The 57,129-nt window shown below is 46.1% G+C and carries 58 protein-coding genes (1 of these 58 only partly in view); 43 read left to right on the forward strand and 15 right to left on the reverse strand.

Annotation, left to right across the window (positions count from 1 at the left end):
- Positions 1-98 precede the first annotated feature (98 nt).
- Both ACTTK6_RS12110 and ACTTK6_RS12115 read right to left on the reverse strand, forming a co-directional pair.
- Positions 99-1,658 (reverse strand): BCCT family transporter, encoded by a 1,560-nt coding sequence (locus tag ACTTK6_RS12110; RefSeq protein ID WP_094908802.1) that lies wholly within the window; start codon positions 1,656-1,658, stop codon positions 99-101.
- Positions 1,659-1,889: 231 nt separating this feature from the next.
- Entirely contained in the window at positions 1,890-2,147 is a 258-nt protein-coding gene (locus ACTTK6_RS12115; RefSeq protein WP_094908803.1) for a hypothetical protein, read from the reverse strand.
- Between the two features lie 213 nt (positions 2,148-2,360).
- Between ACTTK6_RS12115 and ACTTK6_RS12120 the strand changes: the two genes are divergently transcribed.
- The 6 genes from ACTTK6_RS12120 to ACTTK6_RS12145 all read left to right on the forward strand — a co-directional run bounded on the left by ACTTK6_RS12120 (position 2,361) and on the right by ACTTK6_RS12145 (position 7,851).
- A complete protein-coding gene (locus ACTTK6_RS12120) occupies positions 2,361-2,759 on the forward strand; it encodes a VOC family protein (protein ID WP_079475686.1) in 399 nt (132 codons plus the stop codon).
- A gap of 201 nt (positions 2,760-2,960) precedes the next feature.
- Positions 2,961-3,902, forward strand: a complete 942-nt coding sequence (locus ACTTK6_RS12125; RefSeq protein WP_079475687.1) for an alpha/beta hydrolase — start codon at positions 2,961-2,963, stop codon at positions 3,900-3,902.
- A 178-nt stretch (positions 3,903-4,080) separates the two neighbouring features.
- Complete coding sequence (locus ACTTK6_RS12130; RefSeq protein ID WP_143745420.1) at positions 4,081-4,455, forward strand: hypothetical protein; 375 nt, start codon at positions 4,081-4,083, stop codon at positions 4,453-4,455.
- A 50-nt stretch (positions 4,456-4,505) separates the two neighbouring features.
- Positions 4,506-5,570, forward strand: coding sequence for a hypothetical protein (locus ACTTK6_RS12135; protein ID WP_079475689.1), 1,065 nt, complete (start codon positions 4,506-4,508; stop codon positions 5,568-5,570).
- A gap of 167 nt (positions 5,571-5,737) precedes the next feature.
- On the forward strand, positions 5,738-6,910 hold the full coding sequence (locus tag ACTTK6_RS12140) for an iron-containing alcohol dehydrogenase (protein ID WP_079475690.1): 1,173 nt from the start codon (positions 5,738-5,740) through the stop codon (positions 6,908-6,910).
- A gap of 101 nt (positions 6,911-7,011) precedes the next feature.
- Entirely contained in the window at positions 7,012-7,851 is an 840-nt protein-coding gene (locus ACTTK6_RS12145) for a formate/nitrite transporter family protein (protein ID WP_079475691.1), read from the forward strand.
- Positions 7,852-7,891: 40 nt separating this feature from the next.
- Here ACTTK6_RS12145 and brnQ read toward each other — a convergent pair whose 3' ends face one another.
- On the reverse strand, positions 7,892-9,217 hold the full coding sequence (brnQ, locus tag ACTTK6_RS12150; protein ID WP_094908804.1) for a branched-chain amino acid transport system II carrier protein: 1,326 nt from the start codon (positions 9,215-9,217) through the stop codon (positions 7,892-7,894).
- 366 nt (positions 9,218-9,583) lie between these two features.
- On the opposite strand from brnQ, the gene ACTTK6_RS12155 reads away from it, so the two are divergent.
- Together ACTTK6_RS12155 and ACTTK6_RS12160 are read left to right on the forward strand one after the other, a co-directional pair.
- The gene (locus tag ACTTK6_RS12155; RefSeq protein ID WP_079475693.1) at positions 9,584-9,832 is read left to right on the forward strand and encodes a hypothetical protein; all 249 of its coding nucleotides are present in this window, start codon (positions 9,584-9,586) and stop codon (positions 9,830-9,832) included.
- A gap of 142 nt (positions 9,833-9,974) precedes the next feature.
- Positions 9,975-10,121, forward strand: a complete 147-nt coding sequence (locus ACTTK6_RS12160; RefSeq protein WP_158219185.1) for a hypothetical protein — start codon at positions 9,975-9,977, stop codon at positions 10,119-10,121.
- A 154-nt stretch (positions 10,122-10,275) separates the two neighbouring features.
- Here ACTTK6_RS12160 and ACTTK6_RS12165 read toward each other — a convergent pair whose 3' ends face one another.
- Both ACTTK6_RS12165 and ACTTK6_RS12170 read right to left on the reverse strand, forming a co-directional pair.
- Positions 10,276-11,145, reverse strand: coding sequence for a DMT family transporter (locus ACTTK6_RS12165; RefSeq protein ID WP_079475694.1), 870 nt, complete (start codon positions 11,143-11,145; stop codon positions 10,276-10,278).
- An 85-nt stretch (positions 11,146-11,230) separates the two neighbouring features.
- The gene (locus ACTTK6_RS12170) at positions 11,231-12,223 is read right to left on the reverse strand and encodes a YeiH family protein (RefSeq protein WP_079475695.1); all 993 of its coding nucleotides are present in this window, start codon (positions 12,221-12,223) and stop codon (positions 11,231-11,233) included.
- Positions 12,224-12,332: 109 nt separating this feature from the next.
- Here ACTTK6_RS12170 and ACTTK6_RS12175 point away from each other — a divergent pair, with 109 nt between their 5' ends.
- Together ACTTK6_RS12175 and ACTTK6_RS12180 are read left to right on the forward strand one after the other, a co-directional pair.
- A complete protein-coding gene (locus ACTTK6_RS12175; protein WP_079475696.1) occupies positions 12,333-13,202 on the forward strand; it encodes a LysR family transcriptional regulator in 870 nt (289 codons plus the stop codon).
- A gap of 141 nt (positions 13,203-13,343) precedes the next feature.
- Positions 13,344-13,988 carry a FusB/FusC family EF-G-binding protein gene (locus tag ACTTK6_RS12180; RefSeq protein ID WP_233133431.1) on the forward strand — a complete coding sequence of 215 codons (645 nt, stop codon included), beginning with the start codon at positions 13,344-13,346 and terminating at the stop codon, positions 13,986-13,988.
- A gap of 46 nt (positions 13,989-14,034) precedes the next feature.
- Here ACTTK6_RS12180 and ACTTK6_RS12185 read toward each other — a convergent pair whose 3' ends face one another.
- Both ACTTK6_RS12185 and ACTTK6_RS12190 read right to left on the reverse strand, forming a co-directional pair.
- Entirely contained in the window at positions 14,035-14,934 is a 900-nt protein-coding gene (locus tag ACTTK6_RS12185; RefSeq protein WP_079475697.1) for a helix-turn-helix domain-containing protein, read from the reverse strand.
- A gap of 314 nt (positions 14,935-15,248) precedes the next feature.
- Complete coding sequence (locus tag ACTTK6_RS12190) at positions 15,249-15,770, reverse strand: gamma carbonic anhydrase (RefSeq protein ID WP_079475698.1); 522 nt, start codon at positions 15,768-15,770, stop codon at positions 15,249-15,251.
- Between the two features lie 123 nt (positions 15,771-15,893).
- Here ACTTK6_RS12190 and ACTTK6_RS12195 point away from each other — a divergent pair, with 123 nt between their 5' ends.
- Together ACTTK6_RS12195 and ACTTK6_RS12200 are read left to right on the forward strand one after the other, a co-directional pair.
- Positions 15,894-16,670 (forward strand): alpha/beta hydrolase, encoded by a 777-nt coding sequence (locus tag ACTTK6_RS12195; protein ID WP_233133433.1) that lies wholly within the window; start codon positions 15,894-15,896, stop codon positions 16,668-16,670.
- Positions 16,671-16,702: 32 nt separating this feature from the next.
- The gene (locus tag ACTTK6_RS12200; RefSeq protein ID WP_079475700.1) at positions 16,703-17,761 is read left to right on the forward strand and encodes a tetraprenyl-beta-curcumene synthase family protein; all 1,059 of its coding nucleotides are present in this window, start codon (positions 16,703-16,705) and stop codon (positions 17,759-17,761) included.
- 40 nt (positions 17,762-17,801) lie between these two features.
- Here ACTTK6_RS12200 and ACTTK6_RS12205 read toward each other — a convergent pair whose 3' ends face one another.
- Genes ACTTK6_RS12205 through mnmL form a run of 3 tightly spaced genes read right to left on the reverse strand, consistent with a single transcriptional unit; the run spans position 17,802 to position 19,972 of the window.
- Complete coding sequence (locus ACTTK6_RS12205) at positions 17,802-18,365, reverse strand: beta-class carbonic anhydrase (protein WP_079475701.1); 564 nt, start codon at positions 18,363-18,365, stop codon at positions 17,802-17,804.
- A gap of 6 nt (positions 18,366-18,371) precedes the next feature.
- A complete protein-coding gene (gene mnmM, locus ACTTK6_RS12210; RefSeq protein ID WP_079475702.1) occupies positions 18,372-19,007 on the reverse strand; it encodes a tRNA 5-(aminomethyl)-2-thiouridylate-methyltransferase MnmM in 636 nt (211 codons plus the stop codon).
- On the reverse strand, positions 19,004-19,972 hold the full coding sequence (gene mnmL, locus ACTTK6_RS12215; protein ID WP_079475703.1) for a tRNA modification radical SAM protein MnmL/YtqA: 969 nt from the start codon (positions 19,970-19,972) through the stop codon (positions 19,004-19,006). Before mnmL ends, mnmM begins: the two co-directional genes overlap by 4 nt.
- A 364-nt stretch (positions 19,973-20,336) precedes the next feature.
- Here mnmL and leuS point away from each other — a divergent pair, with 364 nt between their 5' ends.
- Entirely contained in the window at positions 20,337-22,757 is a 2,421-nt protein-coding gene (gene leuS, locus ACTTK6_RS12220; RefSeq protein WP_462833543.1) for a leucine--tRNA ligase, read from the forward strand.
- A gap of 21 nt (positions 22,758-22,778) precedes the next feature.
- Here the strand turns inward: leuS and ACTTK6_RS12225 are convergent, their stop codons facing one another.
- On the reverse strand, positions 22,779-24,074 hold the full coding sequence (locus ACTTK6_RS12225; RefSeq protein ID WP_462833545.1) for a BaiN/RdsA family NAD(P)/FAD-dependent oxidoreductase: 1,296 nt from the start codon (positions 24,072-24,074) through the stop codon (positions 22,779-22,781).
- Between the two features lie 133 nt (positions 24,075-24,207).
- Between ACTTK6_RS12225 and ACTTK6_RS12230 the strand changes: the two genes are divergently transcribed.
- From ACTTK6_RS12230 to ACTTK6_RS12255, 6 genes are all read left to right on the forward strand, one after another.
- Positions 24,208-24,612 (forward strand): secondary thiamine-phosphate synthase enzyme YjbQ, encoded by a 405-nt coding sequence (locus tag ACTTK6_RS12230; protein WP_462833546.1) that lies wholly within the window; start codon positions 24,208-24,210, stop codon positions 24,610-24,612.
- Between the two features lie 148 nt (positions 24,613-24,760).
- Positions 24,761-26,365 (forward strand): putative polysaccharide biosynthesis protein, encoded by a 1,605-nt coding sequence (locus tag ACTTK6_RS12235; protein WP_462833547.1) that lies wholly within the window; start codon positions 24,761-24,763, stop codon positions 26,363-26,365.
- 123 nt (positions 26,366-26,488) lie between these two features.
- Complete coding sequence (gene ftsW, locus ACTTK6_RS12240) at positions 26,489-27,640, forward strand: putative lipid II flippase FtsW (protein WP_079475709.1); 1,152 nt, start codon at positions 26,489-26,491, stop codon at positions 27,638-27,640.
- Between the two features lie 81 nt (positions 27,641-27,721).
- Positions 27,722-28,399 (forward strand): hypothetical protein, encoded by a 678-nt coding sequence (locus ACTTK6_RS12245; protein ID WP_462833548.1) that lies wholly within the window; start codon positions 27,722-27,724, stop codon positions 28,397-28,399.
- Positions 28,386-29,132: a pseudouridine synthase gene (locus ACTTK6_RS12250; RefSeq protein ID WP_462833549.1), complete on the forward strand. Its 747-nt coding sequence runs from the start codon at positions 28,386-28,388 to the stop codon at positions 29,130-29,132. Before ACTTK6_RS12245 ends, ACTTK6_RS12250 begins: the two co-directional genes overlap by 14 nt.
- Entirely contained in the window at positions 29,122-30,576 is a 1,455-nt protein-coding gene (locus tag ACTTK6_RS12255; protein WP_462833550.1) for an FGGY family carbohydrate kinase, read from the forward strand. The genes ACTTK6_RS12250 and ACTTK6_RS12255 overlap by 11 nt, the downstream gene beginning before the upstream one ends.
- Before the next feature lie 48 nt (positions 30,577-30,624).
- On the opposite strand, the gene ACTTK6_RS12260 is transcribed toward ACTTK6_RS12255, so the two are convergent.
- Complete coding sequence (locus ACTTK6_RS12260) at positions 30,625-30,843, reverse strand: DeoR family transcriptional regulator (RefSeq protein WP_079475713.1); 219 nt, start codon at positions 30,841-30,843, stop codon at positions 30,625-30,627.
- A gap of 422 nt (positions 30,844-31,265) precedes the next feature.
- Entirely contained in the window at positions 31,266-32,201 is a 936-nt protein-coding gene (cysK, locus tag ACTTK6_RS12265) for a cysteine synthase A (RefSeq protein WP_079475714.1), read from the reverse strand.
- 105 nt (positions 32,202-32,306) lie between these two features.
- Between cysK and thpR the strand changes: the two genes are divergently transcribed.
- From thpR to ACTTK6_RS12285, 4 genes are all read left to right on the forward strand, one after another.
- Positions 32,307-32,852 carry an RNA 2',3'-cyclic phosphodiesterase gene (thpR, locus tag ACTTK6_RS12270; RefSeq protein WP_094908812.1) on the forward strand — a complete coding sequence of 182 codons (546 nt, stop codon included), beginning with the start codon at positions 32,307-32,309 and terminating at the stop codon, positions 32,850-32,852.
- Positions 32,853-32,865: 13 nt separating this feature from the next.
- A complete protein-coding gene (locus tag ACTTK6_RS12275; protein WP_462833551.1) occupies positions 32,866-33,234 on the forward strand; it encodes a CidA/LrgA family protein in 369 nt (122 codons plus the stop codon).
- Positions 33,227-33,916: an LrgB family protein gene (locus ACTTK6_RS12280; protein WP_233133435.1), complete on the forward strand. Its 690-nt coding sequence runs from the start codon at positions 33,227-33,229 to the stop codon at positions 33,914-33,916. The genes ACTTK6_RS12275 and ACTTK6_RS12280 overlap by 8 nt, the downstream gene beginning before the upstream one ends.
- A gap of 114 nt (positions 33,917-34,030) precedes the next feature.
- On the forward strand, positions 34,031-34,951 hold the full coding sequence (locus ACTTK6_RS12285; RefSeq protein ID WP_462833552.1) for a hypothetical protein: 921 nt from the start codon (positions 34,031-34,033) through the stop codon (positions 34,949-34,951).
- A gap of 6 nt (positions 34,952-34,957) precedes the next feature.
- Here ACTTK6_RS12285 and purU read toward each other — a convergent pair whose 3' ends face one another.
- Positions 34,958-35,827 (reverse strand): formyltetrahydrofolate deformylase, encoded by an 870-nt coding sequence (gene purU, locus ACTTK6_RS12290; protein ID WP_094908814.1) that lies wholly within the window; start codon positions 35,825-35,827, stop codon positions 34,958-34,960.
- Between the two features lie 346 nt (positions 35,828-36,173).
- Between purU and ACTTK6_RS12295 the strand changes: the two genes are divergently transcribed.
- The 6 genes from ACTTK6_RS12295 to ACTTK6_RS12320 all read left to right on the forward strand — a co-directional run bounded on the left by ACTTK6_RS12295 (position 36,174) and on the right by ACTTK6_RS12320 (position 42,619).
- Positions 36,174-37,010, forward strand: a complete 837-nt coding sequence (locus ACTTK6_RS12295; protein ID WP_462833553.1) for a phosphotransferase — start codon at positions 36,174-36,176, stop codon at positions 37,008-37,010.
- An 85-nt stretch (positions 37,011-37,095) separates the two neighbouring features.
- Complete coding sequence (gene trmB, locus ACTTK6_RS12300; RefSeq protein WP_094908816.1) at positions 37,096-37,737, forward strand: tRNA (guanosine(46)-N7)-methyltransferase TrmB; 642 nt, start codon at positions 37,096-37,098, stop codon at positions 37,735-37,737.
- Between the two features lie 46 nt (positions 37,738-37,783).
- Positions 37,784-38,638 carry a YtnP family quorum-quenching lactonase gene (locus tag ACTTK6_RS12305; protein WP_094908817.1) on the forward strand — a complete coding sequence of 285 codons (855 nt, stop codon included), beginning with the start codon at positions 37,784-37,786 and terminating at the stop codon, positions 38,636-38,638.
- A gap of 264 nt (positions 38,639-38,902) precedes the next feature.
- Complete coding sequence (locus tag ACTTK6_RS12310) at positions 38,903-39,658, forward strand: DeoR/GlpR family DNA-binding transcription regulator (RefSeq protein WP_079475721.1); 756 nt, start codon at positions 38,903-38,905, stop codon at positions 39,656-39,658.
- Positions 39,655-40,593, forward strand: coding sequence for a 1-phosphofructokinase (pfkB, locus tag ACTTK6_RS12315; RefSeq protein ID WP_462833554.1), 939 nt, complete (start codon positions 39,655-39,657; stop codon positions 40,591-40,593). Before ACTTK6_RS12310 ends, pfkB begins: the two co-directional genes overlap by 4 nt.
- 13 nt (positions 40,594-40,606) lie before the next feature.
- Positions 40,607-42,619 carry a PTS fructose transporter subunit IIABC gene (locus ACTTK6_RS12320; RefSeq protein WP_079475723.1) on the forward strand — a complete coding sequence of 671 codons (2,013 nt, stop codon included), beginning with the start codon at positions 40,607-40,609 and terminating at the stop codon, positions 42,617-42,619.
- A 100-nt stretch (positions 42,620-42,719) separates the two neighbouring features.
- On the opposite strand, the gene ACTTK6_RS12325 is transcribed toward ACTTK6_RS12320, so the two are convergent.
- The gene (locus ACTTK6_RS12325; RefSeq protein ID WP_079475724.1) at positions 42,720-43,025 is read right to left on the reverse strand and encodes a PepSY domain-containing protein; all 306 of its coding nucleotides are present in this window, start codon (positions 43,023-43,025) and stop codon (positions 42,720-42,722) included.
- Between the two features lie 154 nt (positions 43,026-43,179).
- On the opposite strand from ACTTK6_RS12325, the gene ACTTK6_RS12330 reads away from it, so the two are divergent.
- The 14 genes from ACTTK6_RS12330 to ccpA form a co-directional block, all read left to right on the forward strand.
- Positions 43,180-44,253, forward strand: a complete 1,074-nt coding sequence (locus ACTTK6_RS12330) for a M42 family metallopeptidase (RefSeq protein WP_462833555.1) — start codon at positions 43,180-43,182, stop codon at positions 44,251-44,253.
- Positions 44,254-44,255: 2 nt separating this feature from the next.
- On the forward strand, positions 44,256-44,765 hold the full coding sequence (locus ACTTK6_RS12335) for a DUF84 family protein (RefSeq protein ID WP_079475726.1): 510 nt from the start codon (positions 44,256-44,258) through the stop codon (positions 44,763-44,765).
- A gap of 62 nt (positions 44,766-44,827) precedes the next feature.
- Positions 44,828-45,838 carry a PTS transporter subunit IIC gene (locus ACTTK6_RS12340; protein WP_079475727.1) on the forward strand — a complete coding sequence of 337 codons (1,011 nt, stop codon included), beginning with the start codon at positions 44,828-44,830 and terminating at the stop codon, positions 45,836-45,838.
- Between the two features lie 36 nt (positions 45,839-45,874).
- Positions 45,875-46,210 carry a thioredoxin family protein gene (locus ACTTK6_RS12345; RefSeq protein WP_079475728.1) on the forward strand — a complete coding sequence of 112 codons (336 nt, stop codon included), beginning with the start codon at positions 45,875-45,877 and terminating at the stop codon, positions 46,208-46,210.
- Positions 46,211-46,331: 121 nt separating this feature from the next.
- Positions 46,332-47,132 (forward strand): DUF1444 family protein, encoded by an 801-nt coding sequence (locus ACTTK6_RS12350; protein WP_079475729.1) that lies wholly within the window; start codon positions 46,332-46,334, stop codon positions 47,130-47,132.
- Positions 47,133-47,195: 63 nt separating this feature from the next.
- Positions 47,196-47,834, forward strand: a complete 639-nt coding sequence (gene ytpR / locus ACTTK6_RS12355; RefSeq protein WP_079475730.1) for a YtpR family tRNA-binding protein — start codon at positions 47,196-47,198, stop codon at positions 47,832-47,834.
- A 96-nt stretch (positions 47,835-47,930) separates the two neighbouring features.
- Positions 47,931-50,516 carry a DNA translocase FtsK gene (locus tag ACTTK6_RS12360; RefSeq protein ID WP_462833556.1) on the forward strand — a complete coding sequence of 862 codons (2,586 nt, stop codon included), beginning with the start codon at positions 47,931-47,933 and terminating at the stop codon, positions 50,514-50,516.
- 104 nt (positions 50,517-50,620) lie between these two features.
- Entirely contained in the window at positions 50,621-51,721 is a 1,101-nt protein-coding gene (locus ACTTK6_RS12365; RefSeq protein WP_079475732.1) for a nicotinate phosphoribosyltransferase, read from the forward strand.
- Between the two features lie 23 nt (positions 51,722-51,744).
- Positions 51,745-52,386: a hypothetical protein gene (locus tag ACTTK6_RS12370; protein ID WP_079475733.1), complete on the forward strand. Its 642-nt coding sequence runs from the start codon at positions 51,745-51,747 to the stop codon at positions 52,384-52,386.
- Between the two features lie 180 nt (positions 52,387-52,566).
- Positions 52,567-53,877 carry a UDP-N-acetylmuramate--L-alanine ligase gene (murC, locus tag ACTTK6_RS12375; RefSeq protein WP_079475734.1) on the forward strand — a complete coding sequence of 437 codons (1,311 nt, stop codon included), beginning with the start codon at positions 52,567-52,569 and terminating at the stop codon, positions 53,875-53,877.
- A gap of 202 nt (positions 53,878-54,079) precedes the next feature.
- Complete coding sequence (locus tag ACTTK6_RS12380) at positions 54,080-54,493, forward strand: DUF948 domain-containing protein (RefSeq protein ID WP_022795220.1); 414 nt, start codon at positions 54,080-54,082, stop codon at positions 54,491-54,493.
- Positions 54,494-54,509: 16 nt separating this feature from the next.
- Positions 54,510-54,941, forward strand: a complete 432-nt coding sequence (locus ACTTK6_RS12385) for a YtxH domain-containing protein (RefSeq protein WP_079475735.1) — start codon at positions 54,510-54,512, stop codon at positions 54,939-54,941.
- 203 nt (positions 54,942-55,144) lie between these two features.
- Positions 55,145-56,221 carry a bifunctional 3-deoxy-7-phosphoheptulonate synthase/chorismate mutase gene (locus ACTTK6_RS12390; protein ID WP_094908823.1) on the forward strand — a complete coding sequence of 359 codons (1,077 nt, stop codon included), beginning with the start codon at positions 55,145-55,147 and terminating at the stop codon, positions 56,219-56,221.
- A gap of 344 nt (positions 56,222-56,565) precedes the next feature.
- Positions 56,566-57,129, forward strand: partial view of a catabolite control protein A gene (gene ccpA / locus ACTTK6_RS12395; protein WP_079475737.1) — the 5' portion only. 447 nt of this gene lie beyond the right edge of the window; only the first 564 of its 1,011 coding nucleotides appear in the window; the start codon lies at positions 56,566-56,568; the stop codon falls past the right edge of the window.

Here is a 57,129-nt window from a genome sequence, read left to right on the forward strand (position 1 = left end):
CCTCCATCTGTCGATCCTACTACGAATACGACGTGAGAGGTGCTTTTATCTGTCTCATTTATTTAGGTCACTTCATAGGAGTACCCGGTTAATCTTTTTTATTCTCTTACATTGTGAATCCATGCTTTGTCCTGATCCATCATTTTCTTCGCCGCCGCAATCGTCAGGAACTGGATGACGATTATTGGCAGCCCCATCAGGCCTGAAAGAACTTCGAGCGGAGGAAGGCCTCCAATTCTCATTAAGATCAAAGCGAGCGTGGTAATGATGACAGCGACCACAATACGCAGGAATTTAGAAGGTTCGTTTTTACTCATATTTTCGGTGCTTGCATATGCTGAAATAGTATACGTCGTAGAATCAAGTGTCGTAGTTAAGAAGATCAACGCGACAACCATAAAGATGATCAATGCAAGACCAGAGAGCGGCAGCGTAGTTAAAATTGCCGGTATAGCTGCCATATTCCCCTGGTTTTCCACGATGCTCAGTACGTCAAGGTTCCCGTTTAAAAACCTGTCTACGCCGAGTCCGCCGAGAACTCCTGTAGCTACCCAGGAGATAATTGTTGGTGCCGCCAGGTACGTCATAATCATTTCTTTTACAGTACGCCCCCGGGAGATTTTCGCGGCGAATACGCTGTGCAGCATCGCCCATGTAGCGTTATAAGCGAACCAGAATACGGTATTGCTCTTTATATAGCTGCCCTCGCCGGAAGAAAGAGCTTCAGTGTAAAAGGAAATGTTAATATAGTTGGTCATAAGAAAGCCGAGACTGCCGGTGAAATAATTCAAAATAAATATCCCGGGGCCGGCTATCATAATAAATAGAGCGAAAATCCCCGCCAGGTACATGTTAAACGTACTAAGGCGTTTGATGCCCCTTTCAATCCCGAGATAGGCGCTTAGGGAAAACATGAATACCCAAACGAGCGTTACGGCCAGCGTAAGGCCAAAGCTTATTTCTATGCCAAGCAGCTCTGCCAGATTGTTAGTAATAATCGGGGAGCCGAGCCCGAGTGTCACGGCAGCGCCTGCAAGAATACTGATCAGGAAAATAACATCTAAGAACTTACCGCCAAGCCCGTCAGTAAACCGATCACCAAAAAGCACGCGGCACGCTTCAGAAATACGCATTAACGGTCGCTTACGCACATGAAGAATGTAGGCCATTGCCGGGGCCGCCATAACGAAAATAGCAAATGTCTGAAAGCTCCAAAGGAACATGCTGTAAGAGTTTCCCCACATAAGGGCCTGGGTGGAACCGGCTTCCACCCCGGTTGGAGGATCGCTTGCTACGGAGGTCCACTGCACCATTCCGGTACGCATAATAGTGGAGCCGAGCCCCATAGCAATCAGGATCGACGCATATTCAAATAATGAAAAACGCGGTTTTTCCAACGGGTCCCCCAATACAACTTTTCCGTATTTGGAAAAAGAAAAATAAAGCCCGGCAGCAAGGAGTATTAAGCCATACCAGAGATATCCCCATGTAAATACTTCCACAATGGAATCAAAAATCCCATTTAAAACTTCCATGCTGCGTGTCTCATACAAAGCAAGCGGTATACAGATTGCGACAATGATTAAAAGTGCCGGTACAAAAATGCGGTAATCAATCAGCTTTAATTTCGACTGCTGATCGTTATTCTGTTCACTCATTGATATCCCCCTTTTTATTTTGTCTTTTCATGATGGCTGTGAATAATGAAGAAATGCAGGAAACAACAAGCAGGTAATCACATTAAATCCATATGAAAAATATCAATAATCCTCTCCTTCCTCAAAAAAGAGCCGAATAAACTAAAAGATGAATATTATTTACCCATTTACGTTTCAAAAAAAGCTATTAAAAAAAGCAGCGCCGGCACGGACACTGCTGAAAAAATATATTTAAATTGACCCGAGGAGGAAAAGCAGCGCGGTCACGCACGAAGTATTTATTACAACGAGAAGCACCTTCCGCCATCTTTTATAAAATACTTGTTCATAGTAAAAATAATGAATGACAAACACACTGACAAAAGAAACATATACAGGAACATGGAGCATTCCTGCAAGCGCAAAGAAGCACCCGGCCGACAGCAGCAGTGCCGGGAATTCCACCGTCGCTGCCGCTATCAGCCACGGCAGATTCATCTTTGTATTCACGGTCATCATCCGTTCTGATTATTTTTATTTTATTGTAAAGCAGGAAGCGTAAAAGGAGGATAGGGCCATATATATAATTTTTTTACTGGAGAGTCCGGTGCAGTCGGCAGTTGATGAAAAAGTAAAGCATTTCTAAGTCTGCAGTCCTGCTTTAAAGACTCCTATCAGGGGAATATAAATAAGAAGAAATCAAAATAAAAGGAGCGAATATCCATGGCGTCCATTAAACCTTTTCTTATGTTTCAGGGAAACGCAGAAGAAGCACTTAATTATTATGCAAGCCTGCTTGACGAGGCAAAAATTGTGAGTCTGAGCCGGTACGGTCCGCATGAATCCGGTGATGAGGGAGACGTTATGCAGGCAGTGCTATCCCTGCAGGGACAGGAGTTCATATGCATGGACAGCAACGTAAAGCATGATTTTACCTTTACGCCTTCTTTTTCGTTGTTTGTCAACTGTGACTCTGACCAGGAGATTGAGTACTTGTACAATCACCTTTCTGATGGTGGTAAAAAGCTGATGGCCTTAAAGGATTACGGGTTCAGCAAACGCTTCGCCTGGATCCAGGATAAATTTAATGTTTCGTGGCAGCTGAATTTGCCCTCTAATTAATAGTCCCTGGTTTCATTTAAAATTATTCGGATGAAAGCCCTCTATTCTGTTTTTCATTTATTAATTGTAGATAGATACAGGACCCGTTATAATAGTAATAATCGAATGAATCAATAATCTTGCCATTTTTTGAAAGCGCATACAATTAATGTTTATTATAATACAGCTTACGTTACCAGCAGAAAGCAGGAGATTCGAAAAATGAAGGAAAAAATTCAGAGTGAATTGCATGCGGTATTGGATGAGCTGTCGGAAATGAAATTTTCTACCCGGGAAGAAATCAGAAATAGTCGTGCTTTAACCAAGCAGGCGTTTAAAGGAGAAACTCCTATCAGCCGCAGTAAAGTAAGAGTCACAGATAAACACATCCCGGGCCAGGAAGAGGGGCAGAACATACGCATTCGTATATACGAGCCGGTGATGCCGGTGAAAACAATCTCTCCGGGCTTGTACTGGATTCATGGAGGCGGCTATTTGAGCGGCACGCCGGAGATGAATGATGACTTGTGCGAAAGGTTTGTACTTGAGGCAGGGTGTGTGGTTATATCTATAGCCTACCGGCTAGCGCCGGAACATCCATTTCCAGCCGGGGTAGAGGACTGCTATACAGGACTTAAATGGGTGTCGGATCATGCCGGGGAGCTTGGCCTGGACCCGGAAAGAATCGGAGTAGCCGGGCACAGCGCCGGCGGTGGCCTGACAGCAGCTGTATGCTTGATGGCAAGAGACAGGGGCGGGCCGAAAATAGCTTTCCAAATGCCCCTGTGCCCGATGTTAGATTATCGAAATATTACTACTTCAAGTCAGGAAATTACGGATACAAGAGTATGGAACTATTACTCGAATCAGGCAGCCTGGGAGGCTTATCTGGCTGGTCAAACCGAAGATGTTTCCGTCTATGCTTCTCCCGCTTCAGCAGAAGATTTTACCGGGCTTCCGGCTGCTTATACTATGGTAGGGGGAGCAGACCCATTTCGGGATGAAACGATCGAATATATCTCGAGGCTAAGCCAGGCTGGTGTGCATGCAGAATTTCATCTGTATCCGGGATGCTTTCATGGATTTGAAGGCATTGCCCCGCAGGCAGAAGTCAGTCAGCGGGCAGTTAGAGGATATATAGATGCTTTAAAGAGAAACCTATGAGCAATCTGTATTTTATAAACACTCCAGGCAAGGCCCCCTGAAATTCCAAGGGGGCTTTGTTGTGCATGCAGCATCTTATAATAACGACTGTAATCTCACCTTTAAAATTAGTTCCTTTGTAGAAGGTTAAAATAGGGTTGTAAAGGTAATGATACAACTAACGAAAGAAAACAGATAAATGGAAAGGACAATCCGGCGCGGTGAAAAAACACTCATCTATAAGGAGAGGTTAATCGTGTTAGTTCTTCCTGGACGAATAGTAAATATCCGTATCCCATTAGACGGTCAGGCTTCAGGAGAAAAAGAGGATGGAAAATACACCTTTGGGTTTCAATTTCCACAATGGCAGGGTAAAGGACGGTATGCTAACGGGGTGAAGAAACGGGCACGCATGATTTTTTATGCAAAAGATGAAGAGGGCCGATTAATATTTCAATATCCCATCACAGAAATTCAGCGGCAGGATCATTGCGTAATTTCTACAAGGTATGAAAAGCGTATTCCAGGAGAATTCCAAAAAGAAATCCGGCAGATTATTATCCATTTTGTCTAATAAAAACAATAATATATTCTCGAGCGGGAGAAGTGAAAAGAGGGATTGCATTGGCTAAAAAGGAACAATCATCAGAGGAGCAGGCAAATGTTGTCATCACGAATGAGGACGGAGAAGATGAAGAAGTAGATCTTTATATGATGAGCGTAAAAGATATTAAGGCTCTCGCCGAAGAGAGCGGTCTCGAATTATCTTCTACTAAAAAACAAGACATGATTAATGAAATCATGAACGAAGTAGAAAGTGAAGATAACGAAGAAGATCAAGGCTCAGAGGACGAAGAAAGCGAAAGAGCCCAGGACCAGAAAGAAGAAAATGACGAAGAGCTTCCTGAACAAGAGGAACAGGAAGAGCCGAGCAGCGAAGATGACGAAGAGGATTCCTCATTAGAAGAAGCGGAAGAACAGGCAAACGTTGTTATTACAAATGAAGATGGCGAAGATGAAGAAATTGATTTATATATGCAGAGTATAGAAGATATTCAGGCTCTTGCTGAAGAGAGCGGCCTTAAGCTCTCTTCAACAGATAAAAAAGGAATGATCGATGAAATAATGGCCGAGGTTGAGAGCGGTGGTGACGGAGAAGCGCCCCAGGAAAATATAGACGGGGACTCTGAAAAACAAGAGCAGGAAACAGCAGGCGGTGAGGAAGATACGGATGAAGATTCTTCAGAAGCAGACAATAGTGAAGAAGAAACCTCAGATGAAGAAGAACAGGAAGAGCCTGCTGCAGAAGACGAGCAAGCAGAAGACAAAGAAGACGCAGACTCTTCGCAGGAGCAGAAGAGTTCGTCAGAAGACCATGAAGAGGAAACAGAAGAAAACAGTGGTGAAGTGGAACAGAAAGAACCAGCAGCCGAAGAAGACACAGCAGAAGAAGGGTATTCGTTTATTTCCGAAGAAGCAACCAGCCAGCTCCTCGAAGATGTAAAGCATTCACTGATCGACGAATTAAAAGGTGATTTATATGAAGACGTTAAGCAGGAACTCGTCCAACAGCTGCGTAATGAGCTGGCCGGTGATTCTGAAAGTGATCTGTTGAATGAAATTAAGTCCGAGGTTATGGAAAGCGTTAAAAAAGACTTAAACAGCGCACTTGCAAAAGATGAATCATAAAAAAAGGCCCGCCCGGGTCTTTTTTTTATGCTTGTACTCGGGGAGAGATCTCTTCGATGTTTAATATGCCCGGCTAAAAGGAAAAGCTTAAATTGTAGTTAAAATAGATGTTCATTAATCATACCAGACATCTTCGTTTAGCTTAAAACAACAGGGAGGCTTAACTAATGAGCAGATTTACGATTCCAAGAGACATCTATTTTGAAGATAATGCGCTTGAAGTGCTGCGTACATTTGAAGGAAAAAAAGCCACGCTCGTTATTGGCGGCGGCTCAGTGAAAAAGAACGGTAATTTAACCCGCATCCAGGAGCATCTTGCTGCAGCAGGAATTGAAACTGAAGTTCTGGAAGGGTATAATACTGAACCAACTGCAAAAATGGTCAAAGAAGGAGCAGAAGAAATGCGTTCCTTTGCACCTGACTGGATTGTAGGCATCGGTGGTGGTTCCGCAATGGACGCTGCTAAAGCGATGTGGCTTTTTTATGAGCATCCTGAGCTTTCCTTTGAGGATGCAACGAAGCCTTTTGAATTGCCTCGTCTCCGCCAAAAGGCGAAATTTGCCGGCATTCCTACGACAAGCGGCAGCGGTTCTGAAGTGTCCAACCTTTCAGTAGTGGCGGACGAAACAACAAACGTCAAGTATCCACTTGCAGACTTTGGTCTGACACCGGACATTGCTATTATTGACCCGGTCATGGTGGAAGATCTGCCGAAGCATATTGCCGCTTACACCGGTATGGATGCTTTCACCCATACTATCGAATCATATGTAGCTAAGCCGCGTACGTTATATACTAACATTCTTGCTCTCGGCGGAGCCGAAGTGATTAAAGATAATTTGAAAGCATCGTATAACGGCGACCATGAAGCCGGAAAGCAGATGCACAGCATTCAGGCGATGGCCGGGATGGCGTTTGCGAATGCGGTACTTGGCAATGTGCATAGTCTTGCCCATAAAAGCGGTCCTACGTTTGATATTCCCCACGGCTATGCTAATGCAATTTATCTCCCGTATGTCATTGAGTTCAACCGTGCAGTGGTAGAAGACCGCTATGCAGAAATTGCGCGTCGCCTGCATTTAAAAGGGCAGACAGACAAAGAATTGACAGATTCGCTTGTAGAGTATATTTTTGAACTCAACAAAGATTTAGGACTAGCTGTTACGCTTGAAGAATACGGTGTTCCTGAAAAGGATTTCGAAGAGCATCTGGATACCATGGCTCAAAATGCACTAAGCGATCCGTGTACCGGCACCAATCCACGGGAAACATCCTTCGAACAGATGAAGGACTTGTTTAAGGCTTCGTATTACGGAAAAGAAGCTCTGGTAAAAGGCTGAGTATAAAAGGAAAAAAGGTGAACCGGAAACCCCGATTGCTTCGGGGTTTTTTCCTTTGGTACTGATCCTGTAGCAGAGATTAGGAGAAGGAGAGATGTGTTATGCCGAAAGAACAAAAGCTCGGGGCAGCCGACCGGCAGTATAAAGAACCTCCCGAGGTGGTACAGTCGTTTGGGGAAAATGGGCGTAACCACTTAAGTAAGGAATTCAAAGCACAATTTCTGCTGGCTATACTGGCGGGATCATTTATGACCTTCGGAGCTGTTTTTTCGATTCTCCTTGCAACAGGCGTAGAAGCGAAAGGGCTATACTATCTATTGTCAGGGCTTGGTTTTACAGCGGCTTATGTCATGGTATTTCTATCTGGCGCTGTATTATTTACAGAGATCAATATTCTGCTGCCAAGCTACTTGTTTCGAAAGCCCAGCGTCTATTTTATGCCGATTGTAAGGTTCTGGCTTGCTACCTATATCGGCAATATTGTTGGCGCTCTGTTTGTCGGGGTCATCATTCAGCTGTCCGGCTCCTTGACGCCCGAGTTTTACGGGGAGCTGCAAGTATATTTGTCGGATAAAATGAAATTTAAAGAGGCCGGCGGCATCGGATGGTTCCAGGTCGTGTTATCCGGCATTCTGGCGAACTGGTTAATCGGCATGGCCTCGTTTCTGACTACAGCTGCGAGAGATGTTACAGGAAAAGTAGTCGCAACCGCTCTTCCGGTCATTTTATTTGTGGCCGGCAATTTTCAGCACAGCGCTGCGAATATGGGATACTTCAGCATGGGCGTATTTGCAGATACCCAGTATGCCTGGTATGAATACCTGCTATTTAATTTAATCCCTGCAAGCATAGGTAATTTAATCGGCGGTGCTCTCCTTGTTTCTCTATTATTCTTATTTGCCTACCGGGAAGAGCTTCGCGACGGCGACAGTATTGAATAAAAAAACTGCTCCTGAAAAGGGGCAGCTTTTTTTATGGAATTCACTTTTCGTTAAAAGAAGCTTTCTGAGAAGAACTGGAGGACATAAGTCTGTCGAGCAGGTATCCGACAGCAGCTCCGATAAGTGCTGGTAACGCCCAGCCAAGCCCCTGCTCAAAAAATGGAGCGGTCTGAAGAATGCCTGTAACAGCTGGGGCAGAGATGCCGACGTTAGAAAGTCCCTCGTAGAGGGCAAATATTCCTGTGAAAATCATAGACAGCTGATACATCAGAGAGCCCTCCCCGATAAGTGGACGAAGAAGCGAAAGCACAATAAGCACAATAGCGAGTGGATAGATGAATACAAGTAAAGGCACCGCAATGCTCAAAATCAAGGACAATCCTAAATTAGTCACCATCATGCCGATGATGATGAAAAGCACGACAAAGGATTTGTAGGCTATTCGAGGCATAACGCTGTGAAAAAACTCGGAGCATGCCGTTATCAGCCCAACACAGGTGGTCAGGCAGGCAAGGAAAACAATTACGCCAAAAAACAAGCTGCCGGAAGGACCAAACAGCATGGCTGCGGCGGGTTCAAGAACGCCGGCCCCGTCAGAAATGCCTTCCTGCTGAAACATCCGGGAACCAATCCAGCCAAGCGAAATATAAACAACAGAAAGCCCAAGGCCAGCTACTATAGTAGCTGCAGTGGCGCCGGTCATCAGCTCGCGCTTAGAGGAAGCCCCCTGGGCACTCAGGCTGTTAACAATAACCATCCCAAAGGCAAGCGCTCCAAGAGCATCCATTGTCAAATATCCCTCAAGAAAGCCTCCGATAAAAGGTGAACTGGTATAAGGAGCATCAACCGTAGTGGGCTCTGCATCGAAAATAAAAAAAGCCCGAACAAACAAAATGGCTAAAGTTCCAAATAAAATAGGTGTGAGCCATTGACCGAGACGGTCCACAATCTTTTCAGGATTTAAGCTCAGCAACAGGGTGAGCACGAAAAAAATCACAGAAAAAAGCAAAAGCGTCCACCAGGTGCCAACCCCTGCTGCGGGAACAAAGCCAATTTCGTAGGCGACGTTTGCGGCTCTTGGAATACCGTACAACGCGCCGATAGATAAATAAATCAACACTGCAAACAACAGTCCGAACACTGGATGGACTCTGCTTCCGATGCTGATAAGCCCGTGGCGTGCCTGGACAACAGCCAGAATGGCAAGAATCGGAAGGAGTACTCCTGTAAATAGAAAACCAAGGATGGCGGGAGTGAAATTGCTTCCCGCAGAATAACCGAGAAATGGTGGGAAAATCAAATTGCCCGCTCCAAAAAATAAAGAAAACAGCATAAAACCGATAAACAGAATGCGCGACTTTTTCATACCAGCACCTCCTACACGTAAATAATGGCAGAACACAACACAAAAAACCCGTTTCCAAAAAGGAAACGAGTCAAATTCTTAAGAGAGTCTTTAGAGCTTTATGTCATACAGGACTATCTTGTGAGAAATTGACTATATATACTGAATCGCACTATGTAACGTTAATAATCTTTCTATAATGTAACGCGGATTTGCCTGGAAGTAAACCGTAATCATGCAGGAAAACAGGGAAATTATTGTAAGCGGATACTTAGGCTAAGAACAAAAAAGCAAAAGAAAAATCCGGATTTTTAATTATTTCAAGTGTATATAATGTATAATAGGGTATATATGCATAGGTCCAATATCATTTGGGAGGAAAAAACTATGGGGAAGGGTATGGACTGGGTTAAAAACCATCGATTTTGTTCTACAGTTGAAGAGCATAATGATATTGTCATTTTAGAAGTTCCTTATACAGCAAGTCATGAGCAATGGGAGGAAATACAGGAAATCATCAGCATTCTCCATGATCACGGTTATGTCGAAGGGCAGACAAAACGTATTGATCAGCTGCAGATTGAGCTTGTCGGTTTTAAAATCCCCTGGAGCCAGCAACGGACGAATTCGGGTTAAAAAATAACAAAAATAACCATTTGATGTATAAAAGATTAAAGAAATTACGTTTACGTTACAAGTGTATAATAAAACACAAAAATTACAATTGGGTTGATACGATGGTATTTAATTAATAATTTGGAGAAAAGAGGTCTGCAATTTGCGTAACCCAATTGTGTTGATGATGGTGATGGGGCTTTCTATGATTTATGTAATTGTGCCGTTTATGAATATTGAGCAAATGCCGACCATGTTAACAAATGTACAGCATATTATGAAATCCATCACTTCCATCAGTTTTTTATAATGCATACGACGTTCAGAGCCCCCCCCCAGTTTATCTGTGGGCTTCTTTTATAAGAAAAGAAACGCTGGATGATGAAGGTAACAAATATCAAAAGAAAGCCATGACTACACTATTTTTTCACATAAAAAGCAGCCCCGCTTTGGGAGCTGCTTTTTTAGGCAGATTGGCGAACACTAAATGCTGTAATGGAAAGAAGAATGATAGCAATACCGGCCGCCTGAATGATAGTCAAACTGTCCCCAAGAAGGACTACCCCAAACAACGAAGCGGTCACAGGCTCTGCCATAGCAACCATTGAAGCAGTGACCGGAGTGGTTCGCTTTATACCGATAATATAAAGGACGAAGGATATACCGGCCCCCACGAGTCCGAGCAGCAAAAACCATCCGACATCACTGGAAGCCAGCACAGAAGCCGCTTCCTGCCGGTCAATAAATAGTAAAAGAAGCACGCAGAAAATGAAGAAAGCGATGGTTAATATAGTTTCAGGCCTGCCGGCTGCAGAGGCATATTTGAACCCGAAAATAAATAACGCGTAGGAAAGACCGGCCCCGAGGCCGGCAGCGGCTCCTGCAAGCGTAACGGTAGAACCTCCAGTATCATAAGCACCGGTCAAAAGAAAAATCCCGACCAGCACTACTGCGATACAGCCCCATTTGAAAAAAGTAGAAGCTTCCTGTCGGAGAAAAAAAGAAATTAGAAAGACAAAAATGGGGGCGGTATACATTAGTGTAGCCGCAATCGCTACACTAGAGGCCTCAATACTCAGGAAATAAAAGGTGAAATTGCCGGCAACGCCTGCCCCGGCGAGCCCCGCCCATACGAATAAGCGGACAGTGGGAGAACCGGTCTTGCGCAGACGGAGCAGAAACCATGCAAAAATGCAGACAAAGCCTACTGCCCCCCGGTAAAAGGAAATGACCAACGGGCTCCAGCCCTTATGTAAAAGAATATCGGCCAGCCCGCCTGAAATGCCCCAAAGCATCGCGGCCAATACTACTAAAATTGTGCCTGAAAATTTCATTGTCGGCCTCCGTGCTAGTTAGTGTGAACAATAATGTTTACCCTGAAGGCATCTGTCTCAAACAGCTTCTGCAGTGCCGTCCGGATTAAAGTAACACTTCAATGAGAAAGTAGCCGAAAAAGGACAACAGCAGCGAGCCGGAAACGGCAACGATAAATATCTTTAAATTAACTGTCTTAAAAAAAGCAGCAGGCATTTGCATACCCAGTCCAGCCATGGCCATACCGAGAAGAATATAAGAAGCAGATACCATAAAGGCAGCCGTGGACGCGCTGAGCAAATGAAAGGTGTTAGCCAGACTCATTGCTAAAAAGCCAAAAATAAACCAGGGGACTGGGAGCTTACGGAGGCTTTCCTTTTCTTTACGGCCATGAAGCAATGCAATCACAAGAGCTGCCGGGATAAGAAGAGCCACCCTCGTTAGTTTGATCACAAGTGCGTTGTTTTCCGAAACGGCGCCCCCGGCTTCGGATGCTGCTACTGCATGAGCGATTTCGTGAAGAGTGCCTCCAGATAAGATGCCGTATTCATATGCGTTCATCCCAAGGAACGGAAACAAAAGAGTATAGGAAACAGAAAAAACAGTACCGATCAAGGCAATAATAGCGATGCTTGCTGTCGTTGTTTTTTGCTCTGCTTTAACAATTGGTGCAATGGCCGCGATAGCAGAGGCTCCGCAGATTGCTGTTCCACAGGCAGTTAACAGACTTAGCGTTTTATCGATTCTGAGGGCCGCGGCGGCAAAATAAATGAAAAGAAGGGTAATAAGTAAGCCTGAAGCAGCGATGAAAAAAGCGTTGAACCCTGCATCATAAATGTCCCCCAAATGAAGACGCGCGCCGAGAAAAATAATACCGAGCCGCAGCAGGAATCTGCTCGAAAAAGTAATGCCCGGTAATGCCCTTTCAGGTATGCCGGCGGTAGTCCGCCAAAGTATGCCTACAAGTATTGCGATAACCAAAGCACCCATTGCTGAGAATGGGGCAGTTTCAGCTAGTGCGCTGCTGAGCACCGCAGCAATAAACGTAAAAATAACTCCGTACAATAACATGGGAATGGAAGAAATAAATTTTTTCATCCGCCTTCAACTCCTAATCAGTACTGCTATTGTACTTCGGGCCTTTTTATTATAAAAACAAATATATATAATGTAATTAATTAATATTTTTAATAAACAGGAGGTCCGAATGCATATTGACGAATTAAAAACGTTTTTGACAGTGGTAGAGGAAAAAAACTTCACAAAAGCCTCTGAGGTCCTCTCCCTTTCTCAGCCAACTGTAAGCGTGCATATAAAAAACCTTGAAAAAGAATTCCTGGCCCCCCTGTTTCAGCGGACGACAAAGTCGTTAATGCTCACAAGAGAAGGGGAGGTTTTTTTAGACCATGCCCGTCAATTGATGAGCACGTACAACCGTATGAAAGAAGCAGTATACACGATGCACGAAGAAGTGAGCGGCACTATTCATATTGGTGCCAGCTTTACGATCGGGGAATACGTTCTTCCTGAACTGATGGCCAGAATGCAGGAGGAATACGAAGAGATTCATTTTGAAGTAACGATTGCCAATACAGAAGAAATTATTCAGCTTGTCCGCGCACTTAAGGTCGATATCGGACTGGTGGAAGGACATAGCGGAGCTGCTGACATTACGTTGACACCGTTCCAGGCTGACCGCCTGGGAGTAGTGAAAAATACTTCCACCCCTTTTTATCCTGTAACCCTTGAAGCGCTGCAGGACCAGAAGTGGGTCGTGCGTGAGAAAGGGTCAGGCACAAGGGAATCGTTTGATTATGTAATGAACGTAAATGGCATCCGTGTACGTTCACTCCTTGTGATCAGCAGCACGCAGGGAGTAAAGGAAGCTGTGAAAAATGGGCTGGGGTTGTCCTTATTATCAGAAGCAGCGATCTCGGAAGAACAAAAACATAATACGCTTGAGCTTTTATCTATTGAAGGCATCGATGCCAGCAGGTTTTTTTCCTACGTGTTGCCAAAGAGAGCGGCACGAACAAAAAATGTACAGTTTGTGATTCGTTCTCTGACAGAAAATTAGTAGAGCCGGATCTCGTTTGTCCGTTTTCTAACGTTTTTTACTAAAATTAATTTATTGTATACTAATATCGCTATTCACAGTCAGAGTCTGGCAGTTCGGAAAAAGAGAGGAAGCTTATTAACTGAAATGAGGAATGGATGAATGAGCCAAATGGAACCATTTTTGCGCAACGATCAGTTTAATTTTATCAAAGAGCATGTATGGAAATTTGCTCATGCGCATGCCACAGTAAAAGACGCTGATGTGATCCATGCATTAAAATACAGTGCTTTTGATCAAATTATCAATACCTTCTATTCTATGAATGAAGAACAGGAAGAGCTGTTAAAAAAGATTCTATATGTAGAGGACAGCAGTCAGGCAGAGCAGATACTGACTGAACTGAAAGCGTATGTGATTTCGTTTCCTGCTGTTACGGCTGAACGGATTAAAAAACTTTTCCCGAAAGTAAAGAAATTGACGATGCCGCCTTTGGAAGAGAAGAATCTAAGAAATATATCGTATCTGGGGTGGAATGATGTCCGCTCTGAACGAAAATATATTATTACGACAGATCAAAGAAGGCTGACCGGGGTGTTTGGAACTTTTCGAAGCTCTCCTGGTAAAGGGATCTGTACAATCTGTAACAAACACGAAGAAACAGGTCTTTTTATGGCTGTAGTAAAGGCCGGGAAAGAAACGTACACGAGCCGCGGCAATTATATATGCCAGGACAGCAGCAGGTGTAATCAAAATATTACAGACATCCGCCAGCTTGAAACATTTATGTATCACCTGAAAAAATGAATAACATGAAAGCCGGGAAGATTCTTACCTTTCCCGGCTTTCATTGTTATTGGAGCGTATGCAGATGGATGATACCGTCTTTTTTATAGTCGTTGATTTCCTGGCGGATGTGATCTGCAAGGCCAATCTGCTTCATAGTATCAAACATGGAACAGGCCTGGCCCCAATCCTGAAGAGCTGAGTCATCGAATCCGAGCACCAGAAGGTTTTGGCCCCTTTGGTACAGCAGCTCTCCAAACACGTAGCTGTTCTGCAGGTCAATGCAGCGGTCGATGCCCCTGGTACACCAATCAATGGACTGCTGGTAGGCTCCCTGGTAGGTTAGTGCTTTTGTTAACGTATATATCAGCTTTAATTCAATAGACTTGTTCTCCGGGTTCATCAGGTCCTGATGGTCCTGTAGAGCTTTTCGGCATATGTCAGCGGCTTTTTTATATTCGTGTTCGAGGTTATAAATAATAGCCATAGCATTAGTGATTTCGCCCTTGCGTTCCGTATAGATTCCTTTATGGTAAGCATCGAGGGCAGCAGAAGCCAGCTCGAGGGCCCGGGTAGGATCGTTGTCGATTTCGTAAGCGCAGATGGCTTCATGCCAGAGCATATACTGCTCGTAATAGCCGATTTTAAAAATGGGATTATTCTGCTCTTTGGAAAGCAGCTCCCGCATCGAAGCATAATCATGCTCGAAGCGGTAGGTTTCAAGCATACTAAATACAGAACGAACGTAGTCGCTCCGCTCGGTTAACGCTTCTTCAAAAAAGTAATACATGTTGGCTCCCAGCCGTTCGGCAATATAAAACATTGTGCTCGCATACGGAACAATCGTGCCTTTTTCAATTTTACTGATCTGCGCCTGGGTACAAATATCCTTGGCAAGTTCTTTTTGTGTATAGCCCCGGTATTTTCTTAATTCCTGTATCTTACGGCCCACTCTTGAAAAATCCATCAATATAGCCCTCTCCCTGTCTCTCAAATATTCCTATAGTTATTTTACGGGAAGAAATCGGGAGAAAAAAGAGGAAAGTCTTAGGAAAATAATCGATTTTGGTCCCGGAAGCGAAAAACACTCTTTTTGTAGTTCGAATATACTAAAACGAGCATATAATAAAGAGGTGAAGAAATGAAAAAGACAGGTGTATGGTGCGCTGTGTTAGCATTATTAATGGCATTAACAGTACCGGTTCAGCAGATAACGCCCGTTACAGGTGAAATCATAACAAGAGATCTCCCGCACCAGTATTAAAGAATAAGCCGCTGACATCACTGATGCCGGCGGCTTATCTCTTTATACTGTTTTGCTTTCTCAACGTACTCGGTCCGTATGCGCTCCATATCCTCTTTGTCCTCGGCTGTAAGCTCCCGGACAACCTTGGCCGGGCGCCCAAAAGCGAGCGTGCCGGATGGAATTTTTTTACCAGGAGGCACAAGGCTGCCGGCACCAATAAAAGCGCCTTCTCCAATTTCCGCTCCATCAAGTATCGTAGAGCCCATACCGACCAAGGCTTTTTTTCGTATAATGGCAGAATGAAGCATCACCTGGTGCCCAACGGTAACGTCGTCCTCAATAATTAAAGGATGCTTTGGGCTTTGATGAAGCAGGCACTGATCCTGAATGTTGACTCTGCTGCCAATCAGTGTGGGAGCTACGTCCCCGCGAATGACAGTGTGAAACCAGATACTAGACTCTTCGCCAATCGTAACGTCGCCTGTAATGATCGTGAAGTCTGCTAAAAAAACGGTGGAAGCAATGGAAGGGTACTGATTATTATACGGATAAATCATAAAAAACCACTCTTTCCGAAATTTATTCTGCATTTCTAATGCAAGTGTAGCAAAAATAATAGTAAAATAAAGAAAGATATAGTTCCCAGTGTACTGGACCGAGGGAGAAAGGGGGCGATGATTTTGGAAAAAAGGTTAGTAGACCGCCCGCGTGGGGTAGTGGTGCTGGTTCATGGATCAGGAGAGCATTACCGGAGATATGAATGGCTGATCCATGTATTGAAACGCCAGCATCTGCATGTGATTACCGGGGACTTGCCGGGACACGGAGAAACTAACGGGCGAAGAGGCCATATAGATAGCTTCCGTGAATATACTGATACCGTATATGAATGGTATAGAGAAGCAGCTTCTTTTAAGCTGCCTATTTTTATGCTTGGCCACAGCATGGGGGGATTAATTGTCATTCGGGCGGTATCCGAGCGGTATATGCCAGTAAAAGGTATTATACTGTCTTCCCCCGCGCTTGGGTTATACGCATATCCAAACAGGGTCCGGGAATTGTCCGGAAGGCTTGCGCACCGGCTCATGCCGGGCAAAAATTTAAAAACCGGCATCCAAGCCCAGTATTTAACAAGAAATCCGGAGACGAGAGCCGAGTACCAGAAGGATGAATTAGTGAATGATACGGTTACGGTCCGTTGGTACCAGGAGATGATCCGGGCAATGCGGATCAGCCTGGCACAGCCGGAAAGCTTTCCGGATACGCCACTTCTGGTTATGCAGGCCGGAGAGGATTATATCGTTGATAAAGAAGCAACTGTGCGTTGGTTTAACCGGCTGCATACATCGGAACGAACGATTAAAATATGGAACAATCTTTACCATGAAATATTGAATGAGCCCGAACAGGAACGGGTGGTAAGATATATTATTCACTTTATGAATCAGCATTCCTGAAATGAACCAGCCAATCAAGGAGGCCTTTTGAAATGTCAGCACCGACGTCGATACCGACTATTATGTACTACGGGGTGAAAGACGCCCTGCCGGCTGCCCGGCAATACTTAAGCGAATGGAAGGAAAAAGCAGAACAGATCCCTGAGACGCTTTACCGGGAGGCCGCGCTCGAAGCCATCGATGAAAAAACGTTCCACTACGAGGGGGGGTCTCTTTATGCCCTAATTGCTCCTGAACATGCCCAGAGCGAGCTGCTTCGTTTTATCGTGGCTTATCAAAACATCAGCGATTATTTAGACAGCATCTGTGACATGAGCCAGGAGGAAGGGGAGGTCTTTTATCGTGACATTCACGAAGCGATGAAGCATGCCCTGGATCCGTCGGCGATCCAGGAAGATTATCTCAAAAGAAAAAAAGGAGATGGAGACGGAGGGTTTTTAGCGGATTTAGTTGAAACGTGCCAGTCCGCCCTGCAGAGCTTTCCAGGCTTTTCCGGCGCCCAGCCGTTTATGGAAGAACTGTCCATGTATTACAGGGAGATGCAGATATATAAGCACATTGATGTTAATGAACGTGAGGGGAAGTTGATTGAGTTTTATGAGCACTTTAAAGACCGTGTTCCACCGATGACCTGGTATGAATTTTGCGCTGCTTCGGGGTCGACGCTCGGCATTTATGCACTGGCCGGATACGCTGCCCGGTCACCACTTGCAGAGCTTCAGGCGAAGTCGATTAAAGAAGCTCATTTTCCTTATGTACAAGGGCTGCATATTCTGCTGGATTACTTTATTGACCAAGAAGAAGACGTAGAGCAGGGCTCGTTAAACTTCACCGAAAAATATGCGTCTGCCGGCCATATGATGTCGCGGCTGGAATTTTTTAAGTCTGAAGCAGATAAAAAAGTAGCTAAGCTGCCGGAATCTGGTTTTCATAAACAATTAAACAAGGGGCTTCTCTCCATCTATTTGTCTGACGAAAAAGTACAGGCAAATGAAAAAATGAAGCAGCAGGCAAAGCATCTGCTCCGCTTCGGCGGCATGACCTCGCTTATTTACTATTGGAATTCATGGATGTACCGGAAAAAAATATAAACGAAAAACCGCCTCTTCCCGAAAGAAAAGGCGGTTCTTTTTACATATCAGCCGTATCCAGTGAAGTAAGTTCTCCGGTCTCCGGGGAAATAACCAGGCCGTGCACTGGTGTTCCCGGCGGAAGGAGCGGGTGATTTCTCATGACCTGAACGGATTGATGCACGTTGTCCTCTACATCCGAAAAACCGCGCAGCCATTCGTGTACGGAGACGCCCTCAGCATGCATCACTGCCTCTGCATCGGATGAAACTCCCCGGTCATATGCTTTTTCAAGCACCTGGCCGGCCTGAAGACCGGTCATGCCGCATCCGTAATGGCCGATAATCAGCACTTCTTCGGCCTTTAATTCGTATAAAGCAACCAGAATACTTCGTGTAATACTGTCATACGGATCCGTAATCATTGCCCCGGCGTTACGGATCAGCTTTGCGTCTCCATTCCGGATACCCATGGCTTTAGGAAGCAGTTCAATAAGTCTTGTATCCATGCAGGTTAAAACAACGATACGTTTATTTGGAAATTTATCTGTTTCAAAAGCTTCATATTCTTTGTTTTGAACAAACTGCTGATTGTGCTCTAAAATAGATTTCACCACTTCTGACATGATTCATCATCCCTTCGTAGATATATGTGAATAAGCTTGAACTAATTCAGATAAGTGAGGAGTGTCTTCTCCTATTTTTTCAAAAGTTAACACGTAAGGGGGCGCCTTCTCTTGAAATTCCAGGCTGTACCGCAGCACCCGAACTTCCTGTTCCAAAAGTTCAGCAGCAAGGTGCTCAATGGCTGTACGCTCTGACTTTCCTCCAGGGTGGCCATGATAAACGACGACGATAACCGGAACGCCCGGTGAAAACGTGTGAAGATAAGAAAGCACCGCTGCTGTCGTAGAAGAAGCGGACGTCACTATCTGCTTATCGCTTCCGGGCAGATACCCGAGGTTAAAGACGGCTGCCCGGACGCCTGTACTTTCCATTTTGGTGAGCACCGAAGCCGCACGCTCATGACTGCAGTGATGGAGAGTGACATATGAATCCAGGCTTTCCTTTTTTAATCGCGCATATGTAGCCTGGATGGCTTCGCCCTGAATGTCAAAGGCATGCACATGCCCGGAGGGAGACACCGCCTCTGCCAGAAAGGCAGTGTCCCCGCCATTTCCGCATGTGGCATCAATCACGGTGTCGCCGGGGCGAACATTCTGTGCAATCATCCAATGGGCGAAAGCCACAGCTTTTGGCAGAGTCATAAAGCTGCCGGAGCAGGCTGATAATATTTTCCCTGCCAGCTGTTTCTGCGGACCTGTTCTTTATGAATTTCATTGAGTACTTCGAACTTGTTCACGCTCCACATCGGCCCGATGAGAAGCTCAGTTGGCCCGTCACCGGTAATGCGGTGAATGAGCATGTCAGGCGGCAGAATTTCGAGCTGGTCCACGACGAGACTGACGTACTCATCACGGCCGAGAAACTCCACCATTCCTTTTTCATACTGCTTAACCATCGGTGTTTTTTTCAGTAGATGCAGCAGGTGAATTTTAATCCCCTGGACATCAAGGTCAGCAACAGCCTGGGCGGTTTCCATCATCATTTGGTGGTCCTCCTGGGGAAGCCCGTTGATAATGTGGGAGCACACGCGAATGTTATGCTTACGGAGCTTGTCTACGCCCTCTTTGTAGCATTCAAAATCATGTGCGCGGTTGATCGTTTCGGCAGTTGTTTCGTGTACCGTCTGCAGCCCGAGCTCCACCCACAGGTAGGTGCGTTCATTCAGCTCGGCCAGATATTCAACGACATCATCCGGCAGGCAATCCGGGCGCGTCGCAATAGAAAGACCGACGACGTTATCCTGGGCGAGCACTGCTTCATACATTTCCCGAAGTTCTTCCACGGGGGCGTAAGTATTGCTGAATGCCTGAAAATAACCAATGTATTTTCCGTTTTTCCATTTCTTGTGCATGCGGTCTTTAATTTCATGAAACTGGGTGATCACATCGTCGGCCCGGTTACCGGCAAAATCCCCGGAGCCTGCCGCGGAGCAGAACGTGCAGCCGCCGTGAGCGACGTTGCCGTCGCGGTTCGGGCAGTCAAACCCGCCGTCGAGCGGGACTTTAAAGATTTTATGGCCAAATGATTCCTTTAAGTGGTGATTCCATGTATGATACCGCTTCTCTCCCCAGACAAGCGGTTCTTCGTTTGATAATTCCGAGCTCATGAAGAGCCTCTCCTTCCATCGTGCATAAAATATTCCTTCTTATTTTAGCATGTTTTGCCTCTATTCCCAAAGTGCAAAGGAAAAGAACCACGGAGAAAGGCTTGACAGCAGGGGGATAAATTCATAAAATATCAAGTATTGAATATCGGCGTACTTTGTTTATCGTTATGCACCCAGCAGACGCTTGACGAAACGGGTGAGCGAAGCGTCAGAGTCGGAAACGCACTTGAGTGGCGTGTGCGCATCCCGCCGTTTGTTTCGTGGAATTTAAGCCTCTCGTCCCTGCTTTCCAGCTGGGAGAGAGGCTTTTTTACAGATAAAATCATCACAGATGCTCCAACTATTTAAAGGAGGAACGACAATCATGGCATATCCCCACCAACAGATAGAACCCAAATGGCAGTCATACTGGGAGGAAAATGAAATCTTTGCCGTATCCAACGCAGATACCGGCGCCCCGAAATATTATGCACTCGATATGTTTCCTTATCCTTCCGGAGCGGGCCTGCACGTGGGCCATCCCGAGGGCTACACCGCCACAGACATCACCTCAAGAATGAAACGCATGCAGGGCTATGATGTCCTGCATCCGATGGGCTGGGATGCTTTTGGCCTTCCGGCGGAGCAGTTTGCGCTTGATACCGGAAAAAATCCGCGGGAATTTACTCAGGCGAACATTACCAATTTCAAGCGCCAAATTAAGGAACTGGGCTTTTCCTACGACTGGTCGAGAGAAATTAATACGACGGATCCGCATTATTATAAATGGACGCAGTGGATTTTCACGAAGCTGTACGAACACGGTCTTGCTTATATTGACGAAGTGCCGGTCAACTGGTGCCCGGCGCTTGGGACTGTGCTTGCCAATGAAGAAGTGATTGACGGAAAAAGTGAACGCGGCGGCCATCCGGTGGAACGCCGGCCGATGAAGCAGTGGATGCTCAAAATCACAGCCTACGCCGATCGTCTGCTTGAAGATCTCGAAGGACTGGACTGGCCCGACAGTATTAAAGAAATGCAGCGAAACTGGATCGGCCGCTCAGAAGGAGCGGAGCTGACCTTCCACGTCGAGGGGAAGGATCTTTCGTTTGACGTGTTTACGACCCGTCCGGACACTTTGTTTGGAGCAACCTACTGTGTATTCGCACCGGAGCATGACTATGTTGGAGAAATTACTACGCCGCAGCAAAAGGAAGCAGTGGAAAAATACCAGCACGATGCAGCTATGAAAAGTGATCTTGAACGCACAGAGCTGCAGAAGGAAAAATCCGGCGTATTTACAGGTTCGTACGCCATTAATCCAGTGAACGGGGAAAAAATGCCGATCTGGATCGCTGATTACGTTCTCGCCACTTACGGCAGTGGTGCAATTATGGCCGTGCCGGCGCATGATGAGCGGGACTACGAATTTGCGAAAACATTTGATCTTCCGATTGTGGAAGTGGTGGAAGGCGGAGACACGTTCCGGGAAGCTTATACGGAGGATGGCCCGCATGTAAACTCAGAGTTTTTGAATGGCCTATATAAAGATGAAGCGATCGGTAAGATGCTTGAATGGCTTGAAGAAAAAGGGCTTGGCCAAAAGAAAACAACCTACCGTCTCCGCGACTGGCTCTTCAGCCGCCAGCGGTACTGGGGAGAACCGATTCCAGTTATTCACTGGGAGGACGGCACGATGACCACGCTTCCTAAAGAAGAACTGCCGCTCGAACTTCCGGAAATGGACGAGTTCCGTCCTTCAGGCACAGGCGAATCGCCCCTTGCTACCAACACGGAATGGCTTGAAGTCACTGATCCCGACACGGGCATGAAAGGGCGCCGCGAGACAAATACGATGCCGCAGTGGGCCGGCAGCTGCTGGTACTTCCTTCGTTTTGCCGACCCGGAAAATGAAGAAGAATTGGCATCCAAAGAAGCGCTTGAAAAATGGCTGCCGGTTGACCTGTATATAGGCGGTGCGGAGCATGCGGTGCTTCACCTGCTGTATGCACGGTTTTGGCATAAGTTTTTATATGACATTGGAGTAGTTCCTACAAATGAGCCATTCCAGCGGCTATACAATCAGGGAATGATCCTGGGCGAAAATAATGAAAAAATGAGTAAATCCAAAGGAAACGTAGTGAATCCGGATGAAATTATCCGCACTCACGGGGCAGATACGCTGCGTCTGTATGAGATGTTTATGGGACCGCTCGACGCTTCGATTGCCTGGTCAAACAGCGGCCTCGATGGTGCAAGACGCTTTTTGGACCGGGTATGGCGTTTGTTTGTAACAGACGAAGGAGCCATCCGGGAGAGCATCCATGATGAGAAAGCACCAGAGCCGTTCGCGCGAACGTATCATCAAACGGTGAAAAAAGTAACCGAAGAATTTACTGAACTTCGTTTTAATACTGGTATCAGCCAGCTGATGGTCTTTGTTAACGAAGCGAACAAGCAGGAGACGCTTCCGAAACAGGAGTTAAAAGGATTTCTGCAGCTGTTGAGCGCTATTGCGCCGCATCTGGCAGAAGAGCTTTGGAGCCGTCTCGGGGAAGAGCATTCGATTTCAAGGAGCAGCTGGCCGGTACACGATGAGCAGATGCTGATCGAAGATGAAATTGAAATCATTATTCAGGTAAATGGAAAGCTTCGGGCAAAAGCAGTGGTGCCAAGAGATGCCGACGAGAAGGACCTCGAATCGACGGCAATGGAGCAGGAAAAAATTGTGCAGGAGCTTGAAGGCAAGACCGTGCGAAAGGTTATTGCCATTCCAGGGAAGCTCGTAAATATTGTAGCTAATTAAAAAAAGCTGGCCGCTATGCGGTCAGCTTTTTGAGTAGGAGGCAGGTGTTTCAGTCTGGGCGGCAGGATGTTCGGAAGCAGCTTTTCCTGCAGTATATCCGGTGGAAAACGCGCACGTGATGTTAAAGCCGCCGGTATAACCATGAATGTCTAAAATTTCGCCGCAGAAGAACAGTCCGCTTTTCAGCCTGGACTCAAGCCGTTTTGGAAATACTTCTTTGATGGAGATCCCGCCGCCGGTAACAAATGCTTCTTCGATCGAGAGCGTGCTATCTGCCGGAAAACGGAAATCGGTAAATAAAAGCGCAAGTGAGCGCAGTTTTTTATTTGTGGCTTCACCAATGGTCATCGTACTGGAAATACCTGATTCCTGCAGGAGAAAAAGCAGCAGTCGCTCCATTGCAAGGCCTTTAAGAGCATTTTTTACCGTTTTTGCTTCGTGGTTTTTTTTCAGGGACACAAGCCGCTGGAACATGGATTCATGGTTTTCCTCAGGATAGAGGGAAAGGCCGAGCTCCACCTGTTCGGTTTTATACTTTTTCAGCGCTTTCACGACGTACTGGCTGCAACGCAGGCCGATCGGCCCGGAAACGCCGAAATGGGTAAAAATCATGTCGCCGGTGTGGGTTTTAATAGCTTTACCGCCTGGCCGGTAAACTGTCAGGGCTACGCCTGAAAGAGAAATTCCTTGAAGCGTGCGGTCCTGGATGTAAGAAGCCGGAGAAGTAATAGGCACCTCTGTAGGGTACAACTCTGTAATTGTATGGCCTGCTGCTTCCGCCCAGGGATAGCCATCGCCGGTAGAGCCAGTCTTTGGTACGGATTTGCCTCCGGAGGCAATAATGATACGGTCTGCCTGAAGATAAGCGCCGTCTTCTAAATAAAGCCCCCGGACATGGTCTTCGCCGTAATCGATGGAAGAGACTTTGGTTTTGGTGCGTGTATGCACCCCAAGGCGTTCCATTTCGTCGAGCAGGGTATTCACGACAGTGATAGCTTTATCGTTAACAGGGAACATGCGTCCCATATCTTCTTCCTTCAGATCGATTCCAAGGTTTTCGAAAAAACGGATAATGTTTTCATTATCAAAGATGGAAAACGGGCTGTGCATAAATTTGCCGTTGCCGGGAATGTGTTCGATCAGCTCTTTACGTTCCATGCGGTTAGTGACATTGCAGCGGCCGCCACCGGAAATAGCAAGCTTTCTTCCCAGTTTGGAGCCCTTATCAATTAAAGTGACATCGGCGCCGTGCTCTGCGGCAGCGACGGAGGCCATTAATCCTGCTGGACCACCGCCGATAACAATGACATTCGTCATTTTATTTATTCTCTCCTTACGACCTCGAAGCAATTATCCGGTAAGATTAAAATGCTTCGGAATCGGTTATAATAGCTGTATTGTATCATAAGAGAAAATTCATTTTTACACAAGGATAAAGGAGGCGGCTGAAATGCTGCGAAAGCTCGAACTATCTACTAATGAGCATGCAGAAATGATAGACGTTACGGAAAAGGTCCGTACGTATGTGAAAGAAGAAGGACTCGACCACGGAGCGGTTATCGTTTATTCTCCGCATACGACAGCGGGAATTACTGTGAATGAAAACGCAGACCCAAACGTGCAGCATGATATGCTTATGCGCCTTGAAGAAGTATATCCCTGGGAACATGAAAAATATCGTCACGCTGAAGGCAACTCTGCTTCTCATTTAAAAGCAAGTACAATGGGTACAGAACAGACGATCATTGTAGAGCAGGGTGAACTTGTGCTCGGCACATGGCAGGGAATTTATTTTTGTGAATTTGATGGTCCCCGGCCCCGCACCTTTTATATTAAAGGCTTAAGCGACGTATAATAAAAAGTACGCCCGTTTTACAAAGAACGGGCGTTTTCCTTTATTTCTGATATTAATTTTCAGGCAAAGGGACGCCAGAATGGAAAATAGTATGGTAAAATTCGCATAGAGAGCACAAGACGATTACACGATGGAGCTGAACATAAGAATGTCTGATTCAAAATTTTTGCGGGGAACGCTTCTGTTAAGCATAGCGACATTTGTTTCGAAATTTTTAGGTATGATTTACATATTTCCGTTTGCGGCCATGGTCGGCCAGCAGGGGATCGCACTTTACCAATACGGCTACCAGCCATACACATTAATGCTCAGCGTAGCTACGCTCGGTATACCGATGGCTATGTCGAAATTTGTATCCAAATACAACGCCATGGGAGATTTTGAAACAGGCCGAAGGTTGTTTAAGTCGGGTCTTTTTTTTATGACCATTACCGGCATTGCAGCGTTTCTTATTTTATTTTTTGGCGCTCCGCTTATTGTGAATTTAATTTCGTTTGATTCAAGTGAAGCTTTTACATCAGATGATATTGTGTTTACGATCCGCATGGTAAGCTTTGCTTTAATGATTATTCCAACGATGGCGATTATGAGAGGGTTTTTTCAGGGGCATCAGTCGATGGGGCCTACCGCTGTTTCACAGGTTATTGAGCAGGTTGTGCGTATTGTGTTCATTTTGGTGATGGCTTTGTTTATTCTGTACGTAGTCGACGGAAACCTCGGCACTGCTATTGGATTTGCCACCTTTGGAGCGTTTGTCGGCGGGTTGGCCAGCATGGCTGTACTAATTTTTTATTGGAAAAAAAGGCAGCGCTTTTTGCAGCGGGAACAGTCCCAAAGCACGGTGTCGAGCGACCTGCCATTAACAAGCATGTACAGTGAACTGATCCGGTATGCTCTGCCGCTTTCTTTTGTCGGACTGGCTATTCCCCTGTTTCAAATGGTGGACATGTTTACCTTCACCCGGGCACTGGAGCAGACCGGGGAATGGACGTCCGGGCAGATCCAGACAGCGTACGGTGCGTTCGCGGGCTCTTCCCATAAGCTGATTCTCATCCCTGTAGCAATTGCTACGGCCATGTCGATTACCCTTATCCCGACGATCACAAAATCATTTACAGGCAATGACCAGGATTTGCTGCAGCGCCAGATTACGCAGACCTACCAGGTGATTTTGTTTTTATCAGTGCCTGCCGCAGTCGGACTGTCGTTGCTTGCAAAACCAACATTCGGAGTGCTTTTTGGGACAGAGTCACTGGAAATAGGCAGCTACGTGCTGCAGCATTACGCGTATGCGGCCATCGTTTTTTCCCTTTTTTCGGTAAGCGCAGCTGTTCTGCAGGGAATCAACCGCCAGAAATATGCTATTGCCTCTCTATTAATAGGGCTGCTGGTGAAAATTATCAGTGCTTATGTGCTGCTATTACTTCTTGGCCCGATCGGGGGCATTTACAGTACGATTATTGGCTTTGCGTTCGGAGTACTGTTCAACGCATGGGCGATCGCGAAATTTACTGGTTTTCATTTTGGAGGCGTCTCGCGCCGGGGCGGTGTAGTGGTTCTTTTGTCATTAATTATGGGCCTCGGGGTTTTAATTACAAGAAACGGCATGGAAGTTTTATTTGCAGGCACGAGCTGGATGGATTTATTCATGGTGGAAATTATTAGTGTCGGTGTTGGCGGTGTGCTTTTTATGGCACTTGCCATGAAGAGCGGCCTGGCCGAAAGGGTTCTTGGGAAGCGCTTTTCAGCGTAAAGAAAACTCCTGCTTTCTGATCTTTTGTTCCGCGAGGGATGGTGATATAATTAATTCACTTTATAGAAACAGAGACAAACGCATCAAGCCGCCTTTTAAAAGGGGCGGCATTAGAGGTGAAACATGAAAACGTGGAGATATAAAGATTATGACTGGCTCTTGATCGGTGCGGTCGCGCTATTAACATTGTTTGGCATTATTATGGTGTACAGCGCAAGCTTTCCGCTCGGGATGAGGGCTTATGATGATGCGGCCTTTTTTCTTAAACGACAGATAATGTTTTTTATACTTGGAGTAGGTGTGTTTGCTTTCATGATGCATGTGCCTTATGAAAAATGGAAGAAAACCACACCATTATTAATAGGGTTGTCTATTTTTTTACTGTTGCTTGTGCTTGTAATAGGTAATGAAGTAAACGGGGCAAAAAGCTGGATCGGCTTCGGGCCGGTAAACATTCAGCCCGCAGAATTCGTGAAATTAAGTTTGATTATTTATCTGGCCCAGGTGTACTCTCAGAAGCAAAAGTATATTGACTCATTTATGAAGGGAGTACTGCCGCCGCTTATAGTTGTTGCTGTGCTGCTTGGATTCATCGTTATGCAGCCTGACGTTGGTACAGCGGCTGCTCTGATGATGACAACGATCGTAATTGTCTTCTTATCAGGAGCAAAGTTTCGGCATATGTTTATGCTCGGGGGAGTCGCGGCGGTGCTGTTTGCATATATTGCGCTGACAGAGCCTTACCGCCTGGCCCGGCTCGTCTCTTTTATGGACCCATTCGCAAATGCAGACGCTGTTGGCGGAGGCAGCTACCAGCTGATCCAGGGCTATATTGCCATTGCCCATGGTGGATTATTTGGGGTCGGCCTCGGGGAGAGCGTGCAGAAAATGAACTATCTTCCTGAAGCCCATACCGACTTCATTCTACCGATTATTGCTGAAGAGCTTGGGATTTTCGGGGTTCTGCTCGTCGTAGGCCTGCTTGGCGTTATTGCCTGGCGCGGCATAAAAATCGGGCTTCACGCTAAGGGGCAGTTTGGCACTTTGCTCGCTTTTGGAATTGTTTTTCAGCTGCTCAGCCAGGCTGTCATTAATGCCGGAGCGGTCGCGGGCATGATGCCAATTACCGGCCTGCCGTTTCCGCTTTTAAGCTACGGAGGCTCCTCTTTATTAATAACCCTGGCGATGCTTGGACTGCTGGCAAATATTTCCCGTAACAATAACCGGCTTGCCCGGGTCCAGGGCCAGGATATCAATAAACCAACTTCCGCATAGTGTAAAGAGACGTTGTTAACAGCAACGTCTCTTTTTCAGACCGGCAGCTGCACATACCGAAATGTATTGGAGGAAAATGAAATGTTAGTAGTAGGATCCGGGAGGCTAGCGAAGCTTACAGTAACAAAAAGTGAACCTCCCTTTGTCTCTGTAATGTACCGGGGAAAGGAAAAACTCTGGATGAGGGAAACAAAAAAGGAGATTTCCCGGGTGGATGAGCTGGAGCTTCCTCGTTTTCCCTATATTTTTTTAGCGCTTCCGCCGGAAGGAATCAAAGAGTTTATTTATTGGCACGGACCTTATTTAGCGGAAGGAAGCGTTATATACATACCGGCTACGTCGCTCTGCTCGGAGGAGCTGGAAGTGCCTGCCCATGTGCGGAAGGCTGCGGCTAAATTTGCCGGTCATGCTGAAAGGGCTGCAGCTAGTGGGGGAGAAAACATTTTTGTAGTTAACAGCGCAAAAAAAAGCGACCGCGAATATCTCCAGAACTGGCTCGGAGGGGCATTTACAGTTATTGAAGGCACTGAGCAGGAGGTAGAAGCTGCAAATAAAACAGCAGTGGAAGAAACATTGAAAATGATAGTGAGTATCGAAAAAAAGATGCAGGAGCAGAATATATCAAAAACCGTACAGGAAGCCGTACTCCGCCAGATTCCGGCAGGAGTAATTGAAGCACATATAAACGGCTCACATGGGGAGTTTGCTTCGGGAATTCTGGAACAGATGGAGAGAGGTGATCAGCATGAGAATGGATAAACTGTTGGCGGAATTAGGATATGGAACTCGCAAGGAAGTAAAAAAGATGCTGAAAAAGGGAGGCGTATTTGTCGACGGGGAGCCGGTAAACAACGGGGCGGTTCAGGTGGATCCCGAAGAGCAGCAGGTCAGCGTGTTTGGAGAGGACATTCACTATACGGAATTCGTTTATTTTCTCATGCATAAACCAGCGGGGGTTATCAGTGCTACCGAAGACAGCGTGCATGATACGGTGCTGGATATTTTAGAACAGGAGGATGCGGTAAGAGAACCTTTCCCGGTCGGCCGGCTTGACATTGATACGGAGGGGCTGCTGCTGTTGACGAACGACGGCAAGCTTAATCATTTTCTCACGTCGCCGAAGCATGGCGTCGTAAAAGTCTACCGGGCGGTACTCGAGCATCCGATAGAAGAAAGGGATATTGAGCAGTTTAAAAAAGGTGTAAAGCTTGATGACGGCTATATTTGTAAACCTGCTGTTCTGCGACAAGTGCCTGATACACACCGGGAAGTGTATGTGGAAATAACAGAAGGGAAATTTCACCAGGTAAAACGGATGTTTGAAGCAGTGGGGAATGAAGTCGTTTATTTAAAAAGAGAGTCGTTCGGCAGGCTGTCACTCGATGAAGATTTACTGCCGGGGGAATACCGGGAATTAAATGAAGAGGAAATTCAGCTGCTTCGGGACAGCGTCGGGGAAAAATCACAGGGAGCAAGCGGCGATGAGCTGTAGACTGCTAATTGCAGACCTGGGCACCTCGTCTTTAAAAATAATGATAATGGGCGGTGGTGGACAGGTGGAGAGCAGTACATCAGAGCCTGTCCTTACTTATACCGAGGGAAAAAGGCACGAACAAAAGCCGGCAGAATGGTGGAAGAGCTTTAAAAAAGCATGCAGAACTCTGCATAATCAGGGGACGGGGCTGGATGTCGACGCGGTTGTATGCACTGGTCAGATGGAGGATTTCATCCCTGTTAAAGACGGGCGTGCGGATACGGCAATACTTTATTCTGACCAGGGAGGGAGCAGAAGGCTGCAAAACAGGCATTTAGCTTCGGAGGCTGTTACGGCCGTCACAGGAAATGATTGGAAATCCACGACCCCTCTGATGAAATGGCTGGCGGATGAAGCCCCGGAAAAGTGGGAGCGGGTGTTATTTGGTTCTAAAGATTATTTAATTTACTGCTTAACGGGCGTATCAGTCTGTGATCCAGTAAATGGTACTGTCACTGGAATGATGAATATACATACAAGAACGTGGGACGAACAGTTATGGAACGGCACCGGGATTTCCTATCGTCAGCTTCCTCTTCTTCTGGAGCCCGAAGACATAGCCGGTTATGTATTGAAAGAGGCCGCCGTGCAAACGGGAATACCAGCTGGAACACCCGTTTGCTGTGGCCTTGGAGACGGAGGGGCAGTGACGCTTGCAGCTGGTTTTCAAGGGGGTGGGGACAGCGGCTATGCTTACGCAGGAAGCACGGGATGGGCAGCGGTGCCGGCAGATACATTGGCAATGTCAAAGGAAGGCAGTGTTTTTCATTTGGCTGCCCCGCAGAAAGGCCAGTTTATTAAAATTATGCCGCTTCTCAACATGGGAAATGTGCATCAATGGGCGGTTCATACGTGGTGTGGCCATGACAACTTCGAAGAGTTTGAAAAACTGGCAGCTGAGCCAAAGGCTATGCCCGAGTCGCTTGTATTTATTCCTTATCTAAACGGAGAAAGAAATCCAATCGTTGATGAAAAAGCCCGAGGGGCGTTCATTGGCATTGACAGCCAGGTGGACGAGAGCCATATGGCCCGCGCGGTGCTTGAAGGCCTGGCTTTTTCTTTAAAGCAGGTCTTTGCTCAGGCTGGCCTGGCTTCTTCCAGCCTCTTTCTTGTGGGTGGGGGTACGAAAAGCAGAGCTTTGCGGCAAATAGTGGCGGACGTATTTCAATGCAGGGTGCAGGTGAGCGCTGAACAGGAACGCCTAGCTATGTTCGGAGCCGCTGCCTGCGGATGGAAAGCTGTTCATGAATGTAGCTGGGAAGAAGCAGGAAAGGCGTTGCGGGGCATAGACCATAGAGATATTATTGTGGAGCCTGACGTGTCAAAAAAAGAAATATTGGTGAAGAAGGAACGGCTTTTTGCCGAAGCGGCTAGAAGGATGCGGGGAATTTTTGACGTATGAAAAAACGCCAGGATGTTAATCCTGGCGCCAGGGGATAGGTATAGTCATTCAGGAAGCTTTTACTTTTCGGGCAGTCGTCGTCCAGGCCCCTCTAGAAGGGCTGCAGACCAATTCATTGTATTCAAGCACATTCAAATCACGCTGAATGGTGCGCTGTGTAATTCCGAATTCGTCAACCAATTCCCCGGTGGTCACCGTTCCTCTCTTTTTAATATAGAGATAGATAGACTTAATACGGGTTATCATTCGGTCGGTGGACGTTCTCAAAAAACCACTCCTTAGCCAATGAATTTATGGCACTTGAAGACATGCCCGGGACTGCGCACGTAAATAGGAAGTATAATTGATGGTTTCGACTGTTGTTGTGTCAACTGCTCTGTGGAACTTTCCGTAGGAAGTTCAGCAGCATGTAGGATAAAAGTATTCAAAATATTTTGTAAGCGTCCCTGTACTTAATAGTTTATACCATTTATTTATTTATCGCAAAATTTTTGACAAAAATCCATTCAATTTATTTACGAAGTAACACAAAAATCGAATGATTTGCTAAAATAATGTTTTATTGTGCGTGATCAGTTAAAAAAAACAAAATCGGCGATGGAACTATCCATTTTATTTCACAAAATACTTAATGTAAAAATTATGTAAAAAAAGACCCCTTTTTTGTAAAGGAGTCTTTGAAAAAGATTTTATTGATCGAAACGGAAAAGGTCAGTAGATAAATACCGTTCGCCAGTATCACAGGCAATTGCAACCACGACCTGATCCGGAGGCAACTGTTTTGCTGTTTCCATGGCAGCGTAGCAGGCAGCCCCTGAAGAGGGGCCAACCAGGATGCCTTCCTGGCCGGCAAGGTCTCTTGTGGTTTTATAAGCATCTTCGTCGGTAATTTTATAAATATGGTCGTATATCTTCTGATTCAAAATAGGCGGTATAAACCCGGGGCTGGTGCCGACGAGTTTATGGGGGCCTGGTTTTCCGCCCGAAAGCACCGGGGAGCCAAATGGTTCTACGACATGTATCTGAACGTCTGGGTACAGTTCTTTTAACTTTTCCCCAGTTCCTGTCACAGTGCCGCCGGTACCGGAAGCAGCGACGAACCCGCCCAGGGGCTTACCAATTTCCTTCATTGCTTCTTCAATTTCAAGTGCCGTGCTTTCCCGGTGGGCATCCGAGTTGGCTTCGTTTTCAAACTGCATGGGCATGAAGCTGTCAGCAATCGTTTCTACAAGTTCATGAGCCCGGGAAATGGCTCCGGGCATTTTTTTGTCGCCTGGGGTGAGTTCTACTTCCGCGCCGTATGCCTTCAACAGGTTGATTCTTTCTTGAGACATGGTGTCCGGCATAACTAATATGGCACGGTAGCCGCGGGCAGCGGCATTCATGGCAAGACCGATGCCGGTATTGCCGGAAGTAGGCTCGATAATAGTAGTATTTTCATTGATTTTCCCCTCTTCTTCGGCCTGCTTCAGCATATTTTTTGCTGCTCTGTCTTTAACACTGCCGCTGGGGTTTTGAAATTCAAGCTTCAAATATACGTCCGCTCCTCGAGTATCAGGGAGGCGGTTTAATTTGACTAAAGGCGTATCGCCGACTAGTTCTGACATATTGTTTGCTACACGCATGGCTGTTACACATCCTTTTTCTATCATTCATTTGTATATTTTAACACATTTGCATTGCTTGTTCGTTTTCAACGGCTTTAAAGCAAGAAAGGGAGGAAGTAAACCTTGGATAATCATTATTTTCTTGGAATTTCAGTACCGGAAGAGGCCAGGCTTTCCTGGGGGGACTGGGCATCAAAGGTTAAAAATGATCTTCCATTTAAACAATGGGTACATCCGCAGGATTTTCATATTACACTTCATTTTTTCGGCCGGCTTTTACCAGACAAGGTTGATGCTGTCCAGGAAAAGATGAATAGAATAACATTATTATCCCAGCCTCAGATCAGGCTGGATGGGGTAGACTTTTTCGGTCCGGAAGGCCGTGAAAATGTGCTTTATACAAAAGTAGGCGCAGAAGAAGGGCTGTTCACTTTGTACACTGAATGGAAAGAACAATTGAAAGGCATGGGAATAAAGACAGAGCAACGTCCGTACTGCCCTCATATGACTCTTGCCAAAAAGAGAATCAAGGAGCAGATGTTTACGTGGCCGGCCGTGCCTCTTCCGGAAGCCTTATTTTTTCACGCCTCTCAATTGCATCTTTATCGCATTCACCCAGGACGAAGTGTAAAATACGAAACAGTACATTGGACGGAATTGACCGAATAAATGAGGGGAATGTATGAACGTATTTAGAATTGTCATTCACATACTGATTTTGTATGCATTTTACTGGACTGGTGTCTGGATTCAGGGAGTGCTTCAGCTTCCAATTCCGGGAAGTATCCTCGGCATGCTGCTTTTGCTTGCAGTTTTTATTTTTACTTCAGCCACGCCAAAATGGATTCAGGAGGGATCCGGGCTGCTGCTCGGAAACATGCCGCTGTTGTTTCTTCCGGTGACCGCAGGACTGGTGATCCACGGAGAGCTGTTTTCAGTGCCTGGAGCCGTGCTTGTGACTGCTGTGTTTATCAGTACACTTCTTGTAATGGGAACTGGCTCATGGGTGTCCCAGTATTTATTGAAAAAAAGGAGGGAGCATCGTGAATGAATGGTGGACAGGAGTTGCTGCTATTGCCGGGACGATGATGGTGTACGCCGCCTCCAAAAGAATGTACCGGCGTTTTCCGGCGCCATTAATGCTTCCGATCGTCACTGGTACCATTGTTATTATATTATTTCTGTTAATTTCCGGAATCCCCTACAATGCCTATATGACCGGAGGCCAATGGATAGAATCGCTGCTGGGGCCTGCGGTGGTGGCACTGGCCTGCCCGCTGTATGAACAAAGGCATCTGTTAAAACGATATTCTGTTCCGATTCTCAGCGGTATTGGGACGGGAGCGGTGATAGGTATCATTTCGGGACTTGTTTTTACGAGAGCAGCGGGTGCATCTAAAGAATGGGCGGCAGCGGTGCTGCCTAAGTCAGTAACAACACCGGTAGCCATGGACATTACGACAACGCTCGGCGGAGACGCTCCCTTGGCGGCAATGTTTGTGATGGTGGCGGGTATCGGCGGAGTAGTGGTTCACGCCCAGGTGATGAAAGCGGTGGGGGTAACTGATCCGGTAGCGAAGGGAATAGGCATGGGTAGTGCGGCTCACGCGATAGGAACAGCTAAATCGCTCGAAAACAGTGAAACGGAAGGGGCGGTCAGTTCGGTAGCTATGACAGTCAGTGCCGTTATTGTTGCTTTTTTAGCCCCATTGGCAGGTAATTTATTCCTGTAATGTGAACATCAGCCGGACAATGACGATATAATAATAAAAGTGGAGGCCTGCAGCTTCTATGTAGAGACGCACCTTCTAAGAGAAAGGCTGCAATGAAGGAGAAGGGAGAGTTGAATGGCTCAACTAATAAAGATGAAAGACTATGCTTCGCGTTATGAATACCATTTTCTTCACCAAAACGCGGAATTTTTAGCTGCCAAAAAATCGTACTGGCAGCGTATGAAAACAGACTGGATGATTGCAAATAAATCGAGCCCAAAAGTGTCCGGAGAAGAGCCGCTCGAGAACAACACCCGGATGGGAAAAGCAGTGAACCGGTTAAAGTGGTGGAAGCAAGAAAAGGAGGAAGTGGAAATTAACGAAAGCGATGCCTACTTATTTTTTAAGGGAAAAACGCTCGAGGAGCTCAAGGATATCTTTTATGATAACTGGTTTTTAATCCAGCTGGAGTGGGCCTCTTCCACAATCTCTGAAATTTCAATGATGGATCCGAAATTAAAATACGACTACCGGCTGCGCACCCTTCTCAGGGAGCTTCCCGATACGTATTTTGTTATGTACTATCCGGTTTTTCATACAAAACAGACGACGATGGAGGGGGCCATTACTATCATTGGCCCAGTAGGGATCGACGTGGTACATATTTTAGAAGGAACAATGTACAGTGTATTTGAACCGGCAGACAGCAGGTTCTGGAAGGAGTACGTGAATCAGAAGCAGCATACATTTGTCAGCCCAGTCCTTGCGCTGAAAAGAACAACAAACGTAGTGGAAGCTGTATTAAAACAAGCGGGGACCACCTTTCCTGTCCAGGCGACAGTGGTTTCACCCGCTTCCATTATTGATAACCGTGAAGTTTTATACGCACATACAGCAGATAAACGCGAATACAAACGGTGGATGGAAAGACGTATCAACAATCCATCCCCGGTGAAAAACCGGCAGTTGTTTTCCGCAGAAGCGCTTATGGGGCAAGCGGCAACCGTTTCTGTCCTCCGTAGTGAAATCTACTCTTCGAATGAATACGGCGAATAAGCAGCTTTACAGAAAAACAATCGTTTTATTGTCGTCGACAATGACACGGTCTTCTGCATGCCAGGTAACGGCTCTTGCCAGCGCAATTTTTTCAGCGTTGCGTCCGGTGATTTTTAAATCATTGGCATTGTATTGGTGATTGACCCGAAGGACGTCTTGTTCAATGATTGGGCCTTCGTCGAGGTCGTTGGTCACGTAATGGGCGGTAGCACCAATAAGTTTCACGCCGCGTTCAAAAGCCTGTCTGTAAGGGTTCGCTCCGATAAAGGCCGGGAGAAACGAATGATGAATATTAATGATTTTTGCCGGGTAGTGAGCAACAAAATCCGGCGACAGTATTTGCATATAGCGGGCCAACACAAGAAAATCGATCGGATACTGCTCAAGCGTACGAAGTATTTTATTTTCTGCTTCCGGCTTGGCATTTTTATCTATCGGTATGTGGTAAAAAGGAATTTCATAGCTTTCTACTACATTTTTAAGCGTCGTGTGGTTACTGATGACGCAGCTGATATGAATAGGCAGTTCCCCGGAACGCCATCTCCACAATAATTCAGTTAAGCAGTGGTCTTCTTTTGAAATGAAAATCGCCACACTTTTTTTGCGGTCTTCACGCTCTAATGACCATTCCATATCGAAATGATCAGCAATAGGAAGAAATTCTTCTTTTACTTGATTAAATTTCTCCGGATATGGCGAAATGGAAAAAACAATTCTCATAAAAAAACGTCCGCCTTCCGGATCGTTTGTATGCTGGGCGGAATGAATAATATTAGCACCATGCTGGTGCAGAAAATCAGATATAGCGGCTACAATTCCCGGCTGGTCCGGGCATGTAATTAATAGCCGGCCATTGCCAAGCGAGCGGTCTGGCATAATAACGTCCTCCTTCATATAAGCAGTTGCCCTGTAATAATGAACGAAATTACTATACCACTCTGAATGAGGGAAAAAAAGGGTAAGTTACCAAGTAGGCTTAAATGGAAGATACGCGGAAAAATAGCAGATGAGAGGTCGGTCACAAGTATTATGGTCGATTGACTTCTAAATTCAATGTTTGCTATTATTAAGAACGATTCGCTGTAAAAATAAAAACGCAAATAGGAACACTTTTACCCGCACGAGAAGTAGAGGAGATCATTTCATAGAGGGTATTTTATACATACAATTAAATAAAACAAGACAGGCATTGAAATAAAATATTGTTAAAAAAGGATCGGCTATGAAATATTCAGACCACTATGATAGATCGAAGGTGAAAGTATTGGAACTGCTGATGGGAGACGGATGGACGATTGAACCAGCCGGTGGCTCTTCAGGAGAAGCTTACCTCGCGCGTGCCGGGGAACAAGTGTTATTTCTGAAAAGAAATTCTTCTCCATTTCTCGCTGTGCTTTCAGCAGAAGGAATAGTGCCTAAACTGCTTTGGACAAAGCGCCAGGCTAACGGTGATGTAATTACCGCACAGCGCTGGGTTGACGGCCGTGAACTAACGGGCGGCGATATGGATAACAAACGGGTGGCCCAGTTATTATCTAAAATACACTCCTCGAGTGAACTGCTGGACATGTTTATGAGAATAGGGAACCACGCCCGCACTCCGGAAGCAACAACCACTGTATTAAGAGAGCAGCAGGAACGGCTTCCTTATATTACGACTTCGATGACCGGAGCTCTCGATGAACTTGCAGGGACGTCTGGCGAAGTACAGCCTCCCCGCCTCGTTGTCTGTCACGGTGATATGAACCACAACAATTGGATGTTTGATGCCAATGGAGATTTATATTTAGTGGACTGGGACAATGCAACAGTCAGCGATCCTGCACTTGATTTAGCCCTGATTCTGTATGAGTACATTCCAAAAGAAGAGTGGGAAGTGTGGCTGCAGGAATACGGGCTGCCCTTAACCTCCCATTTACAAAGGCGGATGCGCTGGCAGATTATCAGCCACCTGCTTGATCATGCCCAGCAGGCATTACTCACGAACCGGATAAAAGAAGCAGAGTTTTATAAGAAACAGCTTGAAGCAGTGCTCGACCGGGACTCATTGCAAATATAAAAATCCGCTGGAACGTCACTGCGTTTTCAGCGGATTTTGTCTGTCAAATAGGTAGTTATTATATGAAGAAAGAGGGAAAAGATGGATGAGACTCCGACATAAGCCGTGGGCCCACGAATTTTTGCAAGAACACCCGGAGCTGGTGGTCACAACAGCGGAACAGGTAAATAAAAATTGGGGAAAAAGGTTTGGGAACGACCAGCCTCTTCATTTGGAAGTAGGCACAGGCAAAGGGAAATACTTAAGCGACAACAGCATCAAATACCCGGGTGTCAATTTTATTGGTATGGAAATGTATGAAAGTGTTCTTGCGACCGGGGTGCAGCGCGCCTTGTTCAAGCAGCCGGAGAATCTCGCCTTTATTCATGGTGATGTACGCTATTTAATGGACTATTTTGAGCCTGCCTCAGTAGAAACACTTTATATTAATTTTACTGATCCGTGGCCAAAAAAACGTCATGAAAAACGCCGGCTGACGCACCCGGATTTTCTGGAATTGTATAAGCAGGTTTTGGTACCGGGAGGAACCGTGCAGATGAAGACTGATAATCAGGGATTGTTTGAATATTCTCTTTCCTCCCTTTCCACGTTTGGTTTTTCATTAAAAAAGGTGCGTCTCCATCTGCATGAAAGTGAAGAGGCAGAAGAAAATGTGATGACAGAATATGAAGAGAAGTTTTACGCAAAGGGAGTGCCTATTTATTTTACTAAAGCGGTAAGGCCATAGTGTTTGATAAAAGGGATCATTTGTATGAAATGGAGGGGCTGTTTTCATGAACCAATTAACCATCGGCAATTATACCATTACATGGCTCGAAGGTGGCATGACAAACATGGACGGGGGTGCGGTGTTCGGCGTGGTACCGAAACCGCTCTGGTCAAAAAAATACCCGGTCAATGACAGCAATCAAGTTCCAATGCCGACAGACCCTCTGCTTATTCAGGGAGAGGGTAAAAATTTACTGGTTGATGCAGGGATTGGAAACGGCCGGCTCAGCAAAAAGCAACAGAGAAATTATGGCGTAACGAAAGAGTCAAATGTGGAGCAGAGTCTGCGGGAAATGAATCTTTATGCTTCAGATATTGATGCTGTGTTAATGACGCATATGCATTTTGACCATGCTTCAGGGCTGGCCCGTGAAGAGCAGGGCCAGAGTGTGCCAATCTTTCGCAATGCTGTTATTTACGTATCGGAAACGGAATGGGAGGAAATGAAAAATCCGAATATCCGTTCCGAAAACACGTACTGGGAAAAGAACTGGAAGCCAATCGCCCACCAGGTTGAAGCGTTCGAGTCAGAGCTTCATATTACTGAAAACATACGAATGGTGCATACAGGCGGACACAGCGCCGGTATGAGCATTATTTTGATTGAGGATGAAAGCAATACACTAATCCACATGGCTGACAATATGCCTACACACGCCCACCAGAATGTGCTCTGGGTGACCGCCTATGATGATTATCCAATGGACTCAGTGTACATGAAAGAGCATTATATGAACTGGGGCTGCCAGCGCCAAGCATGGTTTACTTTCTACCACGATGAGCTGTACCGTGCTTTAAAGTTTAATCCTGCGGGAGAAGTAATCGAAGCTGTAGCCAGGGAAAAGCAGAGCGAAATCTGACCAGAACGTTCATATTTTTACACACGCCTCTAAAAGCTGAGGCGTGTTTTTTTATTTCTGAAATACATAACAATGCCAAACATGAAAATGTCAATTTCAATCAATGAACAAAAGTAAATGATTGTTTTTGAGTAAAATTGATTGATTATGATTAAGTAAGCGTGTACAATGAAGTTAATTAAACAAGCAAAAATAGAAAACGATCAAAACTTCTGCAGATGCCTGTTGCTTTTTATGCCAAACCCGGAAAGGAGAGGGAAGGTAATGCTTCACACTGAGCGCAGAGACACCATCATCGAAATTCTAAAAACGAAAGACACTGCTTCTATTCATGAGCTGGTGGAACTGACTGGTGCTTCAGAAGCAACAGTTCGAAGGGACTTATCCAAACTGGAATCGGATGAACAGATTAAACGAATTCACGGCGGAGCTTCTCTCTCCAGGCGCCGCCGAAACGAACCAACTATCGCAGAGAAGAGCAGTGTAAACCAATGGGAAAAGAAAAAGATTGCAGAAGCAGCAGCTTCCCTGCTTGAACCCGGTGAATGTCTTTTTCTGGACGCCGGGACGACGACCCTGGAGATGATCCCTTATTTGGCTGACCGGAATCTTGTCGTGGTAACCAACGGCATTCCGCATGTACCGCTTTTGCTCGAGAAGGGCATTGAAACGTACGTCATCGGAGGTAAAGGCAAGCAGGGGACTGGGGCCCTCGTAGGAATTAAAGCTATAGAAGCACTGAAGGAATTTTGTTTTGACGCCTGCTTTCTCGGTATTAACGGTGTTCATCCTGTTCACGGGTATACCACCCCGGATCCGGATGAAGCAGTGGTTAAGCGGACAGCGCTTGATCTTGCGGAAAGGAGCTATGTGCTGGCGGATCATTCGAAGATTAATTCCATTACATTTGCCAACATTGGTGAACTTGCTTTAGCGGAAATTATTACGTCGGACAGGCTGCGGGACGATGAGCGGACAAACTTGAAGAAATATACAGATGTGAAGGTCGTGAGTACATGATATATACAGTAACGCTGAACCCGGCAATCGATTATGTAGTCGAACTAGAAGAGTTTATTCCGGGAAATATCCATCGGTCGAAAAATGATTTGAAATATCCAGGCGGTAAAGGCATTAACGTTTCGAGAGTGCTGCAAAGACTCGGAGAGCAGTCAACTGCGCTCGGTTTTGTAGGCGGGTTTACCGGCCAGTATATTAAAGAAAGCCTGGAAAAAGAAAACATCCAAACGGATTTTGTGCAGGTAGAAGAGGATACAAGAATTAACGTCAAAATCCGTGGCGGCGAGGAATCTGAAATTAATGGAACCTCCCCGGGCGTCTCGCGCGAAGACGTGGAAGCACTGTACCAGAAGCTGGATGTTCTGACGCAGGAAGATGAATTAATACTTTCAGGAAGTGTTCCTTCTTCTCTCCCTCACAGCATCTATCTGGACATAATGGAACGGGTGAGAAACAAAGGAGTCAGGGTGTGTTTGGACACAAGCGGCGAAGCGCTCGGTGAGGCATTGAAAGGCCGCCCTTATTTCGTGAAGCCGAACCATCTGGAACTCGCAGAGTTGTACGAAGTGGAAGTGAACAGTGTGGAAGATGCTGCAGTGTATGGCCGAAAGCTTCTGGAGGATTTTGATATTGAGCATGTGGTTATATCGATGGCAGGAGAAGGAGCTGTATATATTAATAAATCACAGACCCTTCACGCCTCCGTGCCAAAGCAAAAAGCCGTGAACTCTGTCGGGGCAGGTGACTCCCTGGTAGCTGGATTCGCCGCCGGAATCGCGGAACGCCTGGATCCGGCTCAGGTGTTGAACAAAGCAGTAGCTTCCGGAAGTGCTACAGCATTTTCTGAAACATTCTGCACGAAAAAAGAAGTAGAAGAACTAAGTCAAAAGATCACGATCCGTTCGCTCGAAAGCGAAGAGACTAATCAAGCTTAAAGGGGGAAGCAGAATGAAAATTACCGATCTATTAAAAAGAGATACCGTGCTGCTGTCTCTGTCTTCGACAGATAAAGCGGGAGTGATTGATGAGCTGGTAAACAAGCTTGACACTGCCGGTCGGTTAAATGATCGCCATGCTTTTAAAGAAGCAATTGAAAAAAGGGAATCAGAAAGCTCTACCGGTATCGGCGAAGGCATCGCCATTCCTCACGCAAAGACAAGCGCTGTAGATACACCGGCTATTGCATTCGGCCGTTCTCAGGAAGGTGCAGATTATGAATCATTGGACGGCCAGCCGGCGCATCTGTTTTTCATGATTGCAGCAACTGAGGGAGCGAATGAAGCACATTTAACTACATTGTCCCGTTTGTCTACGCTGCTGATGGATGAAAACTTCCGCCAGGATCTCTTGAATGCAGAATCCGAAGACGAGGTCATGGCGGCGGTAGACGCAAAAGAAAGAGACAAGCTTGGAAGTGATGAGGAAGAAGCATCCGAAACCTCTTCAGCCCAGGCTGCCGACGACAGCAATACGCCGAGGATTCTTGCAGTAACCGGATGTCCAACTGGTATCGCCCATACCTATATGGCAGCAGATGCCCTGAAGGATAAAGCAAAAGAGCTCGGAGTTTCTATCAAAGTGGAAACGAATGGATCCGGAGGGGTTAAAAACCGTCTCACCTCCGAAGAAATTGCAAATGCGGAAGCTATTATTGTAGCGTCTGATACAAAAATCGAAATGGACCGATTTAACGGAAAGCCGCTTTTATCCACCAAAGTTACGGATGGCATCCGTAAACCGGAACAGTTAATTAACCAGGCTGTGAACGGAGAATTTTCGAAATACCGCGGCTCTGGCAGAAGTTCATCGTCGGATGAAGAAGAGAGCGCTTCTAGCGGCGGAGGCGGAGCAAAAGCAGTTGGAAATGCTATTTACCGCCACCTGATGAACGGGGTTTCGAACATGCTGCCATTTGTTATCGGCGGCGGGATTCTTATCGCTCTTTCTTTCTTCTGGGGGATTAACTCGGCGGATCCTGAAAGTGACCAGTTTAACGGGTTTGCCCAGGCTCTGAATGCAATAGGCGGACAGTACGCCTTTGGATTATTCGTAGCAGTGCTTGCCGGCTTTATCGGTATGAGCATCGCAGACCGGCCTGGTTTCATGCCGGCAATGGTTGGTGGTTTCATGTCCACTCAGGGCATTCCAGGAGCTGAGAACGCCACAGCCGGTTTCCTTGGCGGTATCATTGCCGGTTTCCTTGGCGGTTATGTCGCTCTTGGCGTGAAGAAGGCTATGTCTGGACTCCCGCAGGTGCTTGACGGAATTAAAACAATTTTATTTTATCCAGTTATCAATATTTTGATCACCGGTCTTTTGATGTACTACGTGTTTATTACACCAGTTGCTTTTCTAAATACAGCTCTTCAGGACTGGATCACAGGTCTTGGTACAAGCAACCTGGTCCTGCTTGGGATTCTGCTCGGCGGCATGATGGCAATCGACATGGGCGGACCGTTCAACAAAGCGGCCTTCACAGTCGGTGTCGCTCTAATCGGCCAGGGCATTTACGCTCCGCATGCGGCTGTAATGGCCGGCGGGATGGTGCCGCCGCTTGGTATCGCCCTTGCGGTCACGTTCTTTAAGAACCGTTTTCCAAAAGAACAGCGTTCGGCTGGGTACACAAACTATGCGCTCGGATCATTTTTCATTACAGAGGGTGCCATTCCGTTTGCGGCAGCGGACCCACTTCGGGTTATTCCTTCCATCGTTACTGGATCTGCAGTAGCAGGCGGCCTGGCCATGTTCTTTAACGTGGAACTGCTTGCACCGCACGGAGGTTTTCTCGTGTTCTTCCTGAATGCTGTGCAGGGCGGCGGAGTTTTTCTATACTTCCTCGCGATCCTTATCGGATCACTTGTGACGATGGTTATGCTGGCTATTTTGAAGAAGCCGCTGGAGCAGTCGAAAAACGAAGTACAGGATTATAAGGATTCTAAAGAGAAAAAAGAAGCATCTTAACTAATACAAAAGAGAGGCGCCAATGAAGGTGCCTCTCTTTTGTATTATGAAGGAAAATAAAAAGCTTCCGGCCCTGGAATAAGGCCGGAAGCTATGTTGATTAAGAGCTCAGTTCTAAAATAGTGCCGGTTTCAGCATCTACAATAAAGTCTAATTGACGGGTCTCTCCCTGATTGGTGCTTGAAAGGCCGCCACGGTAAACCTTGTATTCCAGGTCGTCTTTTTTGTAGGTTTCCGGCGTCATGTGGATCCAGGAGCCGTTAACCGGCAGATGATCCTGTACGTTTTCTTTTACCGTCTTCAGCGCTTTTTCCGGGGAAATTTCATCTTTCTTTGTGAACTGCTTAACCAAAATTCCCAAAGCAACACCAAGACCTACTCCAATAAGGATATTCTTTGTATTCATTATTATGTCCCTGCCTTTCCATTTCTTATTATACTCAGTATACCGCAAATAATGCGTATATCCAAATACATACCCGTTTTCAATAGTGGTAAAAACGTGAGTCGTTCGATAAAATGAAAATTAGGCAGAGCCTGACAAGCGAAAGGAGTATTTTATGAAGCAGGAAACACGCGACATGTTTAAGTTTTTAACAGAGACACCGGCAGTACCGGGTTTTGAACATCAAATCCGTACATACATGAGAAAAGAACTGGAGCCGGTAAGTGACGAAATTATCCAGGACCGGCTCGGAAGCTTGTTTGGAGTGAAACGCAGCGCTCAGGAAGGCCCGAAAGTAATGATAGCCGGCCACATGGATGAAGTAGGATTTATGGTTAAATCCATCGATGAAAACGGAATGCTCCGGTTTCAAACGCTTGGCGGCTGGTGGAGCCAGGTACTGCTTGCCCAGCGTGTTCAAGTGTATACAGAAAATGGAATCATTCCGGGGGTGATTGGTTCCACCCCTCCACACCTGCTGGAACCGGAGCAGCGGGAGAAGCCGATGCCGTTAAATAAGATGTTTATTGATATTGGAGCTGACAGCAGTGAGCATGCGGAACAGCTCGGTGTCCGTCCGGGTATGCCAATATCTCCGGTCTGTCCATTCACTCCAATGGCGGACGAGAAAAAAATTATGGCAAAGGCATGGGATAACCGGTATGGTGTCGGCCTGACTTTAGAATTAATGAAAGAAGTCCAGGATGAAAGCCTTCCAAACACGCTTTACGCAGGCGCCACAGTACAGGAAGAAGTAGGGCTGCGCGGGGGCCAGACGGCTGCACAAATGATCCAGCCGGATATTTTTTACGCTTTGGATGCAAGTCCGGCGAACGATTCCACTGGAGGGAAAGATGCCTTCGGCCAGCTTGGTAAAGGGGCGCTTTTGCGTATATTTGACCAGACGATGATCACTCACCGTGGCATGCGGGATTTCGTTCTAGATACGGCGGAAAGTAACAATATCCCGTACCAGTACTTTATTTCTCAGGGAGGGACTGATGCCGGGCGTGTGCATATGGCCAACGAAGGTATTCCATCTGCTGTTATCGGAGTCTGTTCCCGCTATATCCATACTTCTGCTTCCCTGCTGCATGTGGATGATTACGCTGCAGCAAAAGAACTGCTGACAAAGCTCGTGCGAACCACAGACCAACAGGCCCTCGATATGATTCATAAAGGAGTCTGAAGTTGAAAAAGGCTTTAGTAGGATCAAAAAATCCTGTAAAAATAGAAGCAGTACGCCAGGTGCTCTATCCGGAATTTTCCGTTTCCGGTACAGCTGCGGCTTCGGAAGTGAGTGATCAGCCGTTTTCCGATGTGGAGACGAGAGAAGGAGCTGTAAACCGTGCCCGGCATGTGCAAAAACGTGCTGATATTGGGATAGGGCTCGAAGGCGGCGTACAGGCTGAAGAAAATGACATATACTTGGTCAGCTGGGGGGCGCTTACAGATGGCACAGGTACATGGACGGCCGGCGGAGCCCGTATACTGCTGCCGGAACATATTGCTGCTATGCTCAGGGACGGCGTGGAATTAAAAACAGCAGTGGACCATTACTCACAGCTGACAGATACTCATCAAAACGAAGGGGCAGTCGGAATCCTGACCGCCGGCCGGGTGGACCGGACTGCCCTTTTTCACCATGTTGTATCCCTGCTTTACGGCCAGTGGCTGCATCAAACAGGGCGCCGGTTTTAAACGGCGCCTTTTCATTAAATTAAATTATGGTTACAATGGGAAAAAAGAGAAGGAGAGAGGACATGCGGTCATTTTTTTTGAAAAAGGGTGTAAATTTAAGTGTAAAGACATATGGAGTTACAGCTTTAAGCTACATGGCGCTTGGGTTGTTTGCGTCTTTAATCATCGGACTAATTATTCAGACAATTGGCCGGCAGCTTGGCATTACTTTCTTTGAGGACATGGGCACGCTTGCGATTTCATTAATGGGGCCTGCCATTGGGGTGGCTGTAGCTTACGGGCTGCAGGCTCCGGCGCTGGTTGTTTTTTCTGCGGTAGCTACTGGCGCTGCCGGAGCAGAGCTCGGAGGACCAGCAGGAGCTTTTATTGCAGCACTCGTTTCTGTGGAGCTTGGTAAGCTGGTTTCCAAAGAAACAAGGCTTGATATTATTGTGACACCGCTTGTGACGATTATCGCGGGATATGGGATCGCCCAGCTTCTTGGGCCGGGAATTCAGGCGTTTATGACAGGCTTCGGAGATTTGATTGTCTGGGCTACAGAAAGGCAGCCGCTTATTATGGGAATTTTAGTTGCCGGGCTGATGGGCCTTGCTCTGACAGCACCCATTTCAAGTGCTGCTATTGCCATTATTCTCGATTTGAATGGAATTGCGGCCGGGGCGGCTACTGTAGGATGTGCAGCACAGATGGTTGGTTTTGCAGCCAGCAGTTTTCGGGAAAATAAGTTTTCAGGCCTCGCCGCTCTCGGGATCGGAACTTCCATGCTTCAGGTGCCCAATGTCGTGAGGCGGCCGCTCATTTTGATTCCGCCAACGCTTGCAGGAATGATAGTGGCTCCTTTTTCTACGATGGTTTTCATGATGGAAAATAATGCAGCAGGAGCCGGAATGGGTACGAGCGGCCTGGTGGGCCAGATTATGACTTTCCAGACGATGGGATTTTCTTTTGAAGTGCTTGGAACAGTGCTGCTTCTTCATGTTGCTGCCCCCGCGTTAATCAGTCTCGGTTTGTCAGAGTGGATGCGCAAAAGAAATTGGATTAGAATGGGGGATATGAAAATACGGGAAGGGTAGCCTTTTCTGTATGTATTAATTCAAGGAGGAAAAACAATGGAAAATTTAACTACACAGGAATCTTTTAATCAAGCCATTGATAATGGAAATACAGTAATTATGTTCTCCGCCGGCTGGTGCCCGGATTGTACGTATATTGACCCGGCGATGCCCGAGATCGAGCAGCAGTACGATCAGTTTACTTTCTACAAAGCGGATCGTGATGAGCTGATGGATGTATGCATTGACTACGGCGTAATGGGTATACCGAGTTTTCTTGCTTTTCGTAATGGAAAAGAAGTACACCGCTTTGTAAGCAAGCAGCGGAAAACGCCGGAAGAAGTCCAGCACTTCCTAAACGAAGCATTGGAAAAAGCCAACGAGGCTTCATAAAGGTCCAGGAGGCTGTCCCTGAAAAAGGGACGGTCTTTTTTTTAACAGTAAGCACGAGTGTGGGAGTACACGACTGCACGTGTTACGATAGAATTAAGAATGTTCAAGAGGAGCGATAGAAATGGAAGTACGAAAACTACAGCGCATACTGCGGGAACGATTGAAAGACGATGAGTCCCGGACGTTTAAATATGATGATGAACACAGCTCGCTGCGGGTCGAGCACAAGCAGCTGAAAACCGGAGTGGATTTGGATTTAAGCAAATGGGCGGCGAAATATGAACGAGAGGGAGAAAAAGCTGTGGAGGATGTCGTGCATTATATCGATACATCCTTTCGCGCCATGGAACGCGATGTTTCACTCTCCGGACAGGAAAGTTTTATTTATCCGGTCATCCGCTCTACCTCCTTCCCGACTGAGACAAAGGAGGGGAAAGAGCTCGTATGGGACGACCATACAGCGGAAACCAGAATTTTTTACGCTCTTGATATGGGAGAGGCGTATTCATTGATCGAACAAGAAACGCTTGAAGCTGAGCAGATTGAAACCGAAAACATCCGCCGCGCTGCCCGCAATAATTTAAAGACATTGGAAGTGCCAATGAAAAAAGATATGGTGGCCGGAAATACGTTTTATTTTATTAATACAAATGACGGCTATGATGCAAGCCGCGTATTAAATGAAGCTTTGCTGCAAAGTGTAGCTGAGGGTGTGCAGGGCGACATGGCAGTAGCAGTGCCGCATAACGATGTCTTTATTATTGCAGATATTACCAATGATGCTGGCTACGATGTCCTTGGCCAGATGGCTTTCCGCTTCTTCAATGACGGACGGGTGCCGATTACAGCCCTGCCGTTCATGTATGAAAATGGAGAATTTGAACCTATCTTTATCCTGGCAAAAAAACGCCCTAAATCCTGATTCGCGGGAGCGTGCAAGCTGTGATACAATAAAAGTTAAGTTAGCGAAAAGGAGTCTCAACGAATGAATATTTTTTATAACCCAACAGGAATTGGAGATGTGCTTCTCCTTTCCTTAAAACCAATAGATTCAAAACAGCGTAAAACGGTAAGGTACGGAGATGTCGCCGTGCTCACCCATGCGACAACGAAAGAAACAGCAGGTTATCATATTTTTAATGCTTCTTCCTATGGAGAAATTACAGGGACGGGCAGAATAGCAGGGGATGAGGCCCATATTCAGCTTGTCAATAGAGCTTTAAAAGAAAACAATGTAGACAGTTCTCTTGAAGTGCCGTCCCAGCCCAATTTCCTCGTAGGTGCCGTGACGGATAAAAAGCGGCATCCGGATGCAGACAAGCTGAGCGTCTGCCAGGTGGAAACGGGTACAGAGACGCTTCAAATCGTCTGCGGAGCTCCGAATGTCGACAAAGGCCAGAAAGTAGCTGTAGCCGTACCAGGGGCAGTTATGCCTTCAGGGATGAAAATTAAAAAATCAAAACTCCGTGGCGTGACTTCTACCGGCATGATCTGCTCAGTGTCTGAGCTTGCACTGCCGGAAAAACAGACAGAAAAAGGCATTCTCGTTCTTGATGAATCGTACGAAACGGGCCAGGATTTTTATAAACAGTATCACGAACGCCCGGTTTCAGCGTCCGTGTAGGAAGTGAAAAACCGCTAGTGGTGCTAGGGGTTTTTCTTGTGCAGACAAAGTTAATTAGGACTCAAGAAAGTCCGGTAAGAAAAGGAGGGGTTGAAAATGCCGTCATCCTTTCAACAATGGATGAAAAGAATGCAGCATTTTCTTTTTAACGATGAAGAACAGCCAGAGGAAAACAACCGTGAAAATCGTATAAAGCGCTCCGGAGAGGATCCTCCTCCATACATAGCGAGAATGACGTATCAGGAATCTGAGCCGGTGAAAATGTTTAATGTTTATCCTAAAAGCTATGAAGAAGCTCAAAAACAAAAGAACAGCCCGCAGGCTCCGGAACGCCCAAGTGCAGCAAAGCTTTCGAGCACTTCTGCGAAATCGCGCGCCTCCGAGCGCGCGGGACGCGAACAGGAACGTGTCGGGGGCGATGCTAAACGGACTGGTTCAAAAGAAGAGAAAAAGACAGAACCAGAAAACGAAGGCTATTTTCAGGGTAAAAATTTCGAAGCAGGAAGTATTCCTTCTCCTGTCTTTGGATATCAGCAGGCTGATCTGCATCCGGGTAATTTAAGGGATCCAGATGCAGAAGAAAGAAAGGAAACCTCCGTTCAGGAGCAGATCCGGGAAGATATTGCTTTTCTGAATTCCATCCGTACTGGAGCAAGAAGACCTTCAGCTGTTACAAAACAGGTGGAAGAAAAAGAAGCAGGCCGAAAGCGCAGAGCTCCTTCCATATTACAGGAGGACACCGATCGCTTTATGGAGATCAGCAGAGCCCAGAGAAGCGGTAAATGGGATACAAAAGCGCAGGATGGGGATACAGATAACAATGAGCCGGCGGATGAACACGGTTCGGATGAAAAAAAAGACAATGATCTATTTCCTTCCGGCACTGCGTTTGAAATAGAACCGGAAGATAACAAGTCCATTGAGATAGAAGTGCCGGAAAAAGAGGAAGAGCCTCAGGCGGTTTCCGTGGGCCGGGAAAAAGAAAATATTCCAGTTGATAATACGGAAAACACGAAAGAGAAAGAAAGAACAGAGCAGCCAGCTTTTGAAAATAACCTGGAGCCACTACCGGAAAATAGCGGCCTGCCTGTAAAAAAACATGAATCAAAAACTGACAAGCCGAAGAGTGCTTCGGCTTCAGCAGTAAAAGAGAAACCGGCAGCACCGGCAAAAAAACAGTCCAGCAGTAAACGGCCATCTACCTCAACCCCGTTTAATGTCATGATGTATCCCAAGGATAAACGCTCTGCCGGACGACAGCCGAAGCAGACAGGATATCGGCTGCCGTCGCTGCAACTGCTCAATATTCCTCCAAAAAAAGAAGACGAAGACCAAAGTGAGCTAGAAGAGCAAAGGGGCCAGCTTGAAACCACGCTGAAAAACTTTCATGTGGATGCAAAAGTTTCTCAGATTACAAAAGGACCGTCGGTTACAAGGTTTGAAGTCCAGCCGGCTCCAGGAGTGAAAGTGACAAAAGTAACCAATCTAACAGATGATATTAAAATGGCGCTTGCAGCTAAAGATCTAAGAATGGAAGCGCCTATTCCCGGGAAGAATGCTATTGGCATTGAAGTACCCAATCCGACATCGGCGCCGGTATTTTTAAGAGAGATTCTCCGCCGGGACGTGTTTAAAAATCATCAATCGCCGCTTTCAGTTGCCATGGGTCTCGATATTGGAGGCAACCCTGTCATCGCTGACCTGCAGAATATGCCGCATGGATTAATAGCAGGCGCTACGGGTTCCGGAAAGAGTGTCTGCATTAATTCAATTCTGCTGAGCCTGTTGTACAAATCCTCTCCGGAAGAATGTAAATGGATGCTGATCGATCCTAAAATGGTGGAGCTTGCTTCTTACCGGGAGGTGCCGCACCTTATTACGCCGGTAATCAATGACGCCAAGGAAGCAACAGGAGCGTTAAAATGGGCAGTCCAGGAAATGGAAGATCGTTATGAACGTCTGGCCCGCGAAGGCGTGCGGGACATGAAAAAATATAACGAACGAATGGAAAAACAGGGGCGCCCGGCTGATAAAATGCCGTACCTCGTTATTGTAATTGATGAATTGGCAGATTTGATGATGGTGTCGCCACAGGATGTAGAAGATGCGATCTGCCGTATAGCGCAAAAAGCAAGAGCCTGCGGCATGCACTTGCTTGTAGCAACGCAGCGCCCCTCGGTGGACGTTATTACAGGACTCATTAAAGCAAATATCCCAACCAGAATAGCATTCTCCGTATCTTCACAGGTGGATTCCCGTACGATTTTGGACGGAGGCGGTGCTGAACGTTTGATTGGTAAGGGCGATATGCTTTTCTATCCAAACGGCGCATCCAAGCCAACGCGTGTCCAGGGCACCTTTGTGACAGATGAAGAAATAGACGCTGTCACAGATTTTGTAAAAGAGCAGAAAAAACCCGTTTATCAGTTTCAAAAAGAAGAACTGCAAAAGCACCTCGAAAAAGAGGAAAATCAGGACCCGCTCTATAATAATGCGTGTGAATTCGTCATCGACCAGAAGCAGGCTTCCGCCTCCCAGCTGCAGCGTCGTTTTTCGTTAGGTTACAACCGAGCGGCTAAGCTGATCGATACGATGGAAAATCGTGGGATCGTTTCCGAGGCGAGAGGGAGCAAACCTCGAAATGTATTAGTAACCCGGCAGGAGTGGGAAGAAACGGTATAGGCTTGCTTTCCCATTAAAGGTTTTATATGATAAATAGAATATTGAAGCAGCCCGTGGAAAATCACGGGCTCTTATTCTGATACATAGGTTAAGGAGCAGCTGTTATGAAGGAAATTGAACTTAAACTGCAAGGGAAACAAAAGCGATTAACAAATGAAACATTTAAATTCGATGAACGAGTAAAAGAAGGATGGTTTTCCGCTGTATATTTTTTAAAAACCAAAAAAATCGCGGAAAAATACAAGCCGGAAGAACGAGTGCTGATGCAGTTTTTTCAAAAAGATCACGCTGTATTATGCGGAGTAGATGAAGCGGTTGCTTTAGTTAAAACCTTTTCTTCCTACCCGGAGGATCTTACCATTCATGCTCTTGAAGACGGCAATAAAATTGCGCCGTACGAAACAGTGATGACAGTTGAAGGGAAATATCAGGATTTTGGCTTTCTTGAGGGCCTGATTGACGGTATACTTGCGAGACGTACCTCTGTGGCTACGAACGTCTTCAATGTAGTAAATGCAGCAAAACTCTCCGGCAGAAAAAAACCCGTCATTTTCATGGGGGATCGGGACGATCATTTCACGCAGCAGGCTGGGGACGGATACAGTGCTTTTATTGGCGGCTCTAAAGCCCAGGCAACCCATGCCATGAGCGAGTGGTGGGGGAAAAAAGGAATGGGAACGATGCCGCATGCCCTGCTTCAGCTTTTCGAGGGCGATATCATTCAGGCGACCCGGGCGTACAAAGAAACATTTCCGGAAGATGAACTTGTAGCGCTGGTGGACTATAATAATGACGTCATTACCGATTCTTTAAAAGTGGCCAGGGAGTTCGGCAAGGACCTTCAGACAGTTCGTCTTGATACTTCGGCCAGCATGGTGGATCAATATTTCTGCCGGCATCCAGAAGTGCTTGGCTCTTTCAACCCCACCGGAGTAAATCCTGAGCTGATTTTTGCCTTACGGAGGGTGTTGGATGATGAAGGCTTTGATCATGTTAAAATAATGGTAAGCGGTGGTTTCAATGCCGCACGTATTGAGGAATATGAAGCTAAAGATGTTCCCGTAGATATTTATGGTATTGGGAGCAGCCTGTTAAAAATTCATATTGGTTTTACAGGAGACAATGTATTGTTAAATGGAAAGCATGAAGCTAAAGCCGGGCGGAAGCATCGTCCAAACAGCCGAATGGAGCTTGTTGATTATTAATTTCCGGAAAGGAGTTCTTTGCCGTGCGTTCGGATATACAGAGGTACCGGCAGCGCCGGCAGGTAGAAGCAGACCGGCGCCTTGAAAGCCTGCTCGCAGCATTTAAAGACTGGAAAGAAGAAAATACGAACCTGCGTGAAAAGGTACGTGCTAAACACCTTTTCGCCGAACAAACAGGCCTGGCGGTGGAACAGGTGGAAAAAAGGCCATGGGATATGCTGTTTGAGGAATGGTTTTCATACGATTATGTAACGATTATCGGTACTCATCTATTTGATATGTTCTTAAAACAGACGCTGACTGAGCGGACCCGGATGGATCTTCAACTGGGCGGACTGCTGCTGACGGCTTCCTGGCTGCCGGTGGAATTAAATGAAAAAAACCGGTGGGCCCGGGCAGTAGGAAAGCAGGAATTTTCCGGCCGGCTGCAGCAGGACCCTGCTTTAGAACCGGCTGTATCTTCCACCTGGCTTGTGCGGACAGCGCGTGTAGGGTTTGAAGACACCCGTCTGGGCCAGGCAGTGCCGATCCAGCCGAATAGTGAAGAGTTTCAGGCGTTGATGCTTGAGGCGGAAGAAGCCTACTATAAAGAAGAACACATCCGCTGGCATAAAGAAAAAGGGGCCTCCTGGCTCCATTTTGCACTCCCGTCCGTAAGTTTCTGATTTGTAAACGAGACGGGGGTCATGCTTTTATGCCCAATTTTAGTCGTTCCGTTGGAGGAACCAAAGGTTTTTGCTATAATAAGACAAGTATGTTTACATATGATAAACACCATGAAAAACGATCTCTTTCACCTGTGCGTTTTAGCGGCAAGGTTTTTTGAAAGAACGGAGGAAGACAATATGTCTAATTATCATTTTATTGGAATTAAGGGATCCGGCATGAGTGCTCTTGCCCAGATTCTGCACGATATGAATCATAGTGTACAGGGCTCGGATGTTGAAAAAACATTTTTTACACAGCAGCCTCTTGAAAAGAAAAATATTTCTATTCTTCCTTTTCAGGCGGACAACATCCAGGAAGGCCAGACGGTGGTTGCTTCAGCAGCTTATGGTGATACGCACGAAGAAGTGAAACAGGCAAAGCAGGCAGGGGTAGAGGTCCATTCCTACCCACAGTTTTTAGGAGAATTCCTTCAAAATTTCACTTCGATAGCAGTGGCGGGCTCACACGGTAAAACGACCACGACTGGTCTTTTAGCACACGTACTAGAGGCGTATAAGCCTACCTCATACTTAATTGGCGATGGCACAGGGAAAGGCATGGAAAACAGTCGCTTTTTTACATTTGAAGCCTGCGAGTACCGCCGTCATTTTTTAAACTATACTCCTGACTATGCGATTATGACAAATATTGATTTTGATCACCCCGATTACTTTTCAGACGTAGACGATGTTGTTCAGGCATTTAATGAAATGGCTCAAAAAGTAAAAAAAGGTATTGTAGCGTGCGGTGATGACGAACACCTTCAAAAGCTGCATGCGCCTGTGCCAATTGTTTATTATGGTATTGAAGGAAAGCATGATTTCAACGCGGAAAACATAATAGTAGACGAGAATGGAACCAGTTTTGATGTGCAAATCCGTGGGGACCGGTTTGGTCGCTTTACTATCCCAGGCTATGGCAAGCACCATATTCTAAATGCACTCGCTGTTATTGCTATCTGTCACTATGAAGAGGTGCCGGCCGCGATTATTCGCGAACAACTGGCTACTTTCAGCGGTGTGAAACGCCGTTTTACGGAAAAAACTTCCGGGTCGCAGGTGCTGATTGATGATTATGCCCATCATCCTACTGAAATTCGGGCTACCATCGAATCAGCCAAACAAAAATACCCGAACCGGCCGATAGCAGCTGTTTTCCAGCCGCATACCTTTTCAAGAACGAAAGCCTTTCTTGATGATTTCGCAGCCAGCCTCCAAATGGCAGACTATGTTTACCTTTGTGATATTTTTGGATCGGCAAGGGAACAGGATGGAAGCTTAAGCATCGAGGACTTAAAACAGCGCATTCCTGGCGCGAAAATAATTCAGGAGGACGGAGTACAGGTGCTTGAAACTCATAATGACGCCGTGCTTTTATTTATGGGGGCTGGAGACATCCAAAAGTTTCAAAGTGCCTATGAAGCTCATCTTGAATCCTCCAAGCAATAGAATCACAAGACGGAAGGCGAGAGCTTTCCGTCTTCTTCGTATCGACAGTAAAAATGCTAAAGCATTACGGGGACGATATTTTCGCCAGCAGGCATATTTTTTGAAGGATAGGGAAAAAGAAATTAGAAGCCTCTCTCTGTGAAGAATGGAGTTTCAAAACAGACAAAGAGTGGTAAAATGGCGACAGGAGGTGTATTGTGATATGGCTATTTTAGGTTACATAAGCGCGCTGATTGCAGCGATCGCTTTTGCCGTTCTAATTATTTTCCTCGTGAAAACACTGAAAACAGCTACTACAATGATGGAGCGCGTAGGGAACACAATGGAACAGGTAGAGCAGCAGGTACAGGGCATTACCAGAGAATCAGAGGCTATGCTTAATCGTTCTAATACTATTATGGAAGATGTCCAGACCAAAACAGAGAGTATTAATGGTTTTGTAGGGTCATTGCAAAATGTCGGGGAATCAGTGGATAACGTCAACCATTCATTCCGCCGTGTAGCCGATTCTGTTTCCAATTATTCTTCAAAACAATCAGAGCAGGTCACCCAGGTAATTCAGTGGGGGAATGCCTTTATTGATTTGTATGCCCGCTGGAAGAAACGGACAAAATAAAAGGGGACGATAAAGAATGGCTTCATACAACACAAAAGATTTTATTATAGGAACAATCATTGGAAGCATTGTAGGGGCGTCGACAGCGCTGCTTCTTACCCCAAAATCAGGGGAGGAATGGCGCCAGAATCTTTCTGAAGGGACTCAGTCAGTAAAACAGAAATCAAGCGGGTTAACCTCTGAAGCATACGAAAAGGGCAGTGAGTGGGCAAATCTTGCAAAAGATAAGTCCAGCGAAATTGCCAAAAATGTTTCTGCCCAGTCTTCTCATCTGTATGAACGAGTGAAAGGAAGCTCGGGAGAAGATGAAGAGAAATCTGCTGAAAAGCTAGCACAAGAGTTGAATGAACGCATTGATGAAAGCGAAGAAGAAGCGGCAGAGGATGTAAAAAAAGACGTGCGTGAACTGCATAAAGATTCCTCAGAAAACAAAAATAATGACACGTAACAGCTAAAACCGCTGCGCTAAATGCAGCGGTTTTTATTATATTTTTAGTTAGACTTAAAAGAAAAGCTTATTTTAGAGGCAAAAATACTTTAACACTTAAAAGCGTTTAAGAAATAAAGAAAAAAGGGCTGACAGAACAGAATTCTTCGTTTATAATTGGGCGTAATCGAAAAGATAAGTAATTGACCGAAGGAGTGGAGAATATGAGTAACGAGCAGTTAGATGCCTTAAGAGAACAATTAGACGAAGTGAACGTAAAACTTTTGGAACAAATTAATGAACGCGGACGGCTGGTCCGGGAAATTGGGGATGTTAAAAGTAAGTCCGGGCAGAAGCGATTCGACCCGGTACGTGAACGCCATATGCTCGATCACATTGCAGAACATAACGAAGGGCCCTTCTACACTTCCACGGTCCAGCACATTTTTAAGCAAATCTTCCAGGCGGGGCTCGAGCTTCAGGAAGATGATAACCGCAAAGAATTGCTGGTATCTCGCAAGAAGAAGCCTGAAGATACAATTGTTGACCTGAAGGGCGAAAAAATCGGAGATGGCTCCCAGCGTATTGTTGCAGGCCCTTGTTCCGTAGAAAGCTACGAGCAGGTGTACGAAGTTGCCAAATCCATGAAAAACCAGGGCATTCGTCTTCTGCGCGGCGGAGCATTTAAGCCGAGAACTTCACCTTATGACTTTCAGGGGCTTGGAAAAGAAGGTCTTGAAATTCTGCGCCGTGTAGCTGACGAACTGGATATGGTGGTAATCAGTGAAATTGTAAGTCCGCAGGATGTAGAAATGGCCCTGGATTACCTTGACGTTATCCAGGTCGGCGCGAGAAACTCCCAGAACTTTGAATTACTGAAAGAAGTGGGAGGCGTGGACAAGCCTGTATTAATGAAACGCGGAATGTCCTCGACTATCGACGAATTAATTAAAGGCGCCGAATACATCCTGGCTAAAGGAAATGAAAATATTATTCTTTGCGAACGCGGTATTCGCACGTATGAAAAAGCAACTAGAAATACACTCGATATTTCTGCAGTACCAATTTTGAAAAAAGAAACTCACCTTCCGGTCATGGTAGATGTGACGCACTCCACAGGTAGAAGAGATTTGCTTGAACCAACTGCCCGTGCAGCATTTGCTATCGGCGCAGATGCGGTCATGGCTGAAGTACACCCGGATCCTGCGGTCGCTCTTTCCGATTCTGCGCAGCAAATGGATATTGCCCAATTTGAATCTTTCCTGGATTCCCTCAGGGCTTCCGGATTATACAAATACTAATTCTCTACATGAAAGCACAGGGACTCTCCTGTGCTTTTTATATGGTGAGCAGTTATAACCAATTTAAATTAGTTGATAGCGTTTTCTTGAAAAGAAGTATGAAAACATAGTAAAATGAAAACAATTGAAAACAAGCTAAATCAAGAATAAAGACGTTAGGTGTTTATGTATGATACGATTAAAAAATCTGTAATTGTGAAGAGAAGAACAAAACTCGAATATTCATATATGCTCAGGAAGTTATGAAAAGTTTTCATAAATGAATTGCAGGGTTGATCAACATTATTATATGATAGCATCATCTGTTGAAAAGTGGATGAAAGGGATTTGAAGGAGGATTACTAGTGAATACAACAATTTATGATGTAGCAAGAGAGGCTGGCGTTTCGATGGCCACCGTTTCACGTGTCGTGAACGGCAACCCAAACGTAAAGCCGGCTACGCGGAAAAAGGTACTGGACGCCATCGAAGGGCTTGGCTATCGTCCGAACGCGGTAGCGCGTGGCCTTGCAAGTAAAAAAACCACAACTGTCGGTGTAATTATTCCAGATATATCAAGCATTTTCTTTGCTGAATTGGCCCGGGGGATTGAAGACATCGCCATGATGTATAAATATAATATCATCCTGAGCAACTCCGACCAAAATAAAGATCGGGAAATTAACCTAATTAATACCCTGCTTGAAAAACAGGTGGATGGGATTGTATTTATGGGTGGCGAAATCACCGAGGAGCACGTGGAGCAGTTCAAGCAATCCCCAGTACCTATTGTCCTGGCTGCAACAGTTGATGAAAACAAGGAAGTGCCTTCGGTAAATATTGATTATGCAGACGCTGCTTTTGATGCAGTGGAGGAGTTAATCGAGGGGGGACATCAAAGAATTGGTATGGTTTCGGGCTCTCTTGAA

Source organism: Marinococcus salis (assembly GCF_054971365.1).

Excerpts from the sequence above, each read along its gene's own strand:
- ACTTK6_RS12310 (WP_079475721.1), top strand. The coding sequence starts at position 38,903 with ATGCTTCACACTGAGCGCAGAGACACCATCATCGAAATTCTAAAAACG.
- ACTTK6_RS12140 (WP_079475690.1), top strand. The coding sequence starts at position 5,738 with ATGAGCAGATTTACGATTCCAAGAGACATCTATTTTGAAGATAATGCG.
- leuS (WP_462833543.1), top strand. The coding sequence starts at position 20,337 with ATGGCATATCCCCACCAACAGATAGAACCCAAATGGCAGTCATACTGG.
- purU (WP_094908814.1), bottom strand. The coding sequence starts at position 35,827 with ATGCCAGACCGCTCGCTTGGCAATGGCCGGCTATTAATTACATGCCCG.
- ACTTK6_RS12155 (WP_079475693.1), top strand. The coding sequence starts at position 9,584 with ATGGGGAAGGGTATGGACTGGGTTAAAAACCATCGATTTTGTTCTACA.
- ACTTK6_RS12275 (WP_462833551.1), top strand. The coding sequence starts at position 32,866 with ATGAACGTATTTAGAATTGTCATTCACATACTGATTTTGTATGCATTT.
- ACTTK6_RS12180 (WP_233133431.1), top strand. The coding sequence starts at position 13,344 with ATGAGCCAAATGGAACCATTTTTGCGCAACGATCAGTTTAATTTTATC.
- ytpR (WP_079475730.1), top strand. The coding sequence starts at position 47,196 with ATGAATATTTTTTATAACCCAACAGGAATTGGAGATGTGCTTCTCCTT.
- ACTTK6_RS12340 (WP_079475727.1), top strand. The coding sequence starts at position 44,828 with ATGCGGTCATTTTTTTTGAAAAAGGGTGTAAATTTAAGTGTAAAGACA.
- ACTTK6_RS12380 (WP_022795220.1), top strand. The coding sequence starts at position 54,080 with ATGGCTATTTTAGGTTACATAAGCGCGCTGATTGCAGCGATCGCTTTT.
- ACTTK6_RS12390 (WP_094908823.1), top strand. The coding sequence starts at position 55,145 with ATGAGTAACGAGCAGTTAGATGCCTTAAGAGAACAATTAGACGAAGTG.
- ACTTK6_RS12130 (WP_143745420.1), top strand. The coding sequence starts at position 4,081 with ATGGAAAGGACAATCCGGCGCGGTGAAAAAACACTCATCTATAAGGAG.
- mnmL (WP_079475703.1), bottom strand. The coding sequence starts at position 19,972 with ATGAGCTCGGAATTATCAAACGAAGAACCGCTTGTCTGGGGAGAGAAG.
- ACTTK6_RS12385 (WP_079475735.1), top strand. The coding sequence starts at position 54,510 with ATGGCTTCATACAACACAAAAGATTTTATTATAGGAACAATCATTGGA.
- ACTTK6_RS12360 (WP_462833556.1), top strand. The coding sequence starts at position 47,931 with ATGCCGTCATCCTTTCAACAATGGATGAAAAGAATGCAGCATTTTCTT.
- brnQ (WP_094908804.1), bottom strand. The coding sequence starts at position 9,217 with ATGAAAAAGTCGCGCATTCTGTTTATCGGTTTTATGCTGTTTTCTTTA.
- ACTTK6_RS12330 (WP_462833555.1), top strand. The coding sequence starts at position 43,180 with ATGAAGCAGGAAACACGCGACATGTTTAAGTTTTTAACAGAGACACCG.
- ACTTK6_RS12285 (WP_462833552.1), top strand. The coding sequence starts at position 34,031 with ATGGCTCAACTAATAAAGATGAAAGACTATGCTTCGCGTTATGAATAC.
- ACTTK6_RS12205 (WP_079475701.1), bottom strand. The coding sequence starts at position 18,365 with ATGTCAGAAGTGGTGAAATCTATTTTAGAGCACAATCAGCAGTTTGTT.
- ACTTK6_RS12250 (WP_462833549.1), top strand. The coding sequence starts at position 28,386 with ATGAGAATGGATAAACTGTTGGCGGAATTAGGATATGGAACTCGCAAG.
- ACTTK6_RS12320 (WP_079475723.1), top strand. The coding sequence starts at position 40,607 with ATGAAAATTACCGATCTATTAAAAAGAGATACCGTGCTGCTGTCTCTG.
- ACTTK6_RS12295 (WP_462833553.1), top strand. The coding sequence starts at position 36,174 with ATGAAATATTCAGACCACTATGATAGATCGAAGGTGAAAGTATTGGAA.
- ACTTK6_RS12120 (WP_079475686.1), top strand. The coding sequence starts at position 2,361 with ATGGCGTCCATTAAACCTTTTCTTATGTTTCAGGGAAACGCAGAAGAA.
- ACTTK6_RS12325 (WP_079475724.1), bottom strand. The coding sequence starts at position 43,025 with ATGAATACAAAGAATATCCTTATTGGAGTAGGTCTTGGTGTTGCTTTG.
- mnmM (WP_079475702.1), bottom strand. The coding sequence starts at position 19,007 with ATGACTCTGCCAAAAGCTGTGGCTTTCGCCCATTGGATGATTGCACAG.
- ACTTK6_RS12365 (WP_079475732.1), top strand. The coding sequence starts at position 50,621 with ATGAAGGAAATTGAACTTAAACTGCAAGGGAAACAAAAGCGATTAACA.
- ACTTK6_RS12230 (WP_462833546.1), top strand. The coding sequence starts at position 24,208 with ATGCTGCGAAAGCTCGAACTATCTACTAATGAGCATGCAGAAATGATA.
- ACTTK6_RS12255 (WP_462833550.1), top strand. The coding sequence starts at position 29,122 with ATGAGCTGTAGACTGCTAATTGCAGACCTGGGCACCTCGTCTTTAAAA.
- pfkB (WP_462833554.1), top strand. The coding sequence starts at position 39,655 with ATGATATATACAGTAACGCTGAACCCGGCAATCGATTATGTAGTCGAA.
- ACTTK6_RS12185 (WP_079475697.1), bottom strand. The coding sequence starts at position 14,934 with ATGGATTTTTCAAGAGTGGGCCGTAAGATACAGGAATTAAGAAAATAC.
- ACTTK6_RS12145 (WP_079475691.1), top strand. The coding sequence starts at position 7,012 with ATGCCGAAAGAACAAAAGCTCGGGGCAGCCGACCGGCAGTATAAAGAA.
- murC (WP_079475734.1), top strand. The coding sequence starts at position 52,567 with ATGTCTAATTATCATTTTATTGGAATTAAGGGATCCGGCATGAGTGCT.
- ACTTK6_RS12110 (WP_094908802.1), bottom strand. The coding sequence starts at position 1,658 with ATGAGTGAACAGAATAACGATCAGCAGTCGAAATTAAAGCTGATTGAT.
- ACTTK6_RS12305 (WP_094908817.1), top strand. The coding sequence starts at position 37,784 with ATGAACCAATTAACCATCGGCAATTATACCATTACATGGCTCGAAGGT.
- ACTTK6_RS12175 (WP_079475696.1), top strand. The coding sequence starts at position 12,333 with ATGCATATTGACGAATTAAAAACGTTTTTGACAGTGGTAGAGGAAAAA.
- ACTTK6_RS12235 (WP_462833547.1), top strand. The coding sequence starts at position 24,761 with ATGTCTGATTCAAAATTTTTGCGGGGAACGCTTCTGTTAAGCATAGCG.
- ftsW (WP_079475709.1), top strand. The coding sequence starts at position 26,489 with ATGAAAACGTGGAGATATAAAGATTATGACTGGCTCTTGATCGGTGCG.
- ACTTK6_RS12165 (WP_079475694.1), bottom strand. The coding sequence starts at position 11,145 with ATGAAATTTTCAGGCACAATTTTAGTAGTATTGGCCGCGATGCTTTGG.
- cysK (WP_079475714.1), bottom strand. The coding sequence starts at position 32,201 with ATGCGTGTAGCAAACAATATGTCAGAACTAGTCGGCGATACGCCTTTA.
- ACTTK6_RS12350 (WP_079475729.1), top strand. The coding sequence starts at position 46,332 with ATGGAAGTACGAAAACTACAGCGCATACTGCGGGAACGATTGAAAGAC.
- ACTTK6_RS12190 (WP_079475698.1), bottom strand. The coding sequence starts at position 15,770 with ATGATTTATCCGTATAATAATCAGTACCCTTCCATTGCTTCCACCGTT.
- ACTTK6_RS12345 (WP_079475728.1), top strand. The coding sequence starts at position 45,875 with ATGGAAAATTTAACTACACAGGAATCTTTTAATCAAGCCATTGATAAT.
- ACTTK6_RS12125 (WP_079475687.1), top strand. The coding sequence starts at position 2,961 with ATGAAGGAAAAAATTCAGAGTGAATTGCATGCGGTATTGGATGAGCTG.
- trmB (WP_094908816.1), top strand. The coding sequence starts at position 37,096 with ATGAGACTCCGACATAAGCCGTGGGCCCACGAATTTTTGCAAGAACAC.
- ACTTK6_RS12200 (WP_079475700.1), top strand. The coding sequence starts at position 16,703 with ATGTCAGCACCGACGTCGATACCGACTATTATGTACTACGGGGTGAAA.
- ACTTK6_RS12170 (WP_079475695.1), bottom strand. The coding sequence starts at position 12,223 with ATGAAAAAATTTATTTCTTCCATTCCCATGTTATTGTACGGAGTTATT.
- ACTTK6_RS12225 (WP_462833545.1), bottom strand. The coding sequence starts at position 24,074 with ATGACGAATGTCATTGTTATCGGCGGTGGTCCAGCAGGATTAATGGCC.
- ACTTK6_RS12245 (WP_462833548.1), top strand. The coding sequence starts at position 27,722 with ATGTTAGTAGTAGGATCCGGGAGGCTAGCGAAGCTTACAGTAACAAAA.